Origin of the sequence: Pseudomonas sp. GL-B-12, assembly GCF_019955895.1 — a bacterium.
Lineage (GTDB): Bacteria > Pseudomonadota > Gammaproteobacteria > Pseudomonadales > Pseudomonadaceae > Aquipseudomonas.
Map to the genome: position 1 here is coordinate 1 of NZ_JAHBCX010000022.1, position 55030 is coordinate 55030.

General features: G+C 59.5%; 58 protein-coding genes (1 of these 58 cut by a window edge). 29 read left to right on the forward strand and 29 right to left on the reverse strand.

The genetic code is table 11. From position 1 onward, the window contains the following. Window positions 1-549 precede the first annotated feature (549 nt). Both KGA85_RS12675 and KGA85_RS12680 read right to left on the reverse strand, forming a co-directional pair. Window positions 550-1770, reverse strand: coding sequence for a CaiB/BaiF CoA transferase family protein (locus KGA85_RS12675; RefSeq protein ID WP_223455004.1), 1221 nt, complete (start codon window positions 1768-1770; stop codon window positions 550-552). An 11-nt stretch (window positions 1771-1781) separates the two neighbouring features. Next, window positions 1782-2963, reverse strand: coding sequence for an acyl-CoA dehydrogenase (locus tag KGA85_RS12680; protein WP_046043971.1), 1182 nt, complete (start codon window positions 2961-2963; stop codon window positions 1782-1784). Window positions 2964-3120: 157 nt separating this feature from the next. On the opposite strand from KGA85_RS12680, the gene KGA85_RS12685 reads away from it, so the two are divergent. From KGA85_RS12685 to KGA85_RS12735, 11 genes are all read left to right on the forward strand, one after another. Continuing rightward, window positions 3121-4020 carry a LysR family transcriptional regulator gene (locus KGA85_RS12685; protein ID WP_223455006.1) on the forward strand — a complete coding sequence of 300 codons (900 nt, stop codon included), beginning with the start codon at window positions 3121-3123 and terminating at the stop codon, window positions 4018-4020. A gap of 435 nt (window positions 4021-4455) precedes the next feature. After that, window positions 4456-5577: a Re/Si-specific NAD(P)(+) transhydrogenase subunit alpha gene (locus tag KGA85_RS12690; RefSeq protein WP_223455008.1), complete on the forward strand. Its 1122-nt coding sequence runs from the start codon at window positions 4456-4458 to the stop codon at window positions 5575-5577. Between the two features lie 11 nt (window positions 5578-5588). Beyond that, window positions 5589-5945 carry an NAD(P) transhydrogenase subunit alpha gene (locus tag KGA85_RS12695; protein ID WP_008047189.1) on the forward strand — a complete coding sequence of 119 codons (357 nt, stop codon included), beginning with the start codon at window positions 5589-5591 and terminating at the stop codon, window positions 5943-5945. Next, window positions 5942-7378 (forward strand): NAD(P)(+) transhydrogenase (Re/Si-specific) subunit beta, encoded by a 1437-nt coding sequence (locus KGA85_RS12700; RefSeq protein WP_223455010.1) that lies wholly within the window; start codon window positions 5942-5944, stop codon window positions 7376-7378. The genes KGA85_RS12695 and KGA85_RS12700 overlap by 4 nt, the downstream gene beginning before the upstream one ends. Window positions 7379-7591: 213 nt before the next feature. Beyond that, window positions 7592-9085: an acetyl-CoA hydrolase/transferase family protein gene (locus KGA85_RS12705; protein ID WP_223455012.1), complete on the forward strand. Its 1494-nt coding sequence runs from the start codon at window positions 7592-7594 to the stop codon at window positions 9083-9085. Between the two features lie 319 nt (window positions 9086-9404). After that, complete coding sequence (locus tag KGA85_RS12710; RefSeq protein ID WP_030129620.1) at window positions 9405-9620, forward strand: DUF1127 domain-containing protein; 216 nt, start codon at window positions 9405-9407, stop codon at window positions 9618-9620. Window positions 9621-9878: 258 nt separating this feature from the next. After that, window positions 9879-10088, forward strand: coding sequence for a DUF1127 domain-containing protein (locus KGA85_RS12715; protein ID WP_223455013.1), 210 nt, complete (start codon window positions 9879-9881; stop codon window positions 10086-10088). A 142-nt stretch (window positions 10089-10230) separates the two neighbouring features. Further along, on the forward strand, window positions 10231-10551 hold the full coding sequence (locus KGA85_RS12720) for a DUF2388 domain-containing protein (protein WP_223543159.1): 321 nt from the start codon (window positions 10231-10233) through the stop codon (window positions 10549-10551). A gap of 107 nt (window positions 10552-10658) precedes the next feature. Beyond that, window positions 10659-10976, forward strand: a complete 318-nt coding sequence (locus KGA85_RS12725) for a DUF2388 domain-containing protein (protein ID WP_223543160.1) — start codon at window positions 10659-10661, stop codon at window positions 10974-10976. 27 nt (window positions 10977-11003) lie between these two features. Next, window positions 11004-11324, forward strand: a complete 321-nt coding sequence (locus KGA85_RS12730; protein WP_008002141.1) for a DUF2388 domain-containing protein — start codon at window positions 11004-11006, stop codon at window positions 11322-11324. Then, the gene (locus KGA85_RS12735; RefSeq protein WP_223455018.1) at window positions 11321-13282 is read left to right on the forward strand and encodes a DUF4105 domain-containing protein; all 1962 of its coding nucleotides are present in this window, start codon (window positions 11321-11323) and stop codon (window positions 13280-13282) included. Before KGA85_RS12730 ends, KGA85_RS12735 begins: the two co-directional genes overlap by 4 nt. Window positions 13283-13441: 159 nt before the next feature. Here the strand turns inward: KGA85_RS12735 and trpA are convergent, their stop codons facing one another. Together trpA and trpB are read right to left on the reverse strand one after the other, a co-directional pair. Continuing rightward, window positions 13442-14254, reverse strand: coding sequence for a tryptophan synthase subunit alpha (gene trpA / locus KGA85_RS12740; protein ID WP_223455020.1), 813 nt, complete (start codon window positions 14252-14254; stop codon window positions 13442-13444). Continuing rightward, on the reverse strand, window positions 14254-15474 hold the full coding sequence (gene trpB, locus KGA85_RS12745) for a tryptophan synthase subunit beta (RefSeq protein ID WP_223455022.1): 1221 nt from the start codon (window positions 15472-15474) through the stop codon (window positions 14254-14256). The genes trpA and trpB overlap by 1 nt, the downstream gene beginning before the upstream one ends. Before the next feature lie 124 nt (window positions 15475-15598). On the opposite strand from trpB, the gene KGA85_RS12750 reads away from it, so the two are divergent. Beyond that, window positions 15599-16492, forward strand: a complete 894-nt coding sequence (locus tag KGA85_RS12750; RefSeq protein WP_223455024.1) for a LysR family transcriptional regulator — start codon at window positions 15599-15601, stop codon at window positions 16490-16492. Here KGA85_RS12750 and KGA85_RS12755 read toward each other — a convergent pair. Continuing rightward, window positions 16489-16812 carry a YqjD family protein gene (locus KGA85_RS12755; protein WP_223455026.1) on the reverse strand — a complete coding sequence of 108 codons (324 nt, stop codon included), beginning with the start codon at window positions 16810-16812 and terminating at the stop codon, window positions 16489-16491. The genes KGA85_RS12750 and KGA85_RS12755 overlap by 4 nt on opposite strands. 157 nt (window positions 16813-16969) lie before the next feature. Between KGA85_RS12755 and KGA85_RS12760 the strand changes: the two genes are divergently transcribed. Next, window positions 16970-17185: a dodecin gene (locus KGA85_RS12760; RefSeq protein ID WP_008002152.1), complete on the forward strand. Its 216-nt coding sequence runs from the start codon at window positions 16970-16972 to the stop codon at window positions 17183-17185. Between the two features lie 121 nt (window positions 17186-17306). Then, window positions 17307-17528 (forward strand): DUF1161 domain-containing protein, encoded by a 222-nt coding sequence (locus tag KGA85_RS12765; RefSeq protein ID WP_056726693.1) that lies wholly within the window; start codon window positions 17307-17309, stop codon window positions 17526-17528. A gap of 68 nt (window positions 17529-17596) precedes the next feature. Here the strand turns inward: KGA85_RS12765 and KGA85_RS12770 are convergent, their stop codons facing one another. Continuing rightward, on the reverse strand, window positions 17597-18598 hold the full coding sequence (locus KGA85_RS12770) for an LLM class flavin-dependent oxidoreductase (protein ID WP_150753719.1): 1002 nt from the start codon (window positions 18596-18598) through the stop codon (window positions 17597-17599). Between the two features lie 391 nt (window positions 18599-18989). Between KGA85_RS12770 and KGA85_RS12775 the strand changes: the two genes are divergently transcribed. Continuing rightward, window positions 18990-19223 (forward strand): DUF1161 domain-containing protein, encoded by a 234-nt coding sequence (locus tag KGA85_RS12775; RefSeq protein WP_218431423.1) that lies wholly within the window; start codon window positions 18990-18992, stop codon window positions 19221-19223. 4 nt (window positions 19224-19227) lie between these two features. Here the strand turns inward: KGA85_RS12775 and KGA85_RS12780 are convergent, their stop codons facing one another. Both KGA85_RS12780 and KGA85_RS12785 read right to left on the reverse strand, forming a co-directional pair. Beyond that, on the reverse strand, window positions 19228-19650 hold the full coding sequence (locus tag KGA85_RS12780; RefSeq protein WP_223455027.1) for a hypothetical protein: 423 nt from the start codon (window positions 19648-19650) through the stop codon (window positions 19228-19230). A 41-nt stretch (window positions 19651-19691) separates the two neighbouring features. After that, window positions 19692-20114: a hypothetical protein gene (locus KGA85_RS12785; RefSeq protein WP_223455029.1), complete on the reverse strand. Its 423-nt coding sequence runs from the start codon at window positions 20112-20114 to the stop codon at window positions 19692-19694. Between the two features lie 59 nt (window positions 20115-20173). Here KGA85_RS12785 and KGA85_RS12790 point away from each other — a divergent pair, with 59 nt between their 5' ends. Next, window positions 20174-21271 carry an aminopeptidase gene (locus tag KGA85_RS12790; protein WP_223455031.1) on the forward strand — a complete coding sequence of 366 codons (1098 nt, stop codon included), beginning with the start codon at window positions 20174-20176 and terminating at the stop codon, window positions 21269-21271. Here the strand turns inward: KGA85_RS12790 and KGA85_RS12795 are convergent. The 4 genes from KGA85_RS12795 to KGA85_RS12810 form a co-directional block, all read right to left on the reverse strand. After that, a complete protein-coding gene (locus tag KGA85_RS12795; RefSeq protein ID WP_223443495.1) occupies window positions 21253-22482 on the reverse strand; it encodes a nucleoside recognition domain-containing protein in 1230 nt (409 codons plus the stop codon). The two genes, KGA85_RS12790 and KGA85_RS12795, sit on opposite strands and share 19 nt — an antisense overlap. A gap of 114 nt (window positions 22483-22596) precedes the next feature. Beyond that, the gene (gltP, locus tag KGA85_RS12800; RefSeq protein WP_223531960.1) at window positions 22597-23928 is read right to left on the reverse strand and encodes a glutamate/aspartate:proton symporter GltP; all 1332 of its coding nucleotides are present in this window, start codon (window positions 23926-23928) and stop codon (window positions 22597-22599) included. Window positions 23929-24770: 842 nt separating this feature from the next. Beyond that, window positions 24771-24935 carry a DUF1328 domain-containing protein gene (locus tag KGA85_RS12805; protein WP_008002172.1) on the reverse strand — a complete coding sequence of 55 codons (165 nt, stop codon included), beginning with the start codon at window positions 24933-24935 and terminating at the stop codon, window positions 24771-24773. A 71-nt stretch (window positions 24936-25006) separates the two neighbouring features. Then, window positions 25007-25294 carry a hypothetical protein gene (locus KGA85_RS12810; RefSeq protein WP_223455035.1) on the reverse strand — a complete coding sequence of 96 codons (288 nt, stop codon included), beginning with the start codon at window positions 25292-25294 and terminating at the stop codon, window positions 25007-25009. Between the two features lie 438 nt (window positions 25295-25732). Between KGA85_RS12810 and algB the strand changes: the two genes are divergently transcribed. Continuing rightward, complete coding sequence (algB, locus tag KGA85_RS12815; RefSeq protein WP_223455037.1) at window positions 25733-27079, forward strand: sigma-54-dependent response regulator transcription factor AlgB; 1347 nt, start codon at window positions 25733-25735, stop codon at window positions 27077-27079. Window positions 27080-27089: 10 nt separating this feature from the next. After that, window positions 27090-28880: a KinB sensor domain-containing domain gene (locus KGA85_RS12820; protein WP_223531962.1), complete on the forward strand. Its 1791-nt coding sequence runs from the start codon at window positions 27090-27092 to the stop codon at window positions 28878-28880. Window positions 28881-28887: 7 nt separating this feature from the next. Here the strand turns inward: KGA85_RS12820 and KGA85_RS12825 are convergent, their stop codons facing one another. The 7 genes from KGA85_RS12825 to KGA85_RS12855 all read right to left on the reverse strand — a co-directional run bounded on the left by KGA85_RS12825 (window position 28888) and on the right by KGA85_RS12855 (window position 36170). Continuing rightward, window positions 28888-30501, reverse strand: coding sequence for an EAL domain-containing protein (locus KGA85_RS12825; RefSeq protein ID WP_223455041.1), 1614 nt, complete (start codon window positions 30499-30501; stop codon window positions 28888-28890). A 76-nt stretch (window positions 30502-30577) separates the two neighbouring features. After that, window positions 30578-31357, reverse strand: a complete 780-nt coding sequence (locus tag KGA85_RS12830) for an N-acetylmuramoyl-L-alanine amidase (RefSeq protein WP_223531964.1) — start codon at window positions 31355-31357, stop codon at window positions 30578-30580. Window positions 31358-31448: 91 nt separating this feature from the next. Continuing rightward, on the reverse strand, window positions 31449-33473 hold the full coding sequence (locus tag KGA85_RS12835) for a GGDEF domain-containing protein (RefSeq protein WP_223455045.1): 2025 nt from the start codon (window positions 33471-33473) through the stop codon (window positions 31449-31451). Beyond that, window positions 33470-34348 (reverse strand): endonuclease/exonuclease/phosphatase family protein, encoded by an 879-nt coding sequence (locus KGA85_RS12840; RefSeq protein WP_223455047.1) that lies wholly within the window; start codon window positions 34346-34348, stop codon window positions 33470-33472. Before KGA85_RS12840 ends, KGA85_RS12835 begins: the two co-directional genes overlap by 4 nt. A 14-nt stretch (window positions 34349-34362) precedes the next feature. Then, window positions 34363-35004: a thiol:disulfide interchange protein DsbA/DsbL gene (locus KGA85_RS12845; RefSeq protein WP_008045826.1), complete on the reverse strand. Its 642-nt coding sequence runs from the start codon at window positions 35002-35004 to the stop codon at window positions 34363-34365. Window positions 35005-35204: 200 nt separating this feature from the next. Next, entirely contained in the window at window positions 35205-35834 is a 630-nt protein-coding gene (locus KGA85_RS12850) for a c-type cytochrome (protein ID WP_223455049.1), read from the reverse strand. Between the two features lie 45 nt (window positions 35835-35879). After that, window positions 35880-36170: a c-type cytochrome gene (locus KGA85_RS12855; RefSeq protein ID WP_223455051.1), complete on the reverse strand. Its 291-nt coding sequence runs from the start codon at window positions 36168-36170 to the stop codon at window positions 35880-35882. Window positions 36171-36361: 191 nt separating this feature from the next. Here KGA85_RS12855 and yihA point away from each other — a divergent pair, with 191 nt between their 5' ends. Continuing rightward, window positions 36362-37006: a ribosome biogenesis GTP-binding protein YihA/YsxC gene (gene yihA, locus KGA85_RS12860; protein ID WP_223455052.1), complete on the forward strand. Its 645-nt coding sequence runs from the start codon at window positions 36362-36364 to the stop codon at window positions 37004-37006. A gap of 420 nt (window positions 37007-37426) precedes the next feature. Here the strand turns inward: yihA and polA are convergent, their stop codons facing one another. Then, the gene (gene polA, locus KGA85_RS12865) at window positions 37427-40231 is read right to left on the reverse strand and encodes a DNA polymerase I (RefSeq protein WP_223455054.1); all 2805 of its coding nucleotides are present in this window, start codon (window positions 40229-40231) and stop codon (window positions 37427-37429) included. Between the two features lie 74 nt (window positions 40232-40305). Here polA and KGA85_RS12870 point away from each other — a divergent pair, with 74 nt between their 5' ends. Both KGA85_RS12870 and KGA85_RS12875 read left to right on the forward strand, forming a co-directional pair. Then, window positions 40306-40596 (forward strand): DUF2782 domain-containing protein, encoded by a 291-nt coding sequence (locus KGA85_RS12870; RefSeq protein WP_223455056.1) that lies wholly within the window; start codon window positions 40306-40308, stop codon window positions 40594-40596. Between the two features lie 57 nt (window positions 40597-40653). Continuing rightward, window positions 40654-41604, forward strand: coding sequence for a homoserine kinase (locus tag KGA85_RS12875; RefSeq protein WP_223455058.1), 951 nt, complete (start codon window positions 40654-40656; stop codon window positions 41602-41604). A gap of 122 nt (window positions 41605-41726) precedes the next feature. On the opposite strand, the gene znuA is transcribed toward KGA85_RS12875, so the two are convergent. Beyond that, complete coding sequence (gene znuA, locus KGA85_RS12880; protein ID WP_223455059.1) at window positions 41727-42647, reverse strand: zinc ABC transporter substrate-binding protein ZnuA; 921 nt, start codon at window positions 42645-42647, stop codon at window positions 41727-41729. 66 nt (window positions 42648-42713) lie between these two features. Here znuA and zur point away from each other — a divergent pair, with 66 nt between their 5' ends. The 7 genes from zur to KGA85_RS12915 all read left to right on the forward strand — a co-directional run bounded on the left by zur (window position 42714) and on the right by KGA85_RS12915 (window position 48333). Next, entirely contained in the window at window positions 42714-43196 is a 483-nt protein-coding gene (zur, locus tag KGA85_RS12885) for a zinc uptake transcriptional repressor Zur (RefSeq protein WP_223455061.1), read from the forward strand. Next, complete coding sequence (gene znuC, locus KGA85_RS12890; protein ID WP_223455063.1) at window positions 43196-43981, forward strand: zinc ABC transporter ATP-binding protein ZnuC; 786 nt, start codon at window positions 43196-43198, stop codon at window positions 43979-43981. The genes zur and znuC overlap by 1 nt, the downstream gene beginning before the upstream one ends. After that, window positions 43974-44762: a zinc ABC transporter permease subunit ZnuB gene (gene znuB / locus KGA85_RS12895; protein ID WP_223455065.1), complete on the forward strand. Its 789-nt coding sequence runs from the start codon at window positions 43974-43976 to the stop codon at window positions 44760-44762. The genes znuC and znuB overlap by 8 nt, the downstream gene beginning before the upstream one ends. 37 nt (window positions 44763-44799) lie before the next feature. Continuing rightward, a complete protein-coding gene (locus KGA85_RS12900; RefSeq protein ID WP_223531970.1) occupies window positions 44800-45516 on the forward strand; it encodes a PA5502 family lipoprotein in 717 nt (238 codons plus the stop codon). Between the two features lie 295 nt (window positions 45517-45811). Continuing rightward, window positions 45812-46819 carry a methionine ABC transporter ATP-binding protein gene (locus tag KGA85_RS12905; RefSeq protein ID WP_223455068.1) on the forward strand — a complete coding sequence of 336 codons (1008 nt, stop codon included), beginning with the start codon at window positions 45812-45814 and terminating at the stop codon, window positions 46817-46819. Further along, window positions 46819-47493 (forward strand): methionine ABC transporter permease, encoded by a 675-nt coding sequence (locus KGA85_RS12910; protein WP_008002212.1) that lies wholly within the window; start codon window positions 46819-46821, stop codon window positions 47491-47493. Before KGA85_RS12905 ends, KGA85_RS12910 begins: the two co-directional genes overlap by 1 nt. Before the next feature lie 66 nt (window positions 47494-47559). Next, window positions 47560-48333, forward strand: a complete 774-nt coding sequence (locus KGA85_RS12915; protein WP_223455070.1) for a MetQ/NlpA family ABC transporter substrate-binding protein — start codon at window positions 47560-47562, stop codon at window positions 48331-48333. Window positions 48334-48427: 94 nt separating this feature from the next. Here KGA85_RS12915 and KGA85_RS12920 read toward each other — a convergent pair whose 3' ends face one another. Genes KGA85_RS12920 through KGA85_RS12940 form a run of 5 tightly spaced genes read right to left on the reverse strand, consistent with a single transcriptional unit; the run spans window position 48428 to window position 52327 of the window. Then, window positions 48428-49063 carry an SCO family protein gene (locus KGA85_RS12920; protein ID WP_223455072.1) on the reverse strand — a complete coding sequence of 212 codons (636 nt, stop codon included), beginning with the start codon at window positions 49061-49063 and terminating at the stop codon, window positions 48428-48430. After that, complete coding sequence (gene cyoE, locus KGA85_RS12925; protein WP_223455074.1) at window positions 49060-49959, reverse strand: heme o synthase; 900 nt, start codon at window positions 49957-49959, stop codon at window positions 49060-49062. Before cyoE ends, KGA85_RS12920 begins: the two co-directional genes overlap by 4 nt. Further along, window positions 49947-51017, reverse strand: coding sequence for a COX15/CtaA family protein (locus KGA85_RS12930; protein WP_223543161.1), 1071 nt, complete (start codon window positions 51015-51017; stop codon window positions 49947-49949). Before KGA85_RS12930 ends, cyoE begins: the two co-directional genes overlap by 13 nt. 10 nt (window positions 51018-51027) lie before the next feature. Further along, window positions 51028-51621: a hypothetical protein gene (locus KGA85_RS12935; RefSeq protein ID WP_223455077.1), complete on the reverse strand. Its 594-nt coding sequence runs from the start codon at window positions 51619-51621 to the stop codon at window positions 51028-51030. Then, on the reverse strand, window positions 51587-52327 hold the full coding sequence (locus KGA85_RS12940; protein ID WP_223455079.1) for an SURF1 family protein: 741 nt from the start codon (window positions 52325-52327) through the stop codon (window positions 51587-51589). The genes KGA85_RS12935 and KGA85_RS12940 overlap by 35 nt, the downstream gene beginning before the upstream one ends. A gap of 71 nt (window positions 52328-52398) precedes the next feature. Between KGA85_RS12940 and KGA85_RS12945 the strand changes: the two genes are divergently transcribed. After that, a complete protein-coding gene (locus KGA85_RS12945) occupies window positions 52399-52602 on the forward strand; it encodes a twin transmembrane helix small protein (RefSeq protein ID WP_223455081.1) in 204 nt (67 codons plus the stop codon). Between the two features lie 47 nt (window positions 52603-52649). Here the strand turns inward: KGA85_RS12945 and KGA85_RS12950 are convergent, their stop codons facing one another. From KGA85_RS12950 to ctaD, 3 genes are all read right to left on the reverse strand, one after another. Next, the gene (locus KGA85_RS12950; protein ID WP_223455083.1) at window positions 52650-53537 is read right to left on the reverse strand and encodes a cytochrome c oxidase subunit 3; all 888 of its coding nucleotides are present in this window, start codon (window positions 53535-53537) and stop codon (window positions 52650-52652) included. Between the two features lie 25 nt (window positions 53538-53562). Then, window positions 53563-54114 (reverse strand): cytochrome c oxidase assembly protein, encoded by a 552-nt coding sequence (locus tag KGA85_RS12955; RefSeq protein ID WP_223455084.1) that lies wholly within the window; start codon window positions 54112-54114, stop codon window positions 53563-53565. Window positions 54115-54252: 138 nt separating this feature from the next. Beyond that, on the reverse strand, window positions 54253-55030 hold the final stretch of the coding sequence (gene ctaD / locus KGA85_RS12960) for a cytochrome c oxidase subunit I (RefSeq protein WP_223455086.1). The gene runs 815 nt beyond the window's last position; 778 of the gene's 1593 nt are visible here — the last part of the coding sequence; its start codon lies beyond the right edge, outside the window; it ends in the stop codon at window positions 54253-54255.

Genomic DNA, 55030 nt, shown 5'->3' on the forward strand with positions numbered 1-55030 from the left:
GCTCAGCAATCGTTGGTTACATCTTTGATTTCTCGCGGAGTAACTTGTGATGCTGATAATCTGTTGACTAGCAGTCTGACTCCACAAGCACCCACACGAATTGCTTGATTCAGTTGTTAAAGAGCGGTTGGTTAAGATCTTTCGTCTCAACCGAGGCGCGCATTCTACAGCAGCCTCATTTGCTGTCAAGTGGTATTTTTCAGAAGCTTTCAAAGTTTCCTTTGTAACTTCAACCACTTGCGCCTCAGATCTCTCGTCAGCGGGAGGCGAATTCTACAGCGTTACACGCCGCTGTCAACACCTCTTTTTCAACTCCCTTTCGGCTTCGATGACCTGAAGCAACCTGCTGCCGAAAACTGCGCAACTCGTTGTTTACCAAGGAGTTTTCCGTTTCGACTGCGCCGGAAGTGGGGCGAATTATAGGCTTCCAGAATCTGCCGTCAAGCGTTGATTTAGGTTTTCTATCAATAAGCTGCAGAATGCAGCAAAACCGCCCAAAGGAAGCCTATATAGAGGAGCCGAAACACCCCTCTATATAGAAGAGACCAGTCAGAGAACGCCCGAAGCCTTGAATGCGGACACCGCCCCGGCATCCAGGCCCAACACCCGCTGCAAAACTTCCAGCGTGTGCTCACCCAGCAGAGGAGGTGCAAAACGGTACTCCACCGGCGTTTCCGACAGTCGAATCGGGCTCGCCACCTGAGGCACCATCCCGGCCAGCGCATGCGGCAGCTCGATAGCCAACCCACGCGCCTTCACCTGAGGGTCGGCAAACATCTGCGCCACGTCATTGATAGGCCCGCACGGCACGCCAGCCTGTTCCAGCTGCGCCACCCACTCAGAGGTAGTCTTGAACACCGTTGCCTGGCGGATCAGCGGAATCAGTAATGCCCTGTTTGCCACCCGCAGCTTGTTGGTCGCAAAACGCGGATCGTCCGCCCACTGCGGTTGCCCGGCCACTTCCGCGAACTTGCGGAACTGACCATCGTTCCCGACGGTAAGGATGAAATCGCCATCCGCCGTAGGAAAATCCTGATAGGGCACGATGTTCGGATGAGCATTACCCAGGCGTTTAGGCGCATTGCCTGTCGTCAGGTAGTTCATAGCCTGGTTGGCCAGACAAGCCACCTGCACGTCCAGCAGAGCCATATCGATATGCTGACCACCGCCGTCGTGGTCCCGATGCGCAAGCGCAGCCAGGATCGCGACAGTCGAATACAGCCCGGTCAGGATATCCGTCAGCGCCACGCCAACCTTTACCGGCCCCGCGCCTTCTTCGCCTTCAGGTCGCCCCGTCAGGCTCATGAGGCCGCCCAACCCCTGGATCATGAAGTCATAACCCGCACGCTTGGCGTAAGGACCGGTCTGGCCGAACCCGGTGATCGAGCAATAGATCAGATCCGGATTGATCGCCTTCAGCGACTCATAGTCCAGGCCATAAGCCGCCAGACCGCCGACCTTGAAGTTCTCGATCAGAATGTCCGACTTGGCCGCCAACTCACGCACCAGCTTCTGCCCTTCAGGGCGAGTGAAGTCGATGGTGACCGATTGCTTGTTGCGATTGGCCGACAAGTAATAGGCAGCCTCGCTGGTGTTCTCGCCATAAGCGTCTTTAAGGAACGGTGGCCCCCAGGCGCGCGTGTCATCGCCGTTACCCGGACGCTCGACCTTGATCACTTCAGCGCCAAGGTCGGCCAGGATCTGCCCGGCCCAAGGCCCGGCCAGCACCCGCGATAAATCCAGTACCCGTAGATGCGATAGCGCGCCCATGGACGTTCTCCTTAATAGAACGCCTGGAGGCCGGTTTGCGCACGACCGAGGATCAGTGCATGGACGTCATGAGTACCTTCATAGGTGTTCACCACTTCCAGGTTGACCAGGTGACGCGCAACACCGAATTCATCGGAGATGCCGTTACCACCCAACATATCGCGGGCCATGCGCGCGATGTCCAGGGACTTGCCGCAAGAGTTGCGCTTCATCATCGAGGTAATTTCGACTGCAGCGGTCCCTTCGTCCTTCATGCGACCCAGACGCAGGCAGCCTTGCAGCGCCATGGTGATTTCAGTCTGCATGTCGGCCAGCTTCTTCTGGATCAACTGAGTGGCGGCCAGCGGGCGACCGAACTGCTGACGATCCAGGGTGTACTGGCGAGCGGTGTGCCAGCAGAACTCGGCTGCACCCAGCGCACCCCAGGAGATGCCGTAACGTGCCGAGTTGAGGCAAGTGAAAGGACCTTTCAGGCCACGGACATCCGGGAAAATGTTCTCTTCTGGCACGAACACGTTGTCCATCACGATTTCACCGGTGATCGATGCCCGCAGGCCCACCTTGCCGTGAATCGCCGGAGCGCTCAGGCCTTTCCAGCCTTTCTCCAGAACGAAGCCGCGAATGTCACCGGCATCGTCCTTGGCCCAGACCACGAACACATCGGCGATCGGGCTGTTGGTGATCCACATCTTGCTGCCGGTGAGGCTGTAGCCGCCTTCCACTTTGCGCGCACGACTGATCATCGCACCCGGGTCGGAGCCGTGGTTAGGCTCGGTCAGGCCGAAGCAGCCGATCCACTCACCCGACGCCAGTTTCGGCAGGTACTTCTGCTTCTGCGCTTCGGTACCGAATTCATTGATTGGCACCATCACCAGCGAGGACTGCACGCTCATCATCGAGCGATAGCCAGAGTCGATGCGCTCGACTTCACGAGCGATCAGGCCGTAGCTGACATAGTTCAGGCCGCTGCCACCGTACTGCTCGGGGATGGTTGCGCCCAACAGACCGATCTCGCCCATTTCGCGGAAGATCGCCGGATCGGTCTTCTCATGACGGAAAGCTTCGAGGATGCGCGGCGCAAGGCTCTGCTGAGCAAACTGCGCAGCTGTGTCGCGAATCATGCGTTCTTCTTCAGTGAGCTGTTGATCCAGCAGCAGGGGATCGATCCAGTTGAAGCTAGCTTTACCGCCCATGAGTGTGTCCTCTCGAATCGGGTCAAATAACGTGGACTGATCCTAGGCCCGGATCGGCGCTACGGCAAACGAGGATTTCGCATACTGTTGTGCTAATTTCTCACTCCGAAACGTCGCAAAAGAGCCTTTATGCGATGTATTAGTGAGGTTGACGTACATGCGCAGAAAGATACCCAGCACCACCGCCCTGATCAGCTTCGAGGCCGCGGCGCGCCACGAGAGCTTCACCAAGGCCGCCCAGGAACTTTCGCTGACCCAAGGAGCGATTTGCCGACAGATCGCCAGCCTTGAAGAGTTCCTCAGCGTGGAACTGTTCCGACGCTCGCGGCGCGGGGTCAAGCTGACGGAAGCTGGTCTCTCGTACAGCCGTCGAGTGGCCACTCAACTCGACGCGGTTGAGCGCGACACCTTGTCAGTCATGGGCCAGCAAGGCACCAACGTGATCGAATTGGCCGTCGTTCCGACCTTCGGCACCCAATGGCTGCTGCCGCGACTCAAGGACTTCCAGCAAAAGCACCCGGAAGTAACGGTCAACCTGACCAACCGCACGCGCCCGTTCCTGTTCGCCGACACTGATTTTGATGCCGCCATCTACTTCGGTGACGCGGATTGGTCGGGTACAGAATCCCACAGGCTGATGGGTGAAAATCCAATGCCCGTTTGCAGCCCCAACCTGCTCGGAAACAAGACTAGTCTGACGCCCGGAGAAATCGCCGACTTACCCCTTCTGCAACAAACCACCCGCCCCTATGCCTGGCGCCAATGGTTCGACTCCCAACACATAAATGTCCCGCGAGACATGACAGGCCCCCGCTACGAGCTATTCTCCATGCTCGCCCAAGCGGCCATGCACGACATGGGCATTGCCCTGATTCCACCGTTCCTGATTCAAAGGGAGCTGAAAGAAAAACGCCTGGTGATCGCCAACCCGCAAGCACTGTCCAGCATCAAGGCTTATTACCTGATGATTCCTGAGCGGAAGGTCGAATCCGCATCCTTAAGGGCATTTCGTGACTGGCTGGTAAATCAAGCACACAGCTACAGCCTAGAGGGATAAAGGTTATTCAACGTTACTTGACCCCGTAGTCAGTAAAATCAAAGCCCTACAGATATACGTATTTGTCGCATACCAGCAAACTGTATCGAAAAGTCGTACAAACGTCCCACAAGCGGCTGACCACGCGGCTTTGCGCCACTATTTCGAAGCGATGCCGCATCATTCATACGGCCGATGTGTAAATTCTTCAATTTCGGCCAGAATCCTCGCAAAGCACGGTCTGCAAGGGATTGACCCGGTTGGTTGCGACATTCGGTCACGGGGTGACTTGTAGTTAATTTTCCGTCACCCGTCATAATCCCTTGAAGGGCACAAAGTTCGCCTGCAAAATGCCGCGCCCCGCCCTGATTTGGCGGGATCGTGCTGATCGGCCGCCCCAGCCGCACCATCCGTAGTGCATGGGTTTACTCAATAAGATCACGCAGGAGATTTGACGTGCACATTGGTGTTCCTCTCGAAACCCAGACCGGTGAAACACGGGTTGCTGCAACCCCGGAAACCATCAAGAAGCTGATCAGCCAGGGTCATAAGGTCACTGTACAAAGCGGCGCCGGCGTTAATGCCAGCGTAGTCGACAGTGCCTATGAAGCGGCAGGCGCAACCATTGGCAGCGCCAATGACGCGTTTGGTGCAGAGCTGATTTTGAAGGTGGTCGCTCCCAGCGACAGCGAGCTGGCGCTGATTAAAAGCGGCACCGTTGTAGTGGGTATGCTCAACCCGTTCAGCAACGAAACCATCGCCAAGCTGGCCGAGTGCGGGATTACCGCCTTTGCCCTGGAGGCGGCGCCGCGCACCTCCCGCGCCCAAAGCCTGGATGTGCTGTCCTCGCAAGCCAACATCGCCGGTTACAAAGCCGTGTTGCTGGCCGCGCACTACTACCCGCGCTTCATGCCGATGCTGATGACCGCCGCGGGCACCGTGAAAGCGGCGCGCGTGCTGATCCTCGGTGCCGGCGTGGCCGGTTTGCAGGCCATCGCTACCGCGAAACGCCTGGGGGCGGTGATCGAAGCGTCTGACGTGCGTCCTGCGGTGAAAGAGCAGATCGAATCCCTCGGCGCCAAGTTCGTCGACGTGCCTTACGAGACCGATGAAGAGCGTGAATGCGCCGTCGGTGTCGGCGGTTACGCCCGCCCGATGCCGGCCAGCTGGATGCAGCGCCAGGCCGCGGCCGTGCACGAACGCGCCAAGCAGGCTGACATCGTGATCACCACCGCGCTGATTCCGGGCCGCAAGGCACCAACGCTGCTCAGCGCGGAAACCGTGGCCCAGATGAAGCCGGGGTCGGTGGTCATCGACCTCGCGGCGGCCCAGGGCGGCAACTGCCCGCTGACCGTGGCCGATCAGGTGGTTGTCGAGAATGGCGTGACCATCGTCGGCCCGACCAACCTGGCCAGCGCCGTGGCGGCTGACGCTTCGGCGCTGTACGCACGCAACCTGCTGGACTTCATGAAACTGTTGTTCGATAAAGAAGGACAACTGGTGATCAACCTTGAAGACGATATCGTCGCCGCGTGCCTGATGTGCCGCGACGGCCAGATCGTGCGCAAGAACGGCTGAGGATAAAAACAATGGAAGACATGCTGATCTCTCACGGTATCTACAACCTGATCATCTTCGTGCTGGCTATCTATGTCGGCTACCACGTGGTCTGGAACGTCACCCCTGCACTGCACACGCCACTGATGGCGGTGACCAACGCCATCTCGGCCATCGTGATCGTCGGCGCCATGCTCGCCGCCGCCCTCACCGTGACCCCGCTGGGCAAGACCATGGGCACCCTGGCCGTGGCCCTGGCCGCGGTGAACGTGTTTGGTGGCTTCCTGGTGACCCGGCGCATGCTGGAAATGTTCAAGAAAAAAGCGGCTCCGGCAAAAGCGCCGGCAGCCAAAGCCGCAGCAGCCAAGGCTGAGGTGCAGCAAGCATGAGCATGAACCTGGTTACTTCCCTGTATTTGATCGCCTCGGTCTGCTTCATCCAGGCGCTCAAGGGCCTCTCGCACCCCACCACGTCGCGCCGCGGCAACCTGTTCGGAATGCTCGGCATGGGCTTGGCGATCCTCACCACGGTCGGTCTGATCTACAAGCTCGGTGCCGAGCTGGCCCAGGACGGTATCGTCTACGTGATCGTCGGCCTGCTGATCGGCGGCACTGCCGGTTCGATCATGGCCAAACGCGTCGAAATGACCAAGATGCCCGAACTGGTCGCCTTCATGCACAGCATGATCGGCCTGGCAGCGGTGTTCATCGCCGTGGCTGCCGTGGTCGAGCCGCAGTCGCTGGGCATCGTTGCGCAACTCGGTGACGCGATCCCGGCCGGTAACCGCCTGGAACTGTTCCTCGGTGCCGCCATCGGTGCAATCACCTTCTCCGGTTCGGTGATTGCCTTCGGCAAGCTGGCCGGCAAGTACAAGTTCCGCCTGTTCCAGGGTGCACCGGTACAGTTCAGTGGCCAGCACAAGCTGAACCTGCTGCTGGGCCTGGCCACACTAGGCCTGGGCGTGACCTTCATGCTCACCGGTGACTACACCGCTTTCGCCGTGATGTTGGCCCTGGCCTTCGTGCTCGGCGTGCTGATCATCATCCCGATTGGTGGCGCGGACATGCCAGTGGTCGTGTCGATGCTCAACAGCTACTCCGGCTGGGCAGCGGCGGGTATCGGCTTCTCGCTGAACAACTCGATGCTGATCATCGCCGGTTCGTTGGTAGGTTCAAGCGGTGCGATCCTCTCGTACATCATGTGCAAGGCGATGAACCGCTCCTTCTTTAACGTGCTGCTTGGTGGCTTCGGCAATACGGCGGATGCGGCCGGCCCGGCGGGTTCGAAAGAAGCGCGTCCGGTGAAATCCGGCTCAGCTGACGACGCGACCTTCCTGCTGACCAACGCCGACACCGTGATCATCGTGCCGGGCTACGGCCTGGCGGTAGCGCGGGCTCAGCATGCGCTGAAGGAACTGACCGAGAAGCTGACCCATCGCGGCGTGACCGTGAAGTACGCGATCCACCCGGTTGCCGGTCGTATGCCCGGCCACATGAACGTGTTGCTGGCCGAGGCCGAAGTGCCTTACGACCAGGTGTTCGAGATGGACGACATCAACTCCGAGTTCGGCCAGGCGGACGTGGTGCTGGTGTTGGGCGCCAACGACGTGGTCAACCCGGCCGCGAAGAACGATCCGAAATCGCCGATTGCCGGCATGCCGATCCTCGAGGCGTTCAAGGCCAAGACCATCATCGTCAACAAGCGCTCGATGGCCAGCGGCTACGCCGGCCTGGACAACGAGCTGTTCTACCTGGACAAGACCATGATGGTGTTCGGCGACGCGAAAAAGGTCATCGAAGACATGGTCAAAGCCGTCGACTAACCCTCTACGGCACACGGAACGCCCCGACTCGTCGGGGCGTTTTTGTTTGCGCAAATCGTCGGACAAACTATTCTTTTGTTACCGATCCTGTAACGGTGTTTTGCTCGAAAGGCCCGAAATAGACGCCTGGATTGCGACCTTGGTAGCGGGACAGAAGCTGGCGCAATTCACTAGACTGCACGTCCTGCTACCTGTTGCCCGAGATAACAATCCATGTACCGTGACCGTATTCGCCTGCCTTCGTTGTTGGACAAAGTGATGAGCGCTGCCGACGCTGCCGCTCTGATTGAGGACGGCATGACCGTCGGCATGAGTGGCTTTACTCGCGCCGGCGAGGCCAAGGCCGTCCCCCAGGCGCTGGCCGAGCGTGCCAAGGTCACGCCGCTGAAGATCAGCCTGATGACCGGCGCTAGCCTGGGCAACGACCTCGACAAGCAGTTGACCGAAGCCGGTGTGTTGTCGCGACGCATGCCGTTCCAGGTCGACAGCACCCTGCGCAAGGCGATCAATGCCGGTGAAGTCATGTTCATCGACCAGCACTTGTCGGAAACCGTGGAGCAATTGCGCAACCAGCAATTGAAACTGCCGGACATTGCCGTGATTGAAGCCGTAGCGATCACCGAGCAAGGGCATATCGTGCCAACCACCTCGGTCGGCAACTCGGCCAGCTTCGCGATTTTCGCCAAGCACGTGATCGTCGAGATCAACATGGCGCACAACCCGAATCTCGAAGGTCTGCACGACATCTATATTCCGACCTACCGTCCGACCCGCACGCCGATTCCGCTGGTCAAGGTCGACGATCGCATTGGCAGCACCGCCATCCCGATTCCACCGGAAAAAATCGTCGCCATCGTCGTCACCAACCAGGCTGACTCGCCCTCCACTGTGCTGGCGCCGGACGTCGAGACCCAAGCCATTGCCGACCACCTGATCGACTTCTTCAAACAAGAAGTGGCAGCCGGGCGTATGACCAACAAGCTCGGCCCGTTGCAAGCCGGCATCGGCACCATCGCCAACTCGGTGATGTGTGGCCTTATCGACTCGCCGTTCGAAGACCTGACGATGTATTCCGAGGTGCTGCAGGACTCGACCTTCGACCTGATCGACGCGGGCAAGCTGAGCTTTGCCTCGGGCAGTTCGATCACCCTGTCGAGCCGGCGCAATGCCGATGTGTTCGGCAATCTGGAGCGCTATAAGGACAAACTGGTTCTGCGCCCGCAGGAGATCTCCAACCACCCTGAAGTCGTGCGCCGCCTCGGCATCATCGGCATCAACACGGCATTGGAGTTCGACATCTACGGCAACGTCAACTCCACTCACGTCTGCGGCACGCGGATGATGAACGGCATCGGTGGCTCGGGCGACTTCGCGCGCAACGCGCACCTGTCCGTGTTCGTGACCAAGTCGATCGCCAAGGGCGGTGCAATCTCCAGCGTGGTGCCGATGGTCAGCCATGTTGACCACACCGAACATGACGTCGACATCCTCGTGACCGAAGTGGGCCTGGCAGACTTGCGCGGCCTGGCGCCCCGGGAGCGCGCCCGGATCATCATCGACAAGTGCGTGCACCCGGATTACCGCCAGGCGCTGAATGATTACTTCACCGCCGCGTGCGCCATCGGCGGGCACACCCCGCACATCCTGCGTGACGCCCTGAGCTGGCACATCAACCTGGAAGAAACCGGGCAAATGCTGAAGAAGTAATTGGTACAGATAGCAGCTGGCGCAAACACAGTTTCGTCAGCTTGCTCTTGCCCCTTCGCAATATGAAAAAAACTGTACTGCTGTACCGGTCATTTCCTAGGGAAAATTCCTACCTTGTCGAGCAAAAACAGCAATTTAGCACCATAACAGTGCACATAGGTACAGTTGCTTCAATTTCGACCAGTACACCCCCTATAAACAGTTAACTGAGCTCTCACAATACAGATGAACTGTATCTACAGAGACTAGGCAAACGAGAGGATCATGGGCACCAGTTAAACCACTACCTAATCCCGCCATAAGCGGAAGGATGTCAACCATGGAACGTACACTCAGTTCCGAACTGTTCTTCGAAGACACTGCTGCAAAAACCCAGGCTTCCATGCCTCTGCGCGTTATCGCCAACCTGATGCTGTGGCAGCGCCGCATTACCAGCCGCCATCAACTGGCTCGCCTGGATTCGCGTCTGCTGGCTGACGCCGGGATTAGCGAAGCACAACGCTACGAAGAGCTGAGCAAGCCGTTCTGGCGCTAAGTTAGCGTCGCTGGCTCTGACCTGAAGGTCCACCGCCAGCAACCCGAATTGAAAAAACAAAACCCGTCGTGGGAAACCACGACGGGTTTTGTCGTTTTGGCCTGTCAAATCCGGTCTTACAGTAGACAAACCTAAAGACCAGTACAGTTTGATAATAATACAAACTGAATGAGTACAATATCGTTGCAGTGTGTCTGTAGTGGATGTTCGGCCGATGTCAGCATGGAGCCCTCTACTTATCAGGACAGGGACCGCGCCATGAATTCTTTACAGGATGTTTCCACCCCCTCAGTTCAATCGAGACCTTGCTTGCACTGGGTCAGAGATCTGCTGACAGGGCTCTTCGCTAGCCTGGAAAGGGCGAGAACACGACGTTTACTGGCTCAACTCGATGATCGTCAGCTATCAGACCTTGGCATCAGCCACGCCGACCGCATCAATGAATTGGATAAACCGTTCTGGCGCTGACTGCCTGTTTGCATGACGGACTGTTCGAACTGACACACTCAGGCCTAATATCAAATCAGAACGTGGCGAGCGCCAAGCGCCTGGCGTCTGACTTTGCAGACACTGCGCCATTTTTCAATTGGTTTACCCAAAGGAGTTACCCATGTCCCGTCTCCGTCTGCTCAGCGCTGCAGCCTTGTTTGCCGTAGCTGCCAGTGCCCAAGCCAGCAGCTTCATCGTGACCACGGATGCTGTCGTCAATGCGCTCAAAGCCACGTCCGATGCGACTACCGATGTCGTCTCGTCTTCGTTCAAGGATGACAAGATCGTCCTCGCGGCCCGTGACGACGCAGCCAGCTTCATCGCCAGTGAAGGTTCCATCCGCGGCGTGAAACTGGAAAGCGCACTCGACCATATTCGCCACCAGGTGCCACAGCTGAACGCAAGCGACGCCCAACTGGCGCAAGCGATTCTGACGATCTAAACGACTGCACAGACATGGGGCACACCCGACGTGTCCCAATGTTTCGGCGCTGGCCCTAGAACGGGCCTTGCGCTAGCCTTGGGAGTCATTTTCAACTGTCGAGTCTCATGCGTTTTCCTTCAAATCTCTTGATCGCTCCAGTCTTTCTTACCCTTGGTTACTGCGGATCAGCCCACGCTTATGACGCCTTCAATCTGTCCACCCAAGGCATTGTCGCCAGCGGTTACGCCACAAGTTTGGTGACCAGCGCCCCCTTCGACCATAAACTGCTGCTCGCCGCCCAGGATGACGCTGCGGCATTCATTGCCAGTGACGGCCAACTGAGAGGCGCACGACTGGAGTCGGCCCTGCGGTATCTGCGCCGAACCCAGGCAAAACTTCATGCCAGCGACCTTGAACTGGCACAAGCAATTCTCGTCCAATAGTTATCCCTGTTTTTCTGGAGTCGTTCCATGCGTAACCCGCTGATTGCTGCCACCTTAGGCCTGCTGCTGTTGGCCGATGTGGCCCAGGCACATACTCTGGTTGCCACCAGTAATATGCTGATCCGTGCTACCCAGCGCACCCTCGATTTCACCTCCGACACCACCACGTCCATCCGCGATTCGAAGATCGTGCGCGAAGCCCAGGACGACGCCGCCAGTTTCGTTGCCAGCAATGGCGACATTCGAGGCGCTCACCTGGAATCCGCCTTTGATTTGCTGCGCACCCGCGTGCCGGAAGCCCGTGACGCCAGTGACCAGGATCTCGCCGAAGCCATCCTCGCACTGTGAAGCGTCCAGGCGCCTGGCTGCTGGTCGGGGCCCTGTTGCTGCTCGGCAACACGGCCCACGCAAGCCTTCAATTACAGCTCAAGACCGAAGGTCTGACTCCCGCGCAACAGCAAGCCAGCCAGGCGTTGCTCGATGAAGCCATGCAGGCACTGCCGCCACGCTTTATCGAGCAACTCGATCGACGCATCGATGTCGGCTGGACCAGTGACATGCCGAGCAACGCCTACGGTCAGGCATCACAGGTGTCCGAACTCGATCTGAACCGCAACCTGCTGGCCGGCCTCACCGATGGCAGCGCCGCGACCAAGAAAACCCATCGCCCCCATGGCACCGTACGCCGGGAAATGCTGGCCACGGTGTTGCACGAGCTGACTCACATCTACGATCGCTCGCGCCTGTGGGCGGATGCTGACCGCAAGCTGATCCAGCGCTGCACCCAGCGCAACAACACCTCAGGGCTGGTTGGCATTCCCGACCAATGCCGGGGCCAGTCCGGTCGGCGTTTTACCCTCAGTGACGATCCGCGCCTGCTCGACCTCGCCGGCTGGCAGCAATACGTAGGCCGTCGCGGTGAACGCGAACAGCACAATCGCCAGATTGCCCGCAGCCCGGACATCTACGAGACCAGCAGTGCGAAGGAGTTCGTCGCGGTCAACATGGAGTATTTCCTCCTCGACCCGAGCTACGCCTGCCGCCGCCCCGCGCTGTACCGCTACTACAAGGAACATTTCAGCTGGGCGCCCGCCACCAAAGACACCTGCGGCAAGACCTTCGCATTCCTCAATGCCGGCAACGACTTCGCCAAGACACCTTTGGGCCAGGTCGATCCGGAGCGGGTCTATGCCGTTGACTATCTGCTGGCCGAGGCCAACCAGAACCTGTTCAGCCGCTGGGGCCACAGCATGTTGCGCCTGGTGATCTGCGCGCCAGGCCGACCACGCGGACCGGATTGCCGATTGGATCTGGACCAGCATCTGGTGCTGTCTTACCGCGCCTTCGTCGGCGACGTACAGCTGTCGAGCTGGGATGGCCTGGTCGGTAAATACCCGTCGCGGCTGTTTATCCTGCCGCTGTCCCAGGTCATCGACGAATACACCAAGACCGAACTGCGCAGCCTGGCCTCCGTGCCCCTGAACCTTTCGCGCAGAGAGATTGAAGACGTGGTGGGACGTGCCGCCGAGATGCACTGGAGCTACGACGGCAACTACTTCTTCCTGTCGAACAACTGCGCGGTGGAAGAGCTGAAATTACTGCGCGGTGGCACCAATAACCCGCAATTGGTGGGACTCGACAACATCATGCCCAACGGTTTGCTCGAAGTGCTGAAGGGCCGAGGACTGGCGGACACCAGCGTGCTGGACGATCCGCGGGAAGCCTTGCGTCTGGGTTATCGTTTCGATTCCTTCCGCGATCGCTATCAGGCGATGTTCGAAATACTAAAAAAGCACTTGCCGATCAAACAGGAAACCGTCGAAGACTGGCTCGACTTGAAGGCCGAACAGCGCCGGCAATGGTTCGAGCAGGCTGACTTGCGTACCAGTGCGGCCTTGCTTCTGCTGGAGCAAGCGAGTTTCCGTCGGCAGTTGCTGTTGGCCCAGGATGAAGTGAAGCAGCGCTATCTGGGCGCCCGAGAGCTGAAGAATGGCGGCATGGACAAGGCCAACGAGACGCTCAAGGACATTCTCGCCAACAGTGGCTTCCTCAGCCGGCCGGCGGAGCTGCTGGGCACCAACGGTTATGGCTTGCCACAGCCGAGCGAGTGGGAGCATCTGGAATCGGAAAGCAGCCAGCGCCAGAAGCAGCTCCTGGCGCTGTCCGGGGATCTGGACAAGGAAGTGAGAGCGTTGCTTGAACCGGGCCGTGCCGCCGAAATGGCCGCCAACGAGGCCAACGTGAAGCAGATTGGTGAGCACCTGCGCAAACTGCACAAGGCGTCAGGCGGGATAGAGTTGCCTTGATACCGCAACCTTGTGGGAGCGAGCTTGCTCCCACAAGGTTTACAGCGTTTAGCCACACACACAGCAAAAAGGGCTTCAGAACGCAGTCCTGAAGCCCTCGGCCTTGCTGTTTAATTTGTGCCGCGAGGCTCTAATTCCTCTGTATCAGGAACTTTACCTTCAGCTGACGCGGGCTTTACGCACGCCATCGGCCAACGCCGAGCACAGGCTCAGCACGCCATCCACGGCTTGTTCCGGGGAGGTGGCATTGGCGATGTGATCGATCAACGCCGAACCCACCACAACACCGTCGGCCAGACGCGCGATGGACGCTGCCTGTTCCGGTGTCCGGATACCGAAACCGATGCTGATCGGCAGGTCGGTATGGCGGCGCAGACGGGCGACCGCTTCTTCGACGTGTTCCAGCGTGGCGGCACCGGCGCCGGTCACACCGGCCACCGAGACGTAGTAGACGAAGCCGGAGCTACCGTTGAGAACGGTCGGCAGGCGCACATCGTCGGTGGTTGGCGTGGTCAGTCGAATGAAGTCCAGGCCCGCGGCCTGTGCCGGGTCGCACAGCTCGCCGTTATGTTCGGGCGGCAGGTCGACCACGATCAGGCCATCAACGCCGGCCTCTTTGGCTTCGGCAATGAAGCGCGGGACACCGTACATGTGGATCGGGTTGAAGTATCCCATCAGCACCAGCGGCGTTTCGTTGTTGTCCTGGCGGAACTCGCGAACCATTTGCAGGGTTTTCGCCAGATTCTGTTTGGCACCCAGGGCACGGATGTTGGCGAGCTGGATGGCCGGGCCGTCAGCCATCGGGTCGGTGAAGGGCATGCCCAGCTCGATCACGTCGGCACCAGCCGCTGGCAAGCCCTTGAGGATGGCCAGGGACGTGTCGTAGCTCGGGTCGCCGGCGGTCACGAAGGTCACCAGGGCGGCGCGGTTCTGTTCCTTGAGTTCGGCAAAACGCGTTTGCAGGCGGCTCATCAGTGTTTCTCCTGCTTGGATTGTTCCATGTGGTGCATCACGGTCTGCATGTCTTTGTCGCCACGGCCGGACAAGTTGACCACCATCAGGTGATCTTTTGGCAAGATCGGTGCGCGCTTGAATACTTCAGCCAGGGCATGGGCGCTTTCCAGGGCAGGGATGATCCCCTCCAGGCGGCAGCACTGGTGGAATGCAGCGAGGGCTTCGTCGTCGGTCACCGAGGTGTACTGAACGCGGCCAATGTCATGCAACCAGGCGTGTTCCGGGCCGATGCCCGGGTAGTCCAGGCCAGCGGAGATCGAGTGGGCATCGATGATCTGGCCATCATCGTCCTGCAGCAGGAAGGTGCGGTTGCCGTGCAACACACCGGGTACGCCGCCGTTCAGGCTGGCTGCGTGCTTGCCGGTCTCGATGCCGTAGCCGGCGGCTTCAACGCCGATGATCTCGACACTCTTGTCGTCGAGGAACGGGTGGAACAGGCCCATGGCGTTGGAACCACCGCCGATGCACGCCACCAGGCTGTCCGGCAGGCGACCTTCCTGGGCTTGCAGTTGCTCGCGGGTTTCCTTGCCGATCACGGCCTGGAAGTCGCGAACCATTGCCGGGTAAGGGTGCGGACCGGCCACGGTACCGATCAGGTAGAAGGTGCTGTCGACGTTGGTCACCCAGTCACGCAGGGCTTCGTTCATCGCGTCTTTCAGCGTGCCGGTACCGGCTACCACCGGGATCACTTCGGCACCCAGCAGCTTCATGCGGAACACGTTGGCCTGCTGACGCTCGATGTCAGTGGTGCCCATGTAAATCACGCAATCCAGACCGAAACGCGCAGCAACGGTGGCAGTGGCCACACCGTGCATGCCAGCGCCGGTCTCGGCGATGATGCGCTTCTTGCCCATACGCCGCGCCAGCAGGATCTGGCCGATGCAGTTGTTGATCTTGTGCGCGCCGGTGTGGTTCAGCTCTTCACGCTTGAGGTAGATCTTCGCGCCGCCGCAGAACTCGGTCAGACGCTCGGCGAAGTACAGTGGGCTTGGACGTCCGACATAGTCACGCTGGAAGTAGGCCAGTTCCTCCTTGAATGCAGGATCTTCCTTGGCCAACTCATATTCGCGGGCCAGGTCGAGGATCAACGGCATCAGGGTTTCGGCAACGTAGCGGCCGCCGAACGCGCCAAACAGGCCGTTGGCATCAGGGCCGTTGCGCAGATTAGTCTGGGTCATGGGGCGCTCCAGTTGAATGCGTGAAGTGATGCATAAAGAGATAGTGGGCTTCACTCTACCCCTGACGCCCCGGCCTGAAAACCGATAAGATCGCCACAACCTGTCAGGAAAACTCACAGATCAAATGAGCCATGACCTTCCTCCGCTGAACGCGCTTCGCGCCTTCGAAGCCACTGCCCGCTTGAACAGCGTCAGTCAGGCGGCCGAACAGCTGCACGTCACCCACGGTGCGGTCAGCCGGCAACTCAAGGTGCTTGAAGAACACCTCGGCGTAAGCCTGTTCATCAAGGACGGTCGCGGCCTGAAACTCACAGATGCCGGGTTACGCCTGCGTGACGCCAGCAGCGAAGCCTTCGAGCGCCTGCGCAGCGTTTGCGCCGAACTTACACAAAGCACAGCCGATGCGCCATTCGTGCTCGGTTGCTCGGGAAGCCTGCTGGCGCGCTGGTTTATCCCGCGACTGGGGCGGCTCAATGCCGACCTGCCGGACTTGCGCCTGCACCTGTCGGCCGGAGAAGGCGATCTGGATCCGCGAAGACCGGGGCTGGATGCCTTGCTGGTATTTGCCGAGCCACCCTGGCCGGCGGACATGCAGGTTTTTGAGCTGACCAGCGAACGTATCGGCCCGGTCATGAGCCCTCGGTTCGCCGGCTATGAACGGCTCAAGCAAGCGCCGGAAACCGCACTGCTGAACGAACCCTTGCTGCACACCACCTCACGCCCGCAAGCCTGGCCGAACTGGGCGCAACCACGGGGCCTTGACGCCAGGGCGCTGAAGTACGGTCAGGGATTTGAGCATTTGTATTACTTGCTGGAAGCCGCCGTCGCGGGTCTGGGCGTGGCGATTGCCCCCGAACCCTTGGTGACGGAGGACTTGAAGGCCGGCCGCCTGGTTGCACCTTGGGGCTTCAGTGAAACCCCGGCGCAACTGGCGTTGTGGCTACCCAAGCGCGCCGCGGACGGGCGCGCCCGGCAACTGGCACAGTGGCTCAAGAACGAGCTGCGTCGAGCGGATTAATCACGCCTGCACAACAGATACGCGGCCAGCAGGCCCAATGCGCCCACGGCGACACCGGCTGTTGTCCAGGGGTGTTCCTGTGCGTAGTCCCGGGTGGCGATTCCGGTTTCGCGGGTTTTGACCCTGACCTCTTCATAGGCATCGGCAAGCAGATGGCGCGAGTGTTTCAAGGCATTCTCGGCGTTGCTTTTCAGGGTCTTGAGGGTTTTACGCGACTCATCCGAGGCGTCGTCCTTCAGGCTTTCCAAAGACTTGAGCAGACTCTCGATCTCGGCTTCCATGCTTTGCAATGAGGCTTTGCGTAACGAGGTGTTGGCCATGGTGGCTCTCCTGCATTGGTGATGAGTGGCGTGTGTTGGTTGGGACTTCATGGGCTCAAGAAAGTGCAGAAAATATGAACTTCACCCTCAGAACGGCCAACAGAAGAAATAGGAAAAATCACTGCTAGGCTGTAATTCACACGCCGAGGAGAACGCCATGTCTGACCATCACACCTACAAGAAAGTCGAGCTGGTTGGCTCGTCCACCAGCAGTATCGAAGATGCGATCAATAACGCGCTGGCCGAAGCCAGCAAAAGCATCAAGTACATGGAATGGTTTGAAGTGACCGAGACCCGTGGGCACATCAGGGACGGCAAGGCAGCACACTTTCAGGTGACCTTGAAAGTCGGATTCCGGATTGCCAGCAGCTGACTTTGGGCTAGTCTTCTGAACTTGCACGCCGGTCGAATGCCATAGGGAATGGCAAAGCACTCCATGAGTGCGTCCGGCTGACGGCTGGTTACCCCTATGATCCGACCAGGGAATGCAACCGATGAAGAAGTTTATGTTGGCAGTAGGATTGTTGAGCCTTGCGGGGAGCGCATTGGCGGGCGGCAAACCATGCGAAGAGCTGAAAGCCGAAATCGCAGCGAAACTTGATGCCAAGGGCGTTTCCGGTTATTCGCTGGAGATTGTCGACAAAGGTGCCGCTGCCGGCGGGAAAGTTGTTGGCAAATGCGAAGAGGGCGCCAAAGTGATCGTCTATAAAAAGTAGGCCGATTCTCGCCCGAATGAAAAAGCCGACGCCGTGGCGCCGGCTTTTTCATGCCTGCCGTTTGAGTATCAACCCCGCATGACCTGCGCCAGCAGTTCGTAGGAATGCACGCGATCGGCATGTTCGTACAGGTCACAGGTGAAAATCAGCTCGTCAGCCTGGGTCTGTTCGATCAGGACTTCGAGTTTGGCGCGGATTTTCTGCGGGCTACCGATCATGGCCAGGCCAAGGAAATCGTGCACGGCCTCTTTCTCATGGGGCAGCCACAGGCCATCCATGGTCTTCACAGGCGGACGTTGTACCAGGCTTTGGCCACGCATCAGGGCGAGAATCCGCTGGAACACCGAAGTCGCCAGGTACTCGGCCTGCTCGTCGGTATCGGCTGCCACCAAAGGCACACCGAGCATCACGTAGGGTTTGTCCAAAACGGCTGACGGCTTGAAGTGATTGCGGTAGACCCGAATCGCTTCATGCATGTAGCGCGGTGCGAAATGCGAGGCGAAGGCGTAGGGCAAACCGCGTTCACCCGCCAGCTGTGCGCTGAACAGGCTCGACCCCAACAACCAGACCGGCACATTGGTCCCGGTGCCCGGCATGGCGATGATGCGTTGGTCCGGTGTACGTGGCCCGAGGTAGCGCACCAGTTCCGCCACATCTTCCGGGAAGTCGTCGGCGCTGCCGGAGCGTTCACGGCGCAACGCACGTGCGGTCATCTGGTCGGAACCGGGGGCGCGACCCAGGCCCAGGTCGATCCGGCCCGGATAAAGGCTTTCCAGGGTGCCGAACTGTTCGGCGATCACCAACGGTGCGTGGTTGGGCAACATCACCCCGCCCGAGCCGACTCGAATGGTCGACGTACCACCAGCCAGATAACCAAGCAGCACCGAAGTCGCGGAACTGGCGATGCCATCCATGTTGTGGTGCTCAGCCACCCAGAAGCGGTTGTAACCGAACTTCTCGACATGCTGTGCCAGGTCCAGCGAATTGCGCAGCGACTGGGCCGCGCTGCCGTTCTCGCGCACCGGCACCAGATCGAGGGTCGAGAACTTGATATCGGACAGTCGTTTCATAAACCTGCTTCTCCAATTGAGGGCGCAGGTTTGTTCTTGCGAACGCAAACCTGCCGAATCCAAAAGCGTGTTCATGCAATGTGGGCATATACCCGAGTTTCAATAGCCCGGTAAAAAATCCCGCGAAAAAAGCGGATTGATCGGACAGGACGGCCCGGCGTCCAAGGTGCTGAAGGCGAAGATCAGCCTGGAGGCAACATTGGTCGGCTAGATTTTCGTTGAAAACAAAAGATCGCAGCCTTGAGCAAAATGCCGTGATCATTCGGTAGAAGATGTTCAAGACTGCGATCTTTTTTGCGTCGCGACAGACTTGCGCGCTAAAACTGTGGTCGAATAAATGACAGCAGCGAAAACCCATGACTGTGCGTGCTGCTTCAAAGGAGCTTCAAACATGAAACGTTTTGCCCTGGCGGTTATCTGTTGCGCACTGACCACTTCGGCCCTCGCAGCGCCGAAACCCTGCGAAGAACTCAAGGCCGAGATCGAAGCCAAGATCCAGGCCAGTGGCGTCACCGCCTACACGCTTGAAATCGTCACCAACGACGAGGTCCATGACCAGAACATGGTCGTTGGCTCGTGCGAAAACGGCACCAAGAAAATCATCTACCAGAAGAACGACCGCTGACACCTCACATCAAGCAGTAAGACTCCCGATCTTCTGCAACGATCTCCCGCTTGGCGTTGTATAGCCTGGCTTCAGGAATGAAGGCAATCGAGCGGCCTTCAAGCACATAACGTTGGCCGGCTTCGAAATGATCGAAGTTGATGGTCAAGTAACATATGCGTTCAGAAGGGCCGCCCATCATGTTCAAGCCCCCGCCACCAGGTACTTCGAAGTCGAAGCGGACGATCAGTTCATGGCTGCCGGGCATAACCTCAAAATAACGCCCGTCGGCCAAGCGCTGTTTATCCAGACGCTCGGCCATCAGCAATTTATCGTTAGGGAAGGGCGTGGAAAATTCGACCCAGGCCATCTTTGGATTAGCCGTCGGCATCGGGCTCTGACAGCCAGCGACAACGCTGGCAGCCAGCAACAGCATCAACCTGTACATGATGAATGTCCCAAGGGGTTATGCATTCAGCATAACGCCGATCAGGAGTGTTGACAGCCCGCAGGCGTGCCTTGGCCAATCACTTTTCGCTGTTGATCGTAGAGTTTCGCCCATGGCCGAAAGCCGATGTTCCCCGCCTGTAGCCGATAACGCTCGCCCGCGTTGAAGTCGTTGAATTTCACATTCAACTGGCAATCGCGCCACAACGGCTCGGCGTTAGGGCCGATGTTGGTGGGCTGGACCGAGAATTGGTAGCGGACCGTCAGCTCATGGCTACCAGGCTGGACCTGGAAATAGCGTTTATCGTCGGTGGCCTTGTCATCGACCTCCAGCGCTTGCAGCTTCGTATCTTCTTGCTTCGAGTCCAGGTCGATCCAGGCTTGCGCAGGATCAGGGCGGGGTAGTCCGAAATAAGCACAGCCGGCCAGCATCAGCAGGCCTCCTGCCAGTATCATCATGCGCATAGCGGAGCTCCAGTCAGGCGGGATAGTCTTGTGGAAAGACTCTCCAAGGAAGAATTATTGTGATCAGGCCGCTTCCTAGCCTTGGGTTACTTGATCGCGTTTTTCGCGTTTTGTTTCCAGGTGTGTTGTTTTTGTTGCTCAACGGTTGCGCCAGCATCAGCTATTACAACCAACTGGCCAGCGGCCAACTGCAGTTGCTGCGGGCGAGGGAGCCTGTTTCCAGCGTGGTTGCCGACCCGGCGCGCGATCAAAAACTGCGTACACACCTGGAGCAATCGCAAAAGGCCAGAACGTTCGCCAGCCAGCAATTGCACCTGCCGGATAACCAGAGTTACCGCTTGTACGCGGACATTGGGCGCCCCTTCGTCGTCTGGAATGTCTTCGCCACGCCGGAATTTTCCCTAAAACCCGTAAACCACTGCTTCCCCATCGCCGGTTGCGTGGCCTATCGCGGTTACTACAGCCAGAGCGCAGCCCGCGGCGAAGCAGCTTTGCAACGCTTGCAGGGCATGGACGTGTCGATTGGCGGTGTCGAAGCCTATTCGACACTCGGCTGGTTCAACGACCCGATCATCAGTTCGATGATGGGCTGGGGGGATGAGCGACTGGCCACGCTGATCTTTCACGAGCTGGCCCATCAGCGTTTCTATGTGAAGGACGACACGGAGTTCAACGAATCCTTCGCCACCTTCGTCGAGCAGGAAGGTACTCGCCAATGGCGCGCCTACCGCCAACTGCCACCGGATAACAATGCGCAGGCGCGTCAACGCGACCAGTTCACTGAGTTGGTACTCAAGACCCGCACCCGACTGGAAAAGCTCTACACCTTGCCGTTGCCAACCGAACAGATGCGCCAGTGCAAGGCGGCCGAGTTCGAGCGCTTGCGCAGCGAATACCGGCAATTGCGCGACAGTCAGTGGGCCGCAGACAAACGCTACGATGCCTGGATCTATGCCCCCATGAATAATGCCCGGCTATTGCCGTTTGGTTTGTACGACCAATGGGTTCCGGCATTTGCCACGCTGTTCCATCAGGAGGATGGCGACTGGCTCAAGTTTTACGCTGCCGTGGAAAAGCTCGGCGCCTTGCCGACGGACAAGCGCAAGGCCGCGCTGAAAGCATTGGCTGGCGGGGCCGATCAACCAAAGAACCAGTAGCAAACCCCGATCGCGCCCAGCACCCCGGCAAGCTCCGCCAGCAATGCACAACCGACTGCATGTCGTGCGCGCTGGATGCCCACGGCGCCGAAGTACACCGCCAGCACATAGAACGTCGTTTCGGTACTGCCCTGGACCGTTGCCGCCACCAGCGCCGGGAAGCTGTCCACGCCCGAGGTCTTCATTGTTTCGATCAGCATTGCCCGGGCGGCGCTACCCGAGAAGGGTTTGACCATCGCCGTCGGCAGCGCATCGACGAAGCGCGTGTCCCAGCCGGCCCATTCCACCAGATGGCGAATGCCATCCAGACCAAAGTCCAGCGCCCCGGACGCGCGCAGTACGCCCACCGCGCAGAGCATCGCCACCAGGTAGGGCAGCAAGTTCTTGGCGACATCGAAACCCTCTTTGGCTCCTTCAACGAAGGCCTCGTAGACCTTCACTTTGCGCAGCGCGCCGATCAGTAAAAACAGCATGATCAGGCCAAACAGCGTCACGTTGCCGAGGATCGACGACAGGCCGGCCAGCGCAGTCGCCGAAAGGGTCGCCAGCAACGCCATGAAACCACCGAGGGCGAGGGCGCCGGGGATCAGGTAGGCCAGCACCACCGGGTCCCAGATGCGCAGACGCTGCATGAACGCCACCGACAGGAAGCCGACAATGGTCGAGCAACTGGTCGCCAGCAGGATCGGCAGGAACACCAGCGTCGGGTCAGGCGCGCCTTGCTGGGCGCGATACATGAAGATGGTCACGGGCAGCAGGGTCAGCGAGGAGGCGTTGAGCACCAGGAACAGGATCTGTGCGTTGCTGGCGACGGTAGCGCTGGGATTGAGTTCTTGCAGCGCTTTCATGGCCTTGAGGCCGATCGGCGTGGCGGCGTTGTCCAGCCCCAGGCCATTGGCGGCGAAGTTCAGGGTGATCAGGCCGATGGCCGGATGACCCGGCGGGACTTCAGGCATCAGGCGCAAAAACAGTGGCCCCAAGGCCTTGGCCAGCCATTCGACGATCCCGGCCTTCTCGGCAATGCGCAAAAAACCCAGCCAGAGAGTGAGAGTGCCAAACAGCAGCACCATGACTTCGACCGACAGCTTGGCCATGGCAAAAATGCTTTCCACCATCGCCGCGAATATCCCGGCATTGCCACCAATCAGCCACTGGGCCAGCGCCGATACGGCAGCCACGATGAAGAAGCCAAGCCACAGGCCATTGAGCATCAGTCAAATCCCCCCAAAAGATCCGCGAATGATAGCGGGGTGGCCAGAAACGACAAACCCCGGATTTCTCCGGGGTTTGTCTGTGCGATGTTCGCTCCCACAAGGGGTTTTGTGTCAGATCTTGGAGGTTTCACCCACCGGCAGTTTTTCCTTGCTGCGCCAGTGCGGCAGGGAGTTCCAGTAGCGCTGGCCTTTGGCGTCGTCGTACATGCCTTCCCAACGAGCGATAACCAGAACAGCCAGTGCGTTGCCGATCACGTTCAGTGCGGTACGGGCCATGTCCATGACGCGGTCGACGCCAGCAATGAACGCCAGGCCTTCCAGTGGAATACCGACGCTGCCCAGGGTAGCCAGCAGTACCACGAAGGACACGCCCGGTACGCCGGCGATGCCTTTGGAGGTGACCATCAAGGTCAGTACCAGCAGCAGTTGCTGGCTGATCGACAGGTCGATGCCATACAGCTGGGCAATGAAGATTGCCGCGATGCTTTGGTACAGGGTCGAACCGTCGAGGTTGAACGAGTAACCGGTCGGCACCACGAAGCTGCAAATGGCTTTCGGCGCGCCGTAGGCTTCCATCTTCTCGATCACGCGCGGCAGCACGGTTTCGGAGCTGGCGGTGGAGTAGGCCAGTACCAGCTCATCCTTGAAGATGCGCATCAGCTTGATCACCGAGAAGCCGAACAGGCGAGCGATCAGGCCCAGGATCACGAATGCGAAGAAGGCGATGGCGAAGTAAACCAGGATCACCAGTTTGGCCAGCGGTATCAGCGACGCGAAGCCGAAGTTGGCCACAGTCACCGCGATCAGTGCGAACACGCCGATCGGGGCGTAGTTCATGATCATGTGAGTGACCTTGAACATGCTTTCCGATACGCCCTGGAACATCTTCACCAGCGGCTCGCGCAGGTCCGCCTGCAGGCTCGACAAACCGAGACCGAACAATACAGAGAAGAAGATGATCGGCAGCATTTCGCCGCGAACCATGGCCGCAAAGATGTTCGACGGGATCAGGTTGAGGATGGTTTCGATGAACGCGTGTTCATGCTGAACCTCGGCCGCCGTGGCCTGGTACTTGGAAATGTCCACCGTGCCCAGGGTGCTCATGTCGATGCCGGCACCCGGATGGAACAGGTTGGCCAGCAGCAGACCGACCACGATGGCGATGGTGGTGACGATTTCGAAGTAGATGATGGTCTTGAAGCCGATGCGCCCCAGCTTCTTGGCGTCACCGACGCCGGCAATGCCGACGATCAAAGAGGAGATGACGATCGGGATCACGATCATCTTGATCAGACGGATAAAGATATCGCCTGCTGGTTGCAGGACGTTGCTGATCCACCAGGCTTTTTCGGCACTGAAATGGTTGAGCAGCGCACCGATTGCAATCCCCAATACCAGACCGATGAGGATCTGCCAGGCGAGGCTAAGCTTTGCCTTCTTCATATCTTTACCCTTACTTGTTGTTTGACTCAGGGAGATGCGCGAACTGGAACGCTTATGGCGAAAAAGTCTAGTGCATCTGCCCCCCGTATAAGGTGCCCCGGAACGCGTGTTTGCGGCTCTCTGGCAGGCGAAAAAAGGCGCAACTATTCCGATGCAAGGGAGCGCCGTCTAATGCCGTAAACGCCTACCCTATGCCGAATCGGCATGAGGTTTTTTTAGCGAAACGCGCGTCCCAACCGGTTCGAATACGACATTTCGGCAGGCATAAGTGCCGTGAACCGGCCATCACAGAGCAGATTGAATGTTTTTTGAGCAGTGGCCGAGCGTTGATTTTTCAGCAAAATCCCACGGACGAAGCGAAAAATTGCGGCCAAAGAAAGATGATTTTTCTCGATATACGGTCGCTGGTGAAACACCGGGAAAAGTATTTTCCGACGCAACAAGGACAAGGACGAGAAAACAGTGATGAAACCGGGGCGAGCTCTCTATTTCAATGTGTTGCGTGATCAAGCCCTTCGCAAGCCCGCCGAGCCATGGCGGTCCGACGAACTTGCGCAGCAGCTTTTCCTGACCCGGCCCTTGCGCAGGTACTCCCTGTACCCGTAGGTCACTGCGCCCCTGAAACAGGCATAACGTCCCGACCCCTTGGTCATGCGCCGGCCTTCCTCAGGTGGCGCAGGTGGAAAGAGGCGCTGTGGCCTCCTTCGTGTACAAATTCAAATACCCTATCAACAAGCCCTGCATTCGCAGGTCAGGCATGTCGGGGAAACGCCAGCCCGCATGCCATGGCACTACCGCCCAACAGCAGGGCGGCTGCCAGTTTCTTGAACAACCCTCTCATGTCAGCCTCGACCGCGACGGCCAAAGAAGAAGGAGGCAACGAACATCACCAGGAACACGACAAACAGAATCTTGGCGATACCCGTGGCAGTGCCCGCGATACCACCGAAGCCCAATACAGCGGCGATGATGGCGATGATCAGGAATGTGATTGCCCAGCTCAACATGGTGATTCTCCTTACGCTTGTGTTTAGAGGTGCTGCGTTTCCCGGCGCATGGGGTGCGGCGGAAGTTTTGCCTAGAACACCCAACGCTCTTGATGACGCATCTCACCCACAGGCCCGGCCTGGTCGACATCCATCATGCGCATCGGGGTGCTATCGGCCTGACCGCTGCTGACAGCGCTGAAATGGGTTTGGGTCGAATGCGGAATCGACAGGCATGGCGCTTCCGGCTGCCGGCTCTGCTCCCAGCGCAGAAACTGCTGACTGCCGATCAGGGTGATCAACAGCGCCAGAACAGCAAACAGGCCTTGCTGGATATGCGCAGGCGAGAGATGCAGGTGGGCGACACGTTGACGATTCATCCTGGAACTCCTACCACTCGGGACGGTATTCGATAGCGGGCGTTAGTTTTTGAATGCCTTGGTCAACCAGACAATTGCAGAGCGCATGCCAGCTTTGAATCGAATTAATTACCTTTAATATCAATATCTTATGATCATCAAAGAAATCACTTCGCGCGCATCCTGCACGATGCCACTGATGCAGTCGTGCGTATTGCACGATTCGTTTGAAGGAAGACGTAAATTTTTTGAATTGAGAGGAGGGCGCGGATGTCAGAAATTCACGCTGGTCGCTGTCAGAAACCGGGCATCTGTTAAAAGACCCGCAAAATCAGGTGGCTAACCGATACATCGGATGAGAGCTACCCTGCCATGACAGGAATGGCTCAGAATCAATCATGCAACTTGCCCGATTTCTCCGGGACTAAATAAAGATCAGTCATTAAGGAGCGCAGGAAAATGGAATCAGCCACTGAGCATCAAGGCCGCATTCTGCTGGTGGATGATGAGTCCGCCATCCTGCGTACTTTCCGTTATTGCCTCGAAGACGAAGGCTACAGCGTGGCCACCGCCACCAGCGCCGCGCAGGCAGAAGCCCTGTTGCAGCGGCAGGTCTTCGACCTGTGCTTCCTCGATTTGCGTCTGGGTGAAGACAACGGCCTTGATGTGCTGGCCCAGATGCGTATCCAGGCGCCCTGGATGCGGGTGGTGATCGTCACTGCCCACTCGGCCGTCGACACGGCGGTGGATGCGATTCAGGCCGGCGCCGCCGACTATCTGGTCAAACCGTGCAGCCCCGATCAATTGCGGCTGGCAACCACCAAGCAACTGGAAGTGAGGCAACTGTCCGCGCGACTGGAAGCCCTGGAAGGTGAAGTGCGCAAGCCCAAGGATGGTCTGGACTCCCACAGCCCGGCCATGAAAGTGGTACTCGAAACCGCCCGCCAGGTTGCCACGACCGATGCCAATATCCTGATTCTGGGCGAATCCGGTACCGGCAAGGGCGAACTGTCCCAAGCCATTCACGGCTGGAGCAAACGCGCGAAAAAATCCTGCGTCACGATCAACTGCCCGTCGCTGACCACCGAGCTCATGGAGAGCGAACTCTTCGGCCACAGTCGCGGCGCCTTCACCGGTGCCAGCGAAAGCACCTTGGGGCGAGTCAACCAGGCTGACGGCGGAACGCTGTTTCTCGACGAGATCGGCGACTTTCCCCTGACGTTGCAGCCGAAGTTGCTGCGTTTTATTCAGGACAAGGAATATGAGCGCGTCGGTGATCCGGTGACCCGCCGTGCCGATGTGCGCATCCTTGCGGCCACCAACCTCAACCTTGAGGATATGGTCCGCGACGGTCGTTTCCGTGAAGACCTGCTCTATCGCCTGAATGTCATCACCTTGCACCTGCCACCGCTACGCGAACGCCGCGAAGATATTCTCAACCTGGCCGATCGTTTCCTGGCGCGCTTCGTCAAGGAGTACGCCCGTCCCGCGCGCGCCTTCAGCGACGAGGCTCGGGAGGCACTGCTGAGCTATCGCTGGCCGGGCAACATCCGTGAGCTGCGCAACGTGATCGAGCGGGCGAGCATCATCTGTCCACAGGAGCGGGTCGAGATCAGTCATCTGGGCATGGCCGAAACCCCGGTCAACAATGCACCGCACATCGGCGCGGCACTGAGCCTGGAGGAGCTGGAAAAGGCCCACATCGGCGCAGTCCTCGCCACCGCCGACACGCTGGATCAAGCGGCGAAAACCCTGGGCATCGACGCCTCAACGCTGTACCGCAAACGCAAACAGTACAACTTGTGAGCAATAGCCGATGAAACTGGCGCTGAAATTGCGGACCCGGCTTTTCCTGAGCATCTCCGCACTGATCACCGTCGCGTTGCTCGGACTCTTGCTCGGGCTGGTCAGCGTGATGCAGATGGCCGGCAGCCAGGAAGCACTGATCCGCAGTAACTTCATCACCCTGGACCTTGGGCTCAAGCTGCGTCAGACCCTGGGTGATCAACTGATCATCATGCTCAGCGAGAAGCCTGACTCCGCCGCTTTCGCTGCCTCGAAGCAGCATTACTTCGAACTGCTGGAGGAAGGCATCGCCCAGGAGCCGGCAGAAACCGCAAGCGACTACGGCTTCAGAAAAGCCAAAGCCGACTACGAGAGCTTTATCCAGGCTTATGAAACGTCCCCGGACCCGTCGAATGTGCTTAGCAGCCACGACAACCTGACGGAAAAATTCAACGCGCTACGCAATGGTCTGATCGCCGAGCACAAGCGCGCGCTGGATAACATCAGCGATACCGAGCGCAAGGCCCGGGAACGGGCACTGCTGATTGCCGGATTGCTTGGCTTGGTGGGGCTGGCGGTGCTGATCATCGGCTTCGTGACCGCGCAGGCCATCGCCCGGCGTTTTGGGGAGCCCATCGAGGCGCTGGCCAAGGCGGCGGACAATATCGGCCAGGGCAATTTCGATGTCACCCTGCCGATCTCTTCGGCGGTGGAACTGAACCAGCTGACCCGGCGTTTCGGGATCATGGCCCAAGCGCTGCGTGAACATCAGGCCACCAATGTCGATGAGCTGCTGGCCGGTCAGCAGCGTTTGCAGGCCGTGCTCGACAGCATCGACGACGGACTGCTGATGATCGACCGTCAGGGTCATCTGGAACACCTTAATCCCGTGGCCCAGCGTCAGTTGGGCTGGGAGTCCGATCGTCTGGGTCAAAGATTGGGTACGGCGCTGGAGCGCCCCGAACTCGATGAGCAACTGCAACTGGTGCTGCGCGGCGGCACGCTGGAACGGGCGCCGGAAGACTTGAGTGTCGAAGTCGACGGCGAGTCGCGACTACTGACCTATAGCCTGACCCCGGTCAGCCATACCCAGGGCCATATTCTCGGTGCCGTGATGGTGCTGCATGACGTCACGGAACAGCGTGCCTTCGAACGGGTACGCAGCGAGTTCGTATTGCGCGCCTCCCATGAATTGCGCACACCGGTCACCGGCATGCACATGGCCTTCGGATTGTTCCGTGAGCGCGCGCACTTTGCCCCGGACTCCCGGGAGGCTGATTTGCTGGACACGGTGAATGAAGAGATGCAGCGGCTGATGCAGTTGATCAATGACCTGTTGAATTTCTCCCGTTACCAGAACGGTTTGCAGAAACTCACCCTGGCGCCGTGTTCCATCGAGGCATTGCTGGAACAGGCTCAGTCACGCTTTGCCGCATCGGCCGAAGAGAAGGAAATCAATCTGCTGGTGGAAGTGCAGGGACCTTTGCCGCGGTTACAGGCCGACCAGCCACAACTGGAGCGGGTACTCGACAACTTGCTCGACAACGCCTTGCGTCACACCGGCTCCGGCGGGCGGATACGCTTGCAGGCCCGACGCCATGGTGACCGGGTCATCATCAGTGTCGAGGACAACGGCGAAGGTATTGCCTACGGTCAGCAAGGGCGGATCTTCGAGCCGTTCGTGCAAGTCGGACGCAAAAAGGGCGGGGCCGGGCTCGGCCTGGCGCTGTGCAAGGAAATCGTGCAATTGCATGGCGGGCGGATGGGCGTTTATTCACGGCCAGGGCAGGGTACTCAGTTCTACATGGCGCTGACCGTTTAGGTCACCCTCACGCTTCGTCATCCAGGCGCCGGCCTGCCCGACGCCGCCCCCGGGTAATCAATTCAGTGAACTGCACTGCGCTCAACGCGCGGGCGAACAGCCAGCCCTGGCCGAACTTCACGCCTTCACTGCACAGGAACTCGGCCTGGGCCTCATGTTCGATGCCCTCGGCAATCACCTTCAGATGCAGCGACTGGGCCATGTGAATGATGTGCGGAGCCACACCGCTGCTGGCGGCGTCATGGCCCAGCGCATCAATGAACGCCTTGTCGATTTTCAGGCAATCGACCGGCAGGGTTTGCAAATAGGCGAGGCTGCAATAGCCGGTGCCAAAGTCATCGATCAACACCTGGTGCCCGACATCCCGCAGCGCTTGCAGGTTTTCCCGGGCCACCACCACATCGACCAGCCCCCGCTCGGTGACCTCAAAGGCAATTTGCCGCGCAGCGACGCGGTGCAGGGTCAGCAACCGCGCCATCACCTGGCCGATCCGCGGAACCATCACATCACACGCCGCGAGATTCACCGAGATGTACAGTTGCGGGTTGGCACGCAGCAACTGGCCGAGTTGCTCGAGCAGGCGTTGCAGGACGAAGTCCGTCATCTGGCGAATCTGCCCGGTGTTCTCCGCCATCGGAATGAACAGGTCGGGACTGGTCAGGGTGCCGTCCGGCCTGCGCCAGCGCAGCAGTGCTTCAGCCCCGACACAGTTGCGGCTATCGAGGTCGAAGATCGGTTGATACAGCACCTGCAACTCGCCACGACGAATCGCGCCGGTCAGTTCGGCGTCCAGTGACTGCCGCTGGCGCACCAGCAGAAACACCAGGAACCCAACGCATATGCCCAGCGCGAGGCTGGCCGGCAGCAACCACCACCAGACCGCCGGGATATGCATGCCGGTGCGTGGGCTGATCAACACCAATTGATATTCCGGGTTGTCGGTGGGCATGCGGTATATCAGGCGTGCCTGGGTGATCTGCAGCGCATCACGGTTTCTCGGTGGCCAGGCCTCGGCCGGCGGCCAGACCTGAGAAGCGCCCAGCACCGGAATCGCGCGCGCGCCATGGTCAAGGACCACCAGCAGGCTGCTGCCCGGCGACAGGTCGACCATATCGGTCAAATGCCCGCGAGAGGTCGCCACCCGGAAATTCCCGCGCCCGAGCATCAGCGCGGCGCGGTTTTCATCGGGTTCGGTGGTGGTGTTGAGCCAATAGCTGTAAGTCGGGCCCTTGATGTCTGGCGATCGACTCAGCGACAGCCCTTCCTGGCGAGGGCGATTGGAGCAGATTCGCGAGGAGTCCATGTAGGCGGCTTCGTAGACGAAGCGATAATTGAACGAAACCTGTTGCAAGGTTGCGATCATTTCAGCATCGCAACCGCGCAACGGTTGCGCTTCAAGGTCGTCAAGGCTTTCACGCAGTTGCCCGAAGAGCTGTTCCAGGCGGGCGAGAAAACGTTCACCCTGAGCATTCATTTCTTCGCTTTCGTTTTGCTCGACCTGGTGTATGGCGACGAACAGGCTGCCGGCCATCAATAACGTTGTGCTCAAGACAGTAGACATCAGCCCCAGGAACCAGGGGCGATGGAACCAACTACGGAAGGTCTCTCGAGCAGCGATCATTGTGTAATATCCGAAGGATTACCAATGAGTTATAGCTGCTGATTGGAAAAAAGCCCTGACCGTCGGGCGGGCGTCATTATTTTGTCTGATTCAACACCAAAAGTAGCGCGGCAGTTTGCGCATCCGGAGTGCCATCGAAGCGCGCCGGACGGAAATGCATCTGAAATGCCGCTATCACATGTCGTGTCGCGACATCGAGCTCGCCGGTTTGTGGCGAGGCATAACCCAGACGGGCCAATTGCGCCTGAAACCAACTGATGCTCGGCAACTGTTCGGCGAACAGCATTTGCTGGCGCGCCACCGCCTGTTCATTCGGCCAGAGGCCCAAGCCTTCGGCGGCCAGACGCTTCCAAGGGAACAGCGGCCCCGGGTCCAGCTTGCGCAAGGGTGCAATATCGCTATGGCCGATGATGTCGCGAGGCTTTATGCCGTGACGCTTGCTGATGTCCTTGAGCAACACGATCAACGACTGGACCTGATCTTCTGTGTAGGGATACCACACTCGTCCGGTCGGGGTGTCCTTGAACCCTGGATTGACGATTTCGATACCGATGGAACTGGAGTTCAGCCAGGTCCGGCCATTCCACTCGCTCTCCCCGGCGTGCCAGGCCCGCACATTTTCATCCATCAGCTTGTAGATGGTGGCGCCCTTGTCGTCGCCGATCAGGTAATGGCTGCTGACTTCGCCGCGGGTAAGCAATTGCAACGAACGCTCCAGCGAGGCATTGGTGTAATGCACCACCACAAATTGCACGCGGCTGTCGTAATTGGCCGAAGGGTGGCTGGTGTCGAAACGGGGACCGCTGGCGCAGCCGGCCAGCAGAATCAGTGACGCGATCAGAGCAAAATATTTCATGGGAAGGCAGTACACACAAGACAATAATGCAACAGTGTAACGTAATGCCTGGCGGGCTGACGGCAATCAAACAAAATGGAACAATTGACGATCAGCCCGGCTCCACGCGGTTGCGGCCGGCATTTTTTGCGCGATACAGCGCCTGATCGGCTCTTTTAAGCACTTGATCGCCGTGTTCACCCGGCCTGAACGCTGTCATCCCGATAGACACGGTGATGGTCACCGGCTCTCCCTTGAAGTGGAACGGACAGGCCTCAATGGCGGCACGCAAGCTGTCCAGCAGCTTCAGCCCCGCCGCCGGCACCGTGGATGGCATCAACAGCACAAACTCTTCGCCGCCAAACCGGGCAATGAAATCCGTCCCGCGCAGTCGCTTGCGCAACACGCTGGCGATGATTTTCAGCACTTTGTCACCGGCCAGGTGCCCGTAGTTATCGTTGATGCGCTTGAAATGATCGAGGTCGAGCATGGCCAGCAACAGCGTGTTGCCATGTTGCTGCCATTGTGTGACTTCATGATCCAGGCGCTCGCTCCAGGCCGCACGGTTGGGCAGCCCGGTCAACGGGTCGACCAATGCCTTCTGTCGTTGCTCTTCAAGGTGCTCGCGGTAACCCTGGGCCTCCTGCTCCATATGGGCGACCCGCTCGGCCAGGCTGTGCAGGCGCGCAGCGACCTCTTGCTCGCGCTCATCGCGCTGTTTCTGGTGCTGGTCCATGGTGCCCAGCAAGACTTCGAGATGGTTTTCCAGTACGTGCTTGAGATCTTCCAGGTCCGCGGCTTCCTGCATACTGCTTTGCAGGCCATCGACCTGCTCGCGGATCTGCGTGTCCATCTGCCGCGCCGCCGAACGGTTGTCGGCGTGTCCTGCGGTGGCGGCCTGCAAGTTGCTCTGGAACGATTCGAGACGCTCGTTCAGTCGTTGCAGATAGGCTTCGAACTCATGCTGGCCGCTGTCGGTAATGGCCAGCATCAAGGTGGCGAAGTCGTCGAGGATCGGCAGCAATTCGTACCAGTTCAGACCGTTTTTCAAACGATCGCGCATGGATTCGGCTTGCGGGCGATGACGCTCGGGCAATGTCAGGTCGTCGAGCAGCCCCAGCAGCGTGTCTTCGATGTGGCTGGCCACCGAACTGTAGGAGGGCTCGGGGGAGTCCGGGAGCGCATAGAGAATGTCGTGGTCGGATAGAGCCTGATCAATGGCGGCCACGTCCTGCGTCGGTATCGGAGGTAAAGGCAAGCTATCCGGCGATGCTTGCGCGGTCAGCTCGTCGGGGTTTGTTTCCGGCTCAGGAGGCGTCGCGATGGTTTCCGGGGTCGGTTTCTCGGCCAATTCGACTTCTGCCGCGGCGGCGCTGGCCGGTTGAGGCTCCGCAGCCGGGGGGGCAAAAGCCACCGCTGGCTCGGTCAGCGAGGACTCGCCTTCAACTCGCTCAGCTGCGGGTACCTCGGAGATTGCCGGCTCAATCACGACCGGGGCCGACCCTATGATCGCCGCAGGGTTCTCGGCTACAGGGGCAGCCGGCGCTGCTGCCGGCTGCGAGGCAAAGGCCAGGGCAGGAGAAGTAGCCGCTGAATCCACCGTCTCCTGCGCTTCACGACCGCCGAACAACCGCTGCAGCAAGCCCGGCCGGCCGTTCTCCGCCGGGGTCTCCAGCTGGCTCAGGGCCTTGCCCTGCAGGCCACTCAGCTCGCTGAGCAGCAAGGGTATCTCACATGCCTGACTGACCCGCGCATCCAGCTGCTTGGCGAAACTCTTGAGTGGCCGACTCACCTCCCGTGGCAACGGCAATGTTTGCAGTTGCGTGACCAGCGCAGTCAGGGCAGCACTGGTCTGGTTGACCCGGGTTTCCCGACGCTGTTCGGAGTCGAGCACGGCTTTTTCCAGACGCGGAATCAGCGCGGCCAGGCCGACGTCCATGTCGTCGGTACGCACGACCTCGCGCATTTCCTTCATGCATTGGTCAACGGCGCGGTCAGTACCTTCCGCCGCCAGGGTGCTGCGCACCAGCCCGCGACGCAGCAAGTCGAGTCGCGCGTCCCAGCGACGTTCGAGCTTTTCCTGTTGTTCTATGCTTTTGAGGTATTTCTCTTTCCAGCGCTGTGCTTCGTCGCTCATTCATGGGTTCCGCGAAGGGCAGGACTCAACGCGGGCAATGCATCGGCCGTGAGCGAACCCGGCAAACGAATCTCTACCGCGACCGGCAGGTGATCGGAAATGGGCTGTGCCAGCACCTCGACCTTTTCCAGGGTCAGGCTCGGGCTCAGCAGGATATGGTCCAGGCAGCGCTGTGGGCGCCAGCTGGGAAACGTCGCTTCCAGTTGTGGCGCAAGCAGACCGAGATCGCGCAACGCGGAGTTGTGCAGCAGGTCACTGGCATGGGTATTCATGTCGCCCATCAGTACCTGGTGTTTGTAATCGCCAATCAGATCGCGGATGTAGGCCAGTTGCAGGCTGCGCGCACGGGCGCCCAACGCCAGGTGCATCATGACCACCACCAGCGCTTCCGGACCTTCGCCGAACCGTACCAGAATGGCTCCGCGCCCCTTTGGCCCCGGCAACGGATGATCTTCAATTGCCCACGGGCGCAATCGGCTGAGCACGCCATTGCTGTGCTGGGCCAGGCGACCGAGATTGCGATTGAGTTGTTGATACCAGTAGGGAAAAGCGCCGAGCTGGGCCAGGTGTTCGACCTGATTGACGTAGCCTGACCGCAGGCTGCCGCCATCGGCCTCTTGCAAGGCGACCAGATCGAAGTCGCCCAGCAGATTGCCGATTTTCTGCAGATTATCGGCACGCCCGGTGTGCGGCAGCAGATGCTGCCAGCCCCGGGTCAGGTAATGCCGATAGCGCTCGGTACTGATGCCGACCTGGATATTGAAACTGAGCAAGCGCAGACGACTGTCTGCGGGCAGGCCCGTGGACTCCAGATGATGCTCGTTGACCCGCGGATCATGCAGGCCAACGATGCGTTCAGTACCCCATCGGCGCATGGCAGTGACTGCCCTTAGTTGGCGGCAGCCTTGTTAGCCGCTCGCTCTTTGTCGATCAGTTTGTCGGCCAGTTGCAGGGCCTGTTCGGCACCGCCGGCAGAACCCACGTCAAAGCGATACTTGCCGTTGACGATCATGGTTGGAACGCCGGAGATCTCATACTTCTTGGCCAGCTCACGAGCCTTGACGATCTGACCCTTGATAGCGAAAGAGTCGAAAGTCGCGAGGAACTTGTCCTTGTCCACGCCTTGGGTAGCGAGGAAGTCGGCCATGTCATCCTTGTCGGTCAGTTTCTTGTGTTCTTTCTGAATCGCGTTGAACACCGCGGCGTGAACGTTGTGCTCGACACCCATGGCTTCAAGGGTTAGAAACATCTGACCGTGTGCGTCCCACGGGCCGCCGAACATGGCTGGAATGCGCACGAAGTTCACGTCCGAAGGCAGCTTCTCGACCCACGGATTGATCACTGGCTCGAAGGCGTAGCAATGCGGGCAGCCGTACCAGAACAGCTCTACCACTTCGATCTTGCCAGGCACGGCGACCGGAACCGGATTGCTCAGCTCGACATAAGGTGCGGCGGGGGCGTCAGCGGCCTGGGCAGTCATGCCGAACAGGCTGGCAGCGGCAAAAACGGCGCTGATGATCAGATTACGCATGCTTTACTCCTGGACAAATTTTATCGCCTCGCGCGACTTGTTATCAGACAGATCCTGGCGGGCTTGAGTTCTGTAGTGTAGCGGCAGCGGCCACAAAAAAGGGCGGCCAAGGCCACCCTTTTTATACTTGCTGTGACGGATTAATCGAGCGTTAACGTTGCAGGCGATAAGCACCCCGTTCAACGCCCGATCCGCCGACCTTAGTGCAAGCCTTGAATGTAGCTGGACACCGCGGCGATGTCTTCGTCGCTCAGCTTTTTGGCAATGGTCTGCATGGGTTTGGTATCGCCATCGTTGTTGCGGCCGCCCTCTTCCTTGCGGAAATCGATCAGTTGCTTGCCGACGTATTGAGAGTGCTGACCACCCAGGTGCGGGAAACCGGCAGCCGCGTTACCTGCGCCATTTGGCGAGTGGCAACCGGTGCAGGCTGGCAGGCCCTTGGCCAGGTCACCACCACGGAACAGGGCTTCACCGCGAGCTACGACTTTCGGGTCAGCGGCACCGACGCTGCCTTTCTGGCTGGCGAAGTAGGCGGCGATGTCCGCCAGATCCTGATCGCTCAGGTTGGTCAGCAGACCGGTCATTTCCAGAACGGTGCGCTTGCCCGACTTGATGTCGTGCAATTGCTTGGTCAGGTAGCGTTCACCCTGACCCGCCAGTTTCGGAAAGTTTGGCGCCATGCTGTTGCCATCCGGGCCGTGGCAGGCGCCACATACGGCGGCTTTGGCCTGGCCGGCTTTTGCATCACCCGGTTGTACTGCCTCACCTGCAGCATGGGCCATGCCGGAGATGCCCACGGTCAACAGCAGACTCACGATCAATTTCTTCATCAGCTAATCCAACTACGGCTAAGGGTTAAGAGTTATGGACCGGGCTTACTCGCTCATCCAAAGGATGGTGGCTTGGTAATCCTCGGCACTGCAGTCCATGCACAAACCACGCGGCGGCATCGCCTTGAAACCCTGGGTCACGTGTTGCACCAGCGTCTCCATACCTTTCGCCAACCTCGGCGTCCAAGCTTCCTGATCGCCCTTTTTCGGCGCCATGGGGAGTTGGCCGGAATGACAGGCACCACAAACACGGTTGTACACAGCTTCCGGATCCTGTGTAGCCTGAGCGCTGTAAAGCGGCATCAAGACACCGGCAGCTAGCAGCCATTTCGTCATAAAACGACCTTTTCAGGGTTGAGAGCGAGCTGCGTTCTAGTGCGCAATCAAGGTCTGTCGCTCTCGTGAACTTCATCCTACGCTGGGACAAAGCGCACACAAAATCTGCGGCATTATATACTGGCGTCACTGAAACGGAAGCGACACTGCTTGCCGCACCCATTCCTGGCGCCGCCCACATCGGAAATCCCATGCAACTCAAGAATCCCATTCTCGGTCTGTGCCAACAGTCCACCTTCATGCTCAGCGCCGCCAAAGTCGACCAATGTCCGGATGACGAAGGCTTCGAAGTCGCCTTCGCCGGGCGTTCCAACGCCGGCAAGTCGAGTGCCTTGAACACCCTGACCCACGCCAGCCTGGCGCGCACCTCGAAAACCCCGGGGCGCACACAGCTGTTGAACTTCTTCAAGCTAGACGATGAACGCCGTCTGGTCGACCTGCCGGGCTACGGTTATGCAAAAGTACCGATCCCGCTCAAGCAACACTGGCAGCGTCACCTGGAGGCATATCTGGGTGGTCGCGAGAGTTTGAAAGGTCTGATCCTGATGATGGACATCCGCCATCCGATGACCGATTTCGACCTGCTGATGCTCGACTGGGCCGTAGCTGCCGGCATGCCGATGCACATTCTGCTGACCAAAGCGGACAAGCTGACCTATGGCGCGGCCAAGAACACGCTGCTCAAGGTTCAGACGGAAATCCGCAAGGGCTGGGGCGATCTCGTGACAATCCAGCTGTTTTCGGCCCCGAAACGCATGGGCCTGGAAGATGCCTACACCGTACTGGCTGGCTGGATGGAACTGGCGGACAAGGGTGCCGAAGCAGAAGCTCAGTAAGTGCCGAAAACTGCCTGCGGCGCACTCAGGCAGTTTTCTCGGGGCAAAAAAAACCCCGGGCTTCATATGGGGAGGGAGAAGTTCCGGGGTTCAAGCTCTAGACCGCTAGGGCGGGGTCCAGATATCTGCCAACACTTAACACAACATAGGAGCATCGAAGGGCTTCACCAGCCATTCAGTAACTCTGAGTGGTGGTTCGCAAGATTAGTTCAGATTTTTTTCAAATAGCTTTGAAATAACTCTAATAGCTTTCCGGACTAAGCTGTTTGCGCCCTTCTGCCGCGGCACTATGCCGCAGCAGAACACGACAATTTTCTGTAGGAGCGAGCTTGCTCCGGGCGGCGTTCCGACGATGGAATATCAGTCGAAATCGATGTGTCTGACACTCCATCGCGAGCAAGCTCGCTCCTACAAGAAGGCTCAGTGAGCCTCATCCCAGTTATTTCCAACACCCACTTCGACCAGCAACGGCACATCCAGTTTCGCCGCCTCGCTCATGTGCACGCGAACTTCATCGCGAACCTGGTCGACCAGGTCTTCACGCACCTCAAGCACCAGTTCATCGTGCACCTGCAAAATGACTTTGGCGTCGAGGCCCGACGCGGTCAGCCAGTTATCCACCGCGACCATGGCTTTCTTGATGATGTCCGCAGCGGTGCCTTGCATCGGTGCGTTGATCGCCGTGCGTTCGGCGGCGGCGCGCTCTTGCGGCTTGTTGGAGTTGATGTCCGGCAGGTACAGGCGACGGCCGAAGAACGTCTCGACATAACCTTGCTCGGCGGCCTGGGCACGCGTGCGGTCCATGTACTGGCGAACGCCGGGGTACCGGGCGAAGTAGGTATCGATGTAGGCCTTGGCGGTCTTGGTGTCGACGCCGATGTCCTTGCCGAGCTTCTGCGCACCCATGCCATAGATCAGGCCGAAGTTGATCGCCTTGGCGCTGCGGCGCTGGTTGGAGGTCACGTCGGCCAGTTCGACCTTGAACACTTCGGCGGCGGTCGCGGTGTGTACGTCCAGATTGTGGCGGAAGGCGTTCATCAGCCCTTCATCCCGGGACAAGTGCGCCATGATCCGCAGTTCGATCTGCGAATAGTCCGCCGCCAGCAGCTTGTAACCGGCCGGGGCCACGAACGCCTGGCGGATGCGACGCCCTTCGGCGGTGCGCACCGGGATGTTCTGCAGGTTCGGATCGCTGGAGGACAGCCGCCCGGTGGACGCCACGGCCTGGTGATACGAGGTATGAATCCGCCCGGTACGCGGGTTGATCTGCTCCGGCAGGCGGTCGGTATAGGTGCTTTTCAGCTTGCTCATGGAGCGGTATTCCATGAGCACCTTGGGCAATCGATAGTCGTCTTCTGCCAGCTTGGCCAGCACTTCTTCGGCGGTGGACGGCTGGCCCTTGGCGGTTTTTTTCAATACCGGCAGGCCGAGCTTCTCGTAAAGGATCACACCAAGTTGCTTGGGCGAACCGAGGTTGAATTCCTCGCCGGCAATCTCGAAGGCTTCACGCTCCAGCGCCACCATCTTGTCGCCCAGTTCGATGCTTTGCACGCCCAGCAAGGCGGCGTCAACGAACGCGCCCTGGCGCTCGATACGCGCCAATACCGGTACCAACGGGATTTCGATGTCTGTCAGCACACTGGCCAGACTCGGAATGGCCGAGAGCTTTTCGAACAGGGTCTGGTGCAGACGCAAGGTGATATCCGCATCTTCGGCGGCGTAAGGCCCGGCCTGCTCCAGGGCGATCTGATCAAACGTCAGCTGCTTCACACCTTTGCCAGCGATGTCCTGGAAACTCACCGTGGTGTGGTCCAGATACTTCTGCGCCAGGCTGTCCATGTCATGGCGCGTGGCCGTGGAATTGAGCACGTATGACTCAAGCATTGTGTCGAAGGCGATGCCACGCACGGTAATGCCGTTGTCCTGATCGCCGCCGATGGCGCAGTTGGCCAGGATGTTCATGTCGAACTTGGCGTGCTGGCCGACTTTGAGCTTGTTCGGGTCTTCCAGAATCGGCTTGAGTGCGCGCAGGACTGTGTCGCGGTCCAGCTGATGCGGCACGCCGATGTAGGAATGGGTCAACGGGATGTAGGCCGCCTCGTTAGCCTGAACCGCGAACGACAGGCCCACCAGTTGCGCCTGCTGCGCATCGATGCCGGTGGTTTCGGTGTCGAAGGCAAACAGCTTGGCGTTGTTCAGTTTTTCCAGCCAGGCATCGAACCGCGCCTGATCGAGGATGGTTTCATAGGCGGCTTCAGCAGCGGCGACCGGCGCTTCGGCCTCTGCTTCGCTGAACAGATCCGCGGCCGGTGCAGGCTCGGCGGCAGCACTCAGTTCCAGGCGTTTGGCGTCGCGATCAAGGTCGTTCAGCCAGCTCTTGAATTCCAGCAGGGTGTACAGCTCGTAGAGTTTGGCCGGATCTTCAGGACCCATTTGCAAGTCGTCGAGCCCAACGTCCAGCGGCACGTCGACCTTGATGGTCGCCAGCTGATAGGAAAGGAAAGCCATTTCCTTGTGCTCTTCGAGCTTGGCCGGCAGGGTCTTGGCGCCGCGAATCGGCAGGGTCGGCACGATGTCGAGCTGCGCATAGAGCTCGGTCAGGCCGCCGTTCACACCGACCAGCAGGCCGGAAGCCGTCTTCGGACCGATGCCCGGAACACCCGGAATGTTGTCGGAAGAATCGCCCATGAGCGCCAGATAATCGATGATCTGCTCCGGAGCGACGCCGAATTTCTCCTTCACGCCCTCCACGTCCATGCTGCTACCGGTCATGGTGTTGACCAAGGTAATGTGACCGTCGACCAGTTGCGCCATGTCCTTGTCACCGGTGGAGATGATCACCGGACGATCCGCCGCCGCGCTGCTGCGGGCCAGGGTGCCGATCACGTCATCGGCCTCGACGCCCTCTACGCACAGCAGCGGGAAGCCCAGGGCGATCACGCTCTGGTGCAGCGGCTCGATCTGCACGCGCATGTCGTCAGGCATGCTCGGACGGTTGGCCTTGTATTCGGCGTACATGTCATCGCGAAAAGTCCCACCTTTGGCGTCGAACACCACAGCGAACGGACTGTCCGGATATTGCTTGCGCAGGCTCTTGAGCATGTTCAAGACGCCCTTGACCGCACCGGTCGGCAGGCCTTTGGACGTGGTCAGCGGCGGCAGCGCGTGAAAGGCGCGGTACAGGTAAGAAGAACCGTCCACCAGGACGAGGGGGGCTTGGCTCATGAGCAGGATCAACCTTTTCGGCGGGTCCGGCGCTAGAATAGCGGGACCGTTGACGACAAAGGGACAAGGTTATCATGCGCACACTAAATCGCCTGTTGCTGGCTGGCTTGTTTGCAATCACACCACTGGCCGTCATGGCGGCGGACGATGCGCCGACACCCGAGCCGGAAGTCACGATCCGCACGGAAGGGGATAAAGTCATTCAGGAGTACCGCCAAAACGGTTTTCTGTATGCCATCAAAGTCACGCCCAAGGGCGGAAAGCCATACTTTCTGGTGCGTGCGGACGGTACAGATGCAAACTACATCCGCTCGGATTACCCGGATATGCTGATTCCGGCGTGGAAGATCTTTGAGTGGAAATAGTTTCCTAATTTCAATTGGCGCTGGCTCACGAGCGGCGCCCGTACTGGCAGTTTAAACATGTCTGTGTTCACCCCCCTGGCTCGGCCCGAGCTGGAAGCTTTTCTCGCCCCTTATGGCCTCGGCCGCCTGCTTGATTTCCAGGGGATTGCCGCCGGTAGCGAAAACACCAATTTCTTTATCAGCCTGGAGCAGGGCGAATTTGTCCTGACCCTGATCGAGCGCGGTCCGGTTCAGGAAATGCCGTTCTTCATCGAACTGCTCGACGTGCTGCACGGTGCCAACCTGCCGGTGCCTTACGCCTTGCGCACCACAGACGGCGTGGCCTTACGCGAACTGGCGGGCAAACCTGCGCTGCTGCAACCTCGCCTGGCCGGCAAGCACATCCAGCAAGCCAACGCACAGCATTGCGCGCAGGTGGGTGAGTTGCTCGGCCATCTGCACCTGGCGACCCAGGCCAATATGATCAAGCGCAAAACCGATCGCGGCCTGGACTGGATGCTGGAAGAGGGTACGCAGTTCCTGTCGCATCTCAGTGCCGAGCAGAAAGACCTGCTGCAACGGGCGTTGGAAGAAATCACCCGGCAGAAAGAAAAAATCCTGGCACTGCCGCGGGCGAACATTCACGCCGATCTGTTCCGCGACAACGCGATGTTCGAAGGCACGCACCTGACCGGACTGATCGATTTCTACAACGCCTGCTCCGGGCCGATGCTCTACGACGTGGCGATTGCCTTGAACGACTGGTGCTCGGACGATGATGGCGTGATCGATGGACCGCGAGCGCGGGCCTTGCTGGGCGCTTACGCGGCCTTGCGACCGTTCACCGCTGCCGAAGCCGAACTGTGGCCGACCATGCTGCGGGTAGCTTGCGTACGGTTCTGGTTGTCACGCTTGATCGCGGCGGAGTCGTTCGCCGGGCAGGATGTGCTGATTCACGATCCGATGGAGTTCCAGCTGCGCCTGGCGCAGCGGCAGACGGTCAATACGCCGTTGCCTTTCGCTCTTTAAAAATTGTGGCGAGGGGGCTTGTTGGAGCGCGCAGCGCTCCCATGCGATCTATCAAGCAGATCCATGGGGGCCGCTTCGCTGCCCAACGGGGGCAAGCCCCCTCGCCACAGGTTTGGTGTCGGTTACAACGAATCCAGACATCCCGCCAGATCATTCCCCAATTTCTCCAACACCTGCTCATAGCCCTGAGCAGTCGCCGGCGTGTACCCGCCCAGCGCGTCCAGTTCAGCCAGTTTCACCGGCAAACCCGCCACCAGGGTTTCCGCCAGACGCGGCCGCAGCGGTGGTTCACTGAACACGCAGGTCTTGCCGACTTCCTGCAAACGCGCGCGCATCGCCGCGACATGCTGGGCACCGGGTTGCACTTCGGCCGCGACGCTGAACACACCCACGTGCTTGAGGCCGTAGGCGTCTTCGAAGTAGTCGAAGGCTTCGTGGAAAACGAAGTAGGGCTTGCCCTGAACATCGGCCAGGCGTTTCTTCAGGCGCGCATCCAACGCATCGAGACGCTCGTCGAAGGCTTTCAGATTGCTCTGATAGCGCGCGGCATTGTCAGGATCGGCGGCACTCAGGTCAGCCGCCATTTTCGTGGCGATGACCCGGGCGTTGACCGGCGATAGCCACAGGTGCGCATCGAGGCTGCCCGGACGGTGATCGTGGTCATGTTCGTCGGCTTCTTCGGCATGGGAGTGGCTATCTTCGGCAAAACGGCGCAGTTTCATGCCTGGCAAATCCTGCACGGCCACGTTGGGCAACGTACGACCATTGAGTACGCGTGGCAGGAAACCTTCCATGTCCGGGCCGATCCAGTACAACAGGTCCACCGATTGCACCTTGCGCACATCGGAAGGGCGCAACGCATAGTTATGCGGCGAAGCACCCGGTGGCAGCAAAACCTCAGGAATCGCCACGCCGTCCTGCACCGCTGCAGCGATCAACTGCAGGGGCTTGATGCTGGTCAGGACCTTGACCTCGGCCTGCGCCGAACCGATCAGCAGAAAACTTGCGATAAATGCGACAAAAACAGAAAAAAGTCGGGACACGATGACCACTCGAAGAGGCTAGAACGGGTAACATAATAACGTCTCTCACAAAACTCGTCGCCGCTCATGCTAAAAACACCGATCGCCAGCCGTCCCCACGACCACTCACATTGCGTTCACAGCGCTTTGTCCGAGGCCGATGCCCTGTGCGCACGTCAAGGCCTGCGCCTGACCGCGTTACGCCGGCGGGTGCTGGAACTGGTGTGGCAAAGCCACAAGCCGCTGGGTGCCTACGACATTCTCGCGGTCCTCAGCGAGCAGGACGGTCGCCGCGCTGCGCCGCCGACGGTGTACCGCGCGCTGGATTTCCTGCTGGAGAACGGCTTGGTCCATCGGATTTCCTCGCTCAACGCCTTCATCGGCTGCAATCACCCGGAACATGCTCACCAGGGTCAGTTCCTGATCTGCCGTATGTGCCACGCGGCCATCGAACTTGAGCAAAAATCCATCAGCGACGCGATCATCGCCAGTGCCAGGGATGTCGGGTTTGTCGTCGAAGGCCAGACCGTCGAAGTGGTCGGTCTCTGCTCGGGTTGCCAGGGGGCTTGATGAGCAACGCGCTGATCCGTCTTGAGCAGGTTGCGGTCACGTTCGCCGGGCAACCGGTGCTCGACAACATCGAGCTGAGCGTCGAGCCGGGGCAAATCGTTACCCTGATCGGCCCCAACGGCGCTGGCAAAACCACATTGGTGCGTGCCGTGCTCGGCCTGTTGAAACCGGACAGCGGCAGCGTCTGGCGCAAGCCGAAACTGCGGGTCGGTTACATGCCGCAAAAACTTCATGTCGATCCGACCCTCCCGCTGTCGGTCCTGCGTTTCTTGCGCCTGGTGCCGGGCGTGGACCGTGCGATGGCCTTGGCGGCACTCAAGGAAGTCGGCGCCGAACAGGTGATCGACAGCCCGGTGCAAAGCGTTTCCGGTGGCGAAATGCAGCGGGTGTTGCTGGCCCGGGCCTTGTTGCGCGAGCCAGAACTGCTGGTGCTCGACGAACCGGTACAGGGTGTCGACGTGGCCGGCCAGGCTGAGCTGTACAGCTTGATCACCCGCCTGCGCGACCGCCATGGTTGTGGCGTGCTGATGGTCTCCCACGATTTGCATCTGGTGATGAGCACCACGGATCAAGTGGTTTGCCTTAATCGTCACGTCTGCTGTTCCGGCCATCCCGAGCAGGTCAGCGGCGATCCGGCTTTCGTCGAGCTGTTCGGAAAAAACGCACAAAGCCTGGCGATTTATCACCACCATCACGACCACGCTCACGACTTGCATGGCTCGGTGGTCAAGCCGCCCGCGTCGGGCCAACCCCATGTTCACGGAGATAGCTGCAAGCATGGCTGATTTTCTGCTCTACGCCCTGCTTGCAGGCTTGGCCCTGGCCGTCGTCGCAGGCCCGCTGGGGTCTTTCGTGGTCTGGCGGCGCATGGCCTATTTCGGCGACACCCTGTCGCACGCGGCATTGCTCGGGGTGGCCCTGGGCTTCCTGCTGGATGTCAGCCCGACTGTTGCCGTCACTGTTGGCTGCTTGCTGTTGGCGGTGATGCTGGTGACCTTGCAACAACGCCAGCCGCTGGCATCCGACACACTTTTGGGAATTCTCGCACCCAGCACGCTCTCTCTGGGCCTGGTGGTACTAAGCTTCATGCACGAAGTGCGGATCGACCTGATGGCCTATCTGTTCGGCGACCTGCTGGCGATCAGTCCGACCGATCTGGCCTGGATCCTTGGCGGCAGCGCTGCGGTACTGGTCTTGCTGGTTGCGTTGTGGCGCCCATTGCTGGCGATCACGGTGCATGAAGAACTGGCCAGGGTCGAAGGCCTGCCGGTGGCGGGATTGCGCCTGGCCCTGATGCTGTTGATCGCCGTGGTGATTGCCGTGGCGATGAAAATCGTCGGCGTATTGCTGATCACTTCATTGCTGATCATCCCGGCCGCTGCGGCACAACGTCACGCCCGCTCACCGGAACAGATGGCACTGGGCGCGAGCCTGCTGGGCATACTCGCCGTGTGTGGCGGGCTGGCGCTGTCCTGGTTCAAGGACACCCCGGCCGGCCCGTCGATTGTGGTGACGGCCGCCGCGCTATTTCTGCTGAGTTTTGTTCTGCCCCGTCGAGGGGTGTAGACTTGCTCGTTTTTTGCGCAAATAGAGAGTCGCAGGAATGAAGTCGTTCGCCTCCCGTTATCTGCTCCTTGTCGCATTTTCTTTGCTGCTGGGCGCCTGCCAAAGCACGCCATCGGAAGCCACCAAGGCCGCCGATGCACGGGCCACGGCCATCGTGCAGCTGGAGCAAAACATCGCCAGCGATGAACTGGCCACCGCCGAGGACCAATTGGCAGCCTTGCAGGCCGAATCGCCCAACGATGCTTCCCTTGAGCAATACCAGCGGCAGCTGGCTGAAGCCTATCTGCGCCGCAGCCAGATCGTGCTGCAAAAGGGTGATGTGGATGCTGCCGCGACCGCCTTGAGTCGTGCCCGCGCGCTGATGCCCAAGGCTCCGGCGCTGACCGGCGGAGTCAACGGCTCGATTGCCCAGGCGCGCAAGGCCGAGCTGGAAAAAGCCGAAGCCGCCCTCAAGGCTGCCGAAGCCAAGCCAAAAGCCAAGGTTATCGACCTGACGGCTGAAAGCACCACGATCGTGCTGAATATCAACGATATGGGCAAGCTGCGTCGCCAACTGGATGCCATCGCCGCCGATGTGGTGAATTTTCAGTGCGACGTGAGCATTCAGGCTCCACGCACCAATGATTACCCTTGGCTGGCTAACTTGCTGACCAAACGGGTGAAGAGGCTCGATCCTGAGTTTGATCTGAAGCTGGAGCGGCAGATTTTGCGCAGTGTTCCGGCGCAGATGGTTCTGAGCCCTCGGAAACCCTGAAAAGCTTCGCGGGCAAGCCCGCGAAGGCGTCCTATCTGGCAGTAAAACTCTCAGGCCTGAATCGCCTTGGCCTTCGCCTCCCTGCCCCAAACCCGATGCTGCCCAGCAGGTCGAAGTTGCCTTCGGCCTTGGGCGAGCCTCTTCAGCCGTTCCTTTTTTCTGACCTTTGATCGCGTTATTTCCAAATGACAGGACAATTGCGAAATAAATGCTAAGAACCTCTATACGGACAGGCTAAAATGCGCGCCCGGCTAACCGCTGATCCTTTTCTAACGCGCCCCACAAGGTTCGCTACGTGATCGAGTTTCAAAACGTCCATAAAACCTACCGCGTCGCCGGTAAGGAAATCCCCGCCCTGCATCCGACCAGTCTGACGATTGAGAACGGGCAGGTTTACGGCTTGATCGGTCATTCCGGCGCAGGAAAAAGCACCCTGCTGCGTCTGATCAATCGCCTGGAAAATGCCAGTGGCGGCAAGATCACCGTCGACGGTGAAGAAGTCACCGCTCTCGACGCCAACGGCCTGCGCCGCTTCCGTCAACAGGTCGGGATGATTTTCCAGCACTTCAACCTGCTAGCCTCCAAGACTGTCGCCGACAACGTCGCGCTGCCGCTGACCCTGGCCGGCGAACTGTCGCGCAGCGAGATCGATTCCCGCGTAGCCGAGTTGCTGGCGCGAGTCGGTTTGTCCGACCACGCCAAGAAATACCCGGCGCAATTGTCCGGCGGGCAGAAGCAGCGTGTAGGCATTGCCCGTGCGCTGGCGACCAAACCGAAAATCCTGCTGTGCGACGAAGCCACCAGCGCCCTCGACCCGCAAACCACCGCATCGGTGTTGCAATTGCTGGCCGAGATCAATCGCGAGCTGAAATTGACCATCGTCTTGATCACCCACGAGATGGACGTGATCCGCCGGGTCTGCGATCAGGTAGCCGTGATGGACGCTGGCGTGATCGTCGAGCAAGGCTCGGTGGCCGAAGTGTTCCTGCATCCGAAGCACCCGACCACCAAGCGCTTCGTGCAGGAAGACGAGCAGATCGACGAAAGCGAGCAGCGTGACGACTTCGCTCACGTACCGGGGCGCATCCTGCGTCTGACCTTCCAGGGCGAAGCGACATACGCGCCGCTGCTGGGTACCGTCGCCCGGGAAACCGGTGTGGACTACAGCATCCTGGCCGGTCGTATCGACCGCATCAAAGACATCCCTTACGGGCAACTGACCCTGGCCGTGACCGGCGGTGACATGGAAGCGGCCTTTGCCCGCTTCACCGCTGCCGACGTCCACATGGAGGTGCTGCGCTAATGGAAGCCCTGACAAGTTTCTTCGCCAATATCGACTGGTTCGAAATCTGGCTGGCCACCGGCGACACCCTGCTGATGCTCGGCGGTTCGCTGTTGTTCACCGTGCTGCTCGGCTTGCCGCTGGGCGTGCTGCTGTTCCTGTGCAGCCCGCGCCAGTTGCTGGAAGCCAAAGGCGTCTACGCGATGTTGTCGCTGGTGGTGAACATCCTGCGTTCGCTGCCGTTCATCATCCTGTTGATCGTGATGATTCCCTTCACCGTGCTGATCACCGGCACGTCCCTGGGTGTCGCTGGTGCGATCCCGCCGCTGGTGGTGGGTGCCACGCCGTTCTTCGCCCGCCTGGTGGAAACCGCCCTGCGTGAAGTGGATCGCGGCATCATCGAAGCGACCCAGGCCATGGGCGCGACCACGCGACAGATCATCACCAATGCCTTGCTGCCGGAGGCTCGTCCGGGCATCTTCGCGGCGATTACGGTGACAGCCATTACACTGGTGTCCTACACGGCGATGGCTGGTGTCGTGGGCGCAGGTGGTCTGGGTGACCTGGCGATCCGTTTCGGTTACCAGCGTTTCCAGACCGATGTGATGGTCGTGACGGTGGTATTGCTGCTGGTATTGGTCCAGGTGCTGCAAACCGTCGGCGACAAATTGGTTGTGCATTTCTCCCGTAAATAAGACAAGACATGAGCCGGCCATACGCTGGCAGGCACCGGAAACGGTGCCGCACAAGGAGTTAGCTGAATGAAAAAACTACTCGTCGCCCTCGCTGCTGTTGCCGCATTCTCGGCCCACGCGGCCGACACCCTGACCGTCGCGGCCACTCCGGTGCCACACGCCGAGATCCTCGAATTCGTGAAGCCGGCCCTGGCCAAAGAAGGCGTGGACCTGAAGGTCAAGGTATTCACCGACTACATCCAGCCGAACGTGCAGGTCGCGGAAAAGCGCCTGGACGCCAACTTCTTCCAGCACCAGCCGTACCTGGATGAGTTCAACAAGGCCAAGGGCACCCACCTGGTTTCCGTTGCTGGCGTGCACCTGGAGCCCCTGGGCGCTTACTCCAGCAAGTACAAGACCATTGCTGAATTGCCTGGCGGTGCCAACGTGGTCATCCCGAACGATGCCACCAATGGCGGCCGTGCACTGTTGCTGATGGCCAAGGCCGGCCTGATCAAGTTGAAGGATTCGAACAACATCCTGTCGACTGTGAAAGACATCACCGAAAACACCAAGGACCTGAAAATCCGCGAACTGGAAGCCGCCACCATCCCGCGCGTGCTGACCCAGGTCGACCTGGCGCTGATCAACACCAACTACGCGCTGGAAGCCAAGCTCGATCCAGCCAAGGACGCGCTGTTCATCGAAGGCAGCGACTCGCCTTACGTGAACATTCTGGTGGCTCGTCCGGATGACAAGGACAGCGAAGCGATGAAGAAACTGGTCGCTGCCCTGCACAGCCCGGAAGTGAAGGCCTTCATTCTCGAGAAGTACAAAGGCGCGGTGGTACCGGCGTTCTGATCGACTGAAAGCAGCAAAAAAAGGGGCGCATCGAATGCGCCCCTTTTTTGTGCCTTGAAATACAAGCCCGCTCCCACAGGGTTTGGTGGTGTTTTCAGTTGCGTTTGAGCATCACCGGCAACTGCGCCACCAACTTCGCATTGTTCAACGGCGCACGGATGAATCCGCGCTGAGTGCCGTCCGGCCCGATCACCGCGAGGTTGCCGCTGTGGTCGACGGTGTAGTTCGGCTTGCTGGTGTCCGCCGGAATGAACGGAATGCTCACCGCGTTGGCGATCTTTTGCAGCTCATCGGTCGACGCCGGGGTCAGGCCAATGAACTGCGGGTCGAAGTAGCCCAGGTACTGCTTGAGTTGCTTGGGCGTATCGCGATTGGGGTCGATGCTGACCAGCACGATTTGCAGTTTATCCACGGCCTCTGGCGGCAACTCGCTCTTGATCTGCCGCAGCTGGGCGAGGGTGGTCGGGCAGATGTCCGGGCAGAAGGTGTAGCCGAAGAACAGCAGGCTCCACTTGCCTTTCAATTCATTGATTGCAACCGGCTGGCCGTCCTGATTGGTCATCGTTATGTCCGGCAGATTACGGCTCTGCGGCAGCAGAATGATGCCGGCGTCGATCAGCGCCGTCGGATCGCCCTGGTTTTTTCCGGACAGCACCTTGTTGACGGTCAGGCCCAGGATCAGCGCGATCAAGGCGACGAGTATGAAGACGGTTTTCTGGGTTCGAGTCATAGGTTCAACAGTAAGTAGTGGTCTACGAGCAGGGCGATAAACAGCAAGAACAAGTAGTAAATAGAGTACTTGAACGTGTTGATCGCCGCGTGCGGCCGAGTGCCACGGTACAGCACCACGGCCCAATGCAGAAACCGTGCGCCCAGCCCGAGCGCGCAGGCCAGGTAGAGCGTGCCGCTCATGTGGATCACATAAGGCATGAGGCTGACGGCAAGCAATGCGAAGGTATAAAGCAGGATGTGAATCTTGGTGTAGTGCTCGCCGTGGGTGACCGGCAGCATCGGGATGTCGGCCTTGGCGTATTCCTCCTTGCGATGGATCGCCAGCGCCCAGAAATGCGGCGGGGTCCAGGCGAAGATGATCAGCACCAGCAGCAACGGTTCGGCGCTGACGTGACCAGTGGCGGCGGTCCAGCCAAGCAATGGCGGCGCGGCACCAGCCAGACCACCGATGACAATGTTCTGCGGGGTCGCGCGCTTGAGGAATCCGGTGTAGACCACCGCGTAGCCGAGCAACGAGGCGAGGGTCAGCCACGCAGTCAGCGGGTTGGTAAACGCCAGCAGCATGGCTTGTCCGAGGACCGCCAATACCAGCGCGAACGTCAGCGCGGCGGTCGGCGAAACCCGGCCTTCGGCGAGCGGCCGTTTGTGAGTGCGCGCCATGACCGCATCGATGCGCCGATCCACCACATGATTGACCGCCGCTGCGCCACCGGCACACAGGGCGATGCCCAGGTTGCCGAAGATTAGCACCGTCCACGGCACCCCGGCACGGGTCGCGAGGAACATCCCCACCAGTGACGTGATGAGCATCAGCACCACGACTTTGGGCTTGGTCAGTTCCAGGTAGTCACGCCAGATCGCCTGACTGGGACGTTCGCCGATCAGAATCGCCATGGCATCTCTCCTTTTATTGTTATGGGCCCGGCTGAGTGTTTACGCGGGCTGAAGTGCCAGCGCGCTTGCTTGACCCGGACCAGGCTGGTTCGGGCGTGGTAATTGACCAGCACCATGGTCAGCAACAGCGCCGCGCCGCCCGCGTTATGCGCGACGGCCACCGGCAGCGGCAGATGGAACAGCACGTTGCTGACGCCCAGGGTGATTTGTGCGCCAAGGGTGATCAGCACCAGGCCTGCCAGGCGCGTCATGCCGACTGCTTTCAGTTGCCAGGCCAGACCGAGCAGCACCAGGGTCACTAGCAGGGCGCCGATACGGTGAGTCAGGTGAATGGCCGTACGGGCGTCGCTGTCCAGTTGCCCGCCGAGGTAGTTCGGGCCGATGTGCTGGGTCAGGTGGAAGCCGTTGGCGAAGTCCGCCGATGGCAACCACTGGCCGTGACAGGTCGGAAAGTCGATGCAGGCCACGGCGGCGTAATTGGAACTGACCCAGCCACCGAGGGCGATTTGCCCGATCACCAGCAACAGCCCCGCCGTCGCCCAGTGCTGCAAACGTCGTGGCACGGTCAGCGCCGGCAGTACGCCGGACAGGCGCAAGGTCAGCAGAAACAACAGGCTCAAGGTCGCGAAGCCGCCCAGCAAATGCCCGGTGACCACCTGCGGCCAGAGCTTGAGCGTTACCGTCCACATGCCGAACGCGGCTTGGCCAAAAACCACCGCCAACAGAAACAACGGCAGCTTCACCGGCTGCCCGGGATGGTGGCGATGCACCCACGCACGACCGGCCAACACCGCGATCAACACTCCCAGCGTGCCGGCGAAGTAGCGGTGGACCATCTCGTTCCAGCCCTTGTGGGCCTCGACCGGAGCGTCCGGGAAATGCAATTCGGCATGTGCCAGTTGGGCTTCGCTTTTTGGCACGCTGATGAAGCCATAGCAGCCGGGCCAGTCCGGGCAGCCGAGGCCGGCGTGGGTCAGGCGGGTGTAGGCGCCGAGCAACACCACAATCAGTGCCAGTAAGGTGGCAAACAGCGCGAGGCGAAATCCAGGTTTGGCCATGACGATGCCCTTATCCGATGTTCGACAGTTTCAGCAGGTGGCGCAGATCGTTGAGCAAGTCCTTGCCCTTCACCGACGGGTCGTAGCGCAGCACCAGATTGCCGTGGGGGTCGATGATCCACAGGTGCGGCGCGTCATTGCCCTGAGCGCCTTTTGTGTAGGCAGGCAAGTCCAGTGAATAGCGTTGCAACTGCGGGTACTCGCGTTGAAGTTTAGTCTCGTAATCGCTGTTTAGCGTCTGCGCGGCGGCCAATGCATGGCTGGCGCGGGACGCATCGCGGCCGAGGCCGATCTGGATCTGCCGCGCCAGGTACACCAGTTGCTGGCAGTCCACCGCGCAATCCTTGGGCGCCGTCACCAGCATCTGCCAGCGATCTTCCTGGGCCTGCACGCCGATATCGGCGCGGGTCTGGCCGTTGCCGATCAGTTCGCCGTGATAACTGCGGCCCTCGGGCACCCAGAAATTCAGCTTGTACATGCCGGTGGCGAGGATCATCGGACCGATCACCCCGAGCAGGATCAGCAGCAGTTGCAACCGGCCTTTGCGCCGGTTCGCCGACGGTTTCACCTCAGACATGCTGGGTGGATTCATGGCTGCTCCCATGGTGTTTCTCCTTTGCGTTGTGCCAGCCGAGATAGAGATAAAGACCGAACAGGGCGATCGCCATGGCGAACCACTGCACGGCATAAGCGATGTGTTTTTCCGGGCCCATGGCGACTACTGGCCAGTCGGCCTGATAGGTGGCGGGGCCGGTTTCGGCGCGCAGTTCGTAGGCAAAGCCTTCGCGGTTCAGTGCTGTCCAGAGCTTGGTTGGCTCAATGGCCGTAATCAGCTTCGGCCATGTCAACGTTGTGGGATCTGCGTGCAATTGGAACGTCATCCCGGGGGAGACGTAGACCCACGCGTCGAGGCTGACTGCTTCGGCAGGTGTCTTGAATTGCGGTGGAGTGCGGCGCTCCGGCCAAGGCAACCAGCCGCGATTGACCAGCAGCCAAAGCCCGGTGGCCTGATCGTGAAAGGGTTGCAACAGCTCGACGCCGACCCTGCCGTTGCGTTGACTGTTATCCAGCAGCAGGCTGTGTTCGGCATCGAACTGGCCGTGCAGGCGAACCCGGCGGAAGGCCGGGTCTGTCGTGTGTTGCAGTTCGGTGCTGGCCATCGGCTCAGCGGCGCGGCGTTCGGCGTAGTTTTGCAGCAGCGCGCTTTTCTCCGCGCCCCGACTCAATTGCCAGAACCCCAGGGACACCAGTAGCGGCAGCAACAACGCGACCACCAGCGTTGGCACGATACCCGGCCGAAAGCGCTTCATGGCATCGCCAGAAATTCGGTCACCGCGATAGCTATACTCAAATGCATCGCTTGTCCCCCCGGAGTCTCACCATGCTCAAAGCAGCCATCGTCCTGATGCTGATTGCCACGGTTGTCAGCCTGTTCAGCGGCCTGTTTTTTCTGGTCAAGGACGACAGCCGCTCAAACCGCCTCGTCATTGCCTTGAGTGTGCGAGTGACGCTGGCCGCCCTTACCCTCGGTCTGATCGCCTGGGGTTTTTTCAGCGGCCAACTGGTCTCCCACGTACCTTGGTAGTTTCAAGCTCAAAACTTGAGGCTTGAAGCTTGAAGCTTGAAGCTGCTTTAAAGCACATAGACGAAAACAAACAGCCCGATCCACACCACATCCACGAAGTGCCAGTACCAGCTCGCCGCTTCGAAGCCGAACTGGTGCTCGCTGTCGAAGTGCCCTCGCATGATCCGCATCAGCATCACGAACAGGATGATGGTGCCGATGGTCACATGGGCGCCGTGGAACCCGGTGAGCATGAAGAATGTCGCGCCGTAGATGCCCGAGCCCAGGGTCAGGCCCAGCTCGCGGTAGGCGTGCATGTACTCTTCGGCCTGGAACGTGAGGAACGCGCAGCCCAGCAACACGGTGAGCGCCAGCCAAAGTTTCAGTGCGCCGCGATGGCCCTTTTTCAAGGCGTGGTGGGCAATGGTCACGGTCACGCTGGAACTCACCAATAACACTGTATTGAGCAGTGGCAGGCCCCAGGGGCTGATGACTTCCTTGGGCGGCGGAAACAGCTTCGAGTCGGGGTTGCTCAGCAGCGGCCATGTGAACTGGAAGTTCGGCCACAGCATGTGCGCGATGCCTTTGGCGCCTTCACCACCGAGCGCCGGTCCGGAGATATGACGGACATAAAACAGCGCGCCAAAGAAGGCGATGAAGAACATCACCTCTGAGAAGATGAACCAGCTCATGCCCCAGCGGAACGAGCGATCCATTTGCGGGCTGTACAAACCACCGCGACTTTCCTTGATTACCGTACCGAACCAGCCGAACAGCATGTAAGCCACCAACAGCCCGCCGACGAAAAAGATCAGCGGCCCGTGGGATTCCGGACGCGCCGCTTTCAGATCGTTGAACCAGGTAGCCAGGCCGTACACGGTGGTGACCATGCCGAGCGTGGCGATAATCGGCCATTTGCTCTGGGCGGGAACGTAATAATGTTCATGAGTTGCCATTTATTGTTCTCCTTATCGGGCACGCTCAACCGCCAGTGTTTACAGCTACCGGTGGATGTCGGGCGGTGATATCGAACAGCGTGTAAGACAGCGTCAGGTGCTTCACATCCTTGGGCATGTCACGGTCAACGATGAAACGTACCGGCATCTCGATCCGTTGACCGGGCTGCAGCACTTGCTGGGTAAAGCAGAAACATTCCGTCTTGTGGAAGTACGCAGCGGCAGTACTCGGCGCGATACTCGGCACGGCCTGGGCACTCATCGGCTTATCGGTCGGGTTGTGAGCGATGAAGATCATCTCGTTCACCGCCCCCGGATGGGCCACCAGTTCCTCGCCCTTGGGATAGAAGTCCCAGGGCATATCGGCAGTGTTGGTCGACAGAAACTGCACACGCACCTGCCGCGAGGTGTCGACTGTTTGCTCACCCTCGTACTGCCCGCCGGTCTTGCCATTAATGCCGAAGGCCTTGCACATCACGTCGTAGATCGGCACCAGTGCAAACCCGAACACAAACATCGCCACCACCACGGTCAGCAGGCGCGTGACCAGTTTCTTCAACGAAATCGAGTCAGCCATGATTTCCAGCCTCCACCGTGCCCCTTGTAGGAGCGAGCTTGCTCGCGATGGGCGTAAACGAAAACGCATGCTGTCTGGAAAAACGCGTCGCTTTCACATTCATCGCGAGCGAGCTCGCTCCTACAGGGGCCAAGGTGTTCATTTCACTTCCGGCGGCGTGGTGAAGGTGTGATACGGCGCTGGCGACGGAATGCTCCACTCCAGGCCTTCAGCCCCGTCCCACGGCTTGGCCGGTGCTGGCGGACCGCCGCGAATGGTCTTGATCACAATGAACAGGAAGAAGATCTGCGTGGCGCCGAACATGAATGCGCCGATCGACGACACCATGTTGAAGTCGGCGAACTGCAGGTTGTAGTCCGGAATCCGTCGCGGCATGCCCGCCAGCCCCACGAAGTGCATCGGGAAGAAGGCCATGTTCATCCCAATGAACGACAGCCAGAAATGCAGCTTGCCGAGGGTTTCGTCGTACATGTGGCCGGTCCATTTCGGCATCCAGTAATAGGCCGAAGCGAAGATCCCGAAGATCGCCCCCGGCACCAGCACATAGTGGAAATGCGCGACCACGAAGTAGGTGTCCTGGTACTGGAAGTCCGCTGGGGCGATGGCCAGCATCAACCCGGAGAAACCGCCGATGGTGAACAGGATCACGAACGCCACGGCAAACAGCATCGGCGTCTCGAACGTCAGCGAGCCTTGCCACATGGTGCTGGCCCAGTTGAACACCTTCACACCCGTTGGCACCGCGATCAGCAGCGTGGCGTACATGAAGAACAACTCGCCCACCAGCGGAATGCCGACCACGAACATGTGGTGCGCCCAGACGATAAACGACAGGAACGCGATACTCGCCGTGGCGTAGACCATCGAGGTGTAGCCGAACAGTGGCTTGCGCGAAAAAGCCGGAATGATCGAACTG

What these genes read in the sequence shown, in the direction of transcription:
- KGA85_RS12675 (WP_223455004.1), bottom strand. Translation starts at nt 1,770, where the DNA reads ATGGGCGCGCTATCGCATCTACGGGTACTGGATTTATCGCGGGTGCTG.
- KGA85_RS12680 (WP_046043971.1), bottom strand. Translation starts at nt 2,963, where the DNA reads ATGGGCGGTAAAGCTAGCTTCAACTGGATCGATCCCCTGCTGCTGGAT.
- KGA85_RS12685 (WP_223455006.1), top strand. Translation starts at nt 3,121, where the DNA reads ATGCGCAGAAAGATACCCAGCACCACCGCCCTGATCAGCTTCGAGGCC.
- KGA85_RS12695 (WP_008047189.1), top strand. Translation starts at nt 5,589, where the DNA reads ATGGAAGACATGCTGATCTCTCACGGTATCTACAACCTGATCATCTTC.
- KGA85_RS12700 (WP_223455010.1), top strand. Translation starts at nt 5,942, where the DNA reads ATGAGCATGAACCTGGTTACTTCCCTGTATTTGATCGCCTCGGTCTGC.
- KGA85_RS12705 (WP_223455012.1), top strand. Translation starts at nt 7,592, where the DNA reads ATGTACCGTGACCGTATTCGCCTGCCTTCGTTGTTGGACAAAGTGATG.
- KGA85_RS12710 (WP_030129620.1), top strand. Translation starts at nt 9,405, where the DNA reads ATGGAACGTACACTCAGTTCCGAACTGTTCTTCGAAGACACTGCTGCA.
- KGA85_RS12715 (WP_223455013.1), top strand. Translation starts at nt 9,879, where the DNA reads ATGAATTCTTTACAGGATGTTTCCACCCCCTCAGTTCAATCGAGACCT.
- KGA85_RS12720 (WP_223543159.1), top strand. Translation starts at nt 10,231, where the DNA reads ATGTCCCGTCTCCGTCTGCTCAGCGCTGCAGCCTTGTTTGCCGTAGCT.
- KGA85_RS12725 (WP_223543160.1), top strand. Translation starts at nt 10,659, where the DNA reads ATGCGTTTTCCTTCAAATCTCTTGATCGCTCCAGTCTTTCTTACCCTT.
- KGA85_RS12730 (WP_008002141.1), top strand. Translation starts at nt 11,004, where the DNA reads ATGCGTAACCCGCTGATTGCTGCCACCTTAGGCCTGCTGCTGTTGGCC.
- trpA (WP_223455020.1), bottom strand. Translation starts at nt 14,254, where the DNA reads ATGAGCCGCCTGCAAACGCGTTTTGCCGAACTCAAGGAACAGAACCGC.
- trpB (WP_223455022.1), bottom strand. Translation starts at nt 15,474, where the DNA reads ATGACCCAGACTAATCTGCGCAACGGCCCTGATGCCAACGGCCTGTTT.
- KGA85_RS12750 (WP_223455024.1), top strand. Translation starts at nt 15,599, where the DNA reads ATGAGCCATGACCTTCCTCCGCTGAACGCGCTTCGCGCCTTCGAAGCC.
- KGA85_RS12755 (WP_223455026.1), bottom strand. Translation starts at nt 16,812, where the DNA reads ATGGCCAACACCTCGTTACGCAAAGCCTCATTGCAAAGCATGGAAGCC.
- KGA85_RS12760 (WP_008002152.1), top strand. Translation starts at nt 16,970, where the DNA reads ATGTCTGACCATCACACCTACAAGAAAGTCGAGCTGGTTGGCTCGTCC.
- KGA85_RS12765 (WP_056726693.1), top strand. Translation starts at nt 17,307, where the DNA reads ATGAAGAAGTTTATGTTGGCAGTAGGATTGTTGAGCCTTGCGGGGAGC.
- KGA85_RS12770 (WP_150753719.1), bottom strand. Translation starts at nt 18,598, where the DNA reads ATGAAACGACTGTCCGATATCAAGTTCTCGACCCTCGATCTGGTGCCG.
- KGA85_RS12775 (WP_218431423.1), top strand. Translation starts at nt 18,990, where the DNA reads ATGAAACGTTTTGCCCTGGCGGTTATCTGTTGCGCACTGACCACTTCG.
- KGA85_RS12780 (WP_223455027.1), bottom strand. Translation starts at nt 19,650, where the DNA reads ATGTACAGGTTGATGCTGTTGCTGGCTGCCAGCGTTGTCGCTGGCTGT.
- KGA85_RS12785 (WP_223455029.1), bottom strand. Translation starts at nt 20,114, where the DNA reads ATGCGCATGATGATACTGGCAGGAGGCCTGCTGATGCTGGCCGGCTGT.
- KGA85_RS12795 (WP_223443495.1), bottom strand. Translation starts at nt 22,482, where the DNA reads ATGCTCAATGGCCTGTGGCTTGGCTTCTTCATCGTGGCTGCCGTATCG.
- gltP (WP_223531960.1), bottom strand. Translation starts at nt 23,928, where the DNA reads ATGAAGAAGGCAAAGCTTAGCCTCGCCTGGCAGATCCTCATCGGTCTG.
- KGA85_RS12805 (WP_008002172.1), bottom strand. Translation starts at nt 24,935, where the DNA reads ATGTTGAGCTGGGCAATCACATTCCTGATCATCGCCATCATCGCCGCT.
- KGA85_RS12810 (WP_223455035.1), bottom strand. Translation starts at nt 25,294, where the DNA reads ATGAATCGTCAACGTGTCGCCCACCTGCATCTCTCGCCTGCGCATATC.
- algB (WP_223455037.1), top strand. Translation starts at nt 25,733, where the DNA reads ATGGAATCAGCCACTGAGCATCAAGGCCGCATTCTGCTGGTGGATGAT.
- KGA85_RS12820 (WP_223531962.1), top strand. Translation starts at nt 27,090, where the DNA reads ATGAAACTGGCGCTGAAATTGCGGACCCGGCTTTTCCTGAGCATCTCC.
- KGA85_RS12825 (WP_223455041.1), bottom strand. Translation starts at nt 30,501, where the DNA reads ATGATCGCTGCTCGAGAGACCTTCCGTAGTTGGTTCCATCGCCCCTGG.
- KGA85_RS12830 (WP_223531964.1), bottom strand. Translation starts at nt 31,357, where the DNA reads ATGAAATATTTTGCTCTGATCGCGTCACTGATTCTGCTGGCCGGCTGC.
- KGA85_RS12835 (WP_223455045.1), bottom strand. Translation starts at nt 33,473, where the DNA reads ATGAGCGACGAAGCACAGCGCTGGAAAGAGAAATACCTCAAAAGCATA.
- KGA85_RS12840 (WP_223455047.1), bottom strand. Translation starts at nt 34,348, where the DNA reads ATGCGCCGATGGGGTACTGAACGCATCGTTGGCCTGCATGATCCGCGG.
- KGA85_RS12845 (WP_008045826.1), bottom strand. Translation starts at nt 35,004, where the DNA reads ATGCGTAATCTGATCATCAGCGCCGTTTTTGCCGCTGCCAGCCTGTTC.
- KGA85_RS12850 (WP_223455049.1), bottom strand. Translation starts at nt 35,834, where the DNA reads ATGAAGAAATTGATCGTGAGTCTGCTGTTGACCGTGGGCATCTCCGGC.
- KGA85_RS12855 (WP_223455051.1), bottom strand. Translation starts at nt 36,170, where the DNA reads ATGACGAAATGGCTGCTAGCTGCCGGTGTCTTGATGCCGCTTTACAGC.
- yihA (WP_223455052.1), top strand. Translation starts at nt 36,362, where the DNA reads ATGCAACTCAAGAATCCCATTCTCGGTCTGTGCCAACAGTCCACCTTC.
- polA (WP_223455054.1), bottom strand. Translation starts at nt 40,231, where the DNA reads ATGAGCCAAGCCCCCCTCGTCCTGGTGGACGGTTCTTCTTACCTGTAC.
- KGA85_RS12870 (WP_223455056.1), top strand. Translation starts at nt 40,306, where the DNA reads ATGCGCACACTAAATCGCCTGTTGCTGGCTGGCTTGTTTGCAATCACA.
- KGA85_RS12875 (WP_223455058.1), top strand. Translation starts at nt 40,654, where the DNA reads ATGTCTGTGTTCACCCCCCTGGCTCGGCCCGAGCTGGAAGCTTTTCTC.
- zur (WP_223455061.1), top strand. Translation starts at nt 42,714, where the DNA reads ATGCTAAAAACACCGATCGCCAGCCGTCCCCACGACCACTCACATTGC.
- znuC (WP_223455063.1), top strand. Translation starts at nt 43,196, where the DNA reads ATGAGCAACGCGCTGATCCGTCTTGAGCAGGTTGCGGTCACGTTCGCC.
- znuB (WP_223455065.1), top strand. Translation starts at nt 43,974, where the DNA reads ATGGCTGATTTTCTGCTCTACGCCCTGCTTGCAGGCTTGGCCCTGGCC.
- KGA85_RS12900 (WP_223531970.1), top strand. Translation starts at nt 44,800, where the DNA reads ATGAAGTCGTTCGCCTCCCGTTATCTGCTCCTTGTCGCATTTTCTTTG.
- KGA85_RS12910 (WP_008002212.1), top strand. Translation starts at nt 46,819, where the DNA reads ATGGAAGCCCTGACAAGTTTCTTCGCCAATATCGACTGGTTCGAAATC.
- KGA85_RS12915 (WP_223455070.1), top strand. Translation starts at nt 47,560, where the DNA reads ATGAAAAAACTACTCGTCGCCCTCGCTGCTGTTGCCGCATTCTCGGCC.
- KGA85_RS12920 (WP_223455072.1), bottom strand. Translation starts at nt 49,063, where the DNA reads ATGACTCGAACCCAGAAAACCGTCTTCATACTCGTCGCCTTGATCGCG.
- cyoE (WP_223455074.1), bottom strand. Translation starts at nt 49,959, where the DNA reads ATGGCGATTCTGATCGGCGAACGTCCCAGTCAGGCGATCTGGCGTGAC.
- KGA85_RS12930 (WP_223543161.1), bottom strand. Translation starts at nt 51,017, where the DNA reads ATGGCCAAACCTGGATTTCGCCTCGCGCTGTTTGCCACCTTACTGGCA.
- KGA85_RS12935 (WP_223455077.1), bottom strand. Translation starts at nt 51,621, where the DNA reads ATGGGAGCAGCCATGAATCCACCCAGCATGTCTGAGGTGAAACCGTCG.
- KGA85_RS12940 (WP_223455079.1), bottom strand. Translation starts at nt 52,327, where the DNA reads ATGAAGCGCTTTCGGCCGGGTATCGTGCCAACGCTGGTGGTCGCGTTG.
- KGA85_RS12945 (WP_223455081.1), top strand. Translation starts at nt 52,399, where the DNA reads ATGCTCAAAGCAGCCATCGTCCTGATGCTGATTGCCACGGTTGTCAGC.
- KGA85_RS12950 (WP_223455083.1), bottom strand. Translation starts at nt 53,537, where the DNA reads ATGGCAACTCATGAACATTATTACGTTCCCGCCCAGAGCAAATGGCCG.
- KGA85_RS12955 (WP_223455084.1), bottom strand. Translation starts at nt 54,114, where the DNA reads ATGGCTGACTCGATTTCGTTGAAGAAACTGGTCACGCGCCTGCTGACC.